Annotated in this window: 52 protein-coding genes and 1 riboswitch (1 of these 53 cut by a window edge); of the genes, 37 read left to right on the top strand and 15 right to left on the bottom strand. The window is 63.1% G+C overall.

The window, feature by feature from the left end; genetic code table 11:
• Positions 1-380, bottom strand: the 5' portion of a protein-coding gene (locus VGO04_RS18975; RefSeq protein ID WP_327497521.1) for a DUF1638 domain-containing protein. It extends 241 nt beyond the left edge of the window; 380 of the gene's 621 nt are visible here — the first part of the coding sequence; it begins with the start codon at positions 378-380; its stop codon lies off the left edge, out of view.
• Between the two features lie 40 nt (positions 381-420).
• On the opposite strand from VGO04_RS18975, the gene VGO04_RS18970 reads away from it, so the two are divergent.
• A complete protein-coding gene (locus VGO04_RS18970; protein ID WP_034788206.1) occupies positions 421-579 on the top strand; it encodes a hypothetical protein in 159 nt (52 codons plus the stop codon).
• Positions 580-672: 93 nt separating this feature from the next.
• Here VGO04_RS18970 and VGO04_RS18965 read toward each other — a convergent pair whose 3' ends face one another.
• Positions 673-1,368: a corrinoid protein gene (locus tag VGO04_RS18965; protein WP_034788208.1), complete on the bottom strand. Its 696-nt coding sequence runs from the start codon at positions 1,366-1,368 to the stop codon at positions 673-675.
• Positions 1,369-1,705: 337 nt separating this feature from the next.
• On the opposite strand from VGO04_RS18965, the gene VGO04_RS18960 reads away from it, so the two are divergent.
• From VGO04_RS18960 to VGO04_RS18950, 3 genes are all read left to right on the top strand, one after another.
• A complete protein-coding gene (locus tag VGO04_RS18960; protein ID WP_327497520.1) occupies positions 1,706-3,280 on the top strand; it encodes a trimethylamine methyltransferase family protein in 1,575 nt (524 codons plus the stop codon).
• A gap of 107 nt (positions 3,281-3,387) precedes the next feature.
• On the top strand, positions 3,388-4,092 hold the full coding sequence (locus VGO04_RS18955; RefSeq protein ID WP_327497519.1) for a ferredoxin: 705 nt from the start codon (positions 3,388-3,390) through the stop codon (positions 4,090-4,092).
• 129 nt (positions 4,093-4,221) lie between these two features.
• Positions 4,222-4,773 (top strand): hypothetical protein, encoded by a 552-nt coding sequence (locus tag VGO04_RS18950; RefSeq protein WP_327497518.1) that lies wholly within the window; start codon positions 4,222-4,224, stop codon positions 4,771-4,773.
• Positions 4,774-4,790: 17 nt separating this feature from the next.
• Here the strand turns inward: VGO04_RS18950 and VGO04_RS18945 are convergent, their stop codons facing one another.
• A complete protein-coding gene (locus VGO04_RS18945; RefSeq protein WP_327497517.1) occupies positions 4,791-5,429 on the bottom strand; it encodes a hypothetical protein in 639 nt (212 codons plus the stop codon).
• 190 nt (positions 5,430-5,619) lie between these two features.
• Here VGO04_RS18945 and VGO04_RS18940 point away from each other — a divergent pair, with 190 nt between their 5' ends.
• From VGO04_RS18940 to VGO04_RS18930, 3 genes are all read left to right on the top strand, one after another.
• A complete protein-coding gene (locus tag VGO04_RS18940; RefSeq protein WP_327497516.1) occupies positions 5,620-6,369 on the top strand; it encodes a phosphodiester glycosidase family protein in 750 nt (249 codons plus the stop codon).
• Positions 6,370-6,505: 136 nt separating this feature from the next.
• Entirely contained in the window at positions 6,506-7,033 is a 528-nt protein-coding gene (locus VGO04_RS18935) for an RNA polymerase sigma factor (RefSeq protein WP_327497515.1), read from the top strand.
• A 2-nt stretch (positions 7,034-7,035) separates the two neighbouring features.
• Positions 7,036-9,147: a vWA domain-containing protein gene (locus VGO04_RS18930; protein WP_414650568.1), complete on the top strand. Its 2,112-nt coding sequence runs from the start codon at positions 7,036-7,038 to the stop codon at positions 9,145-9,147.
• 499 nt (positions 9,148-9,646) lie between these two features.
• On the opposite strand, the gene VGO04_RS18925 is transcribed toward VGO04_RS18930, so the two are convergent.
• A complete protein-coding gene (locus VGO04_RS18925) occupies positions 9,647-9,994 on the bottom strand; it encodes a hypothetical protein (RefSeq protein WP_327497513.1) in 348 nt (115 codons plus the stop codon).
• Positions 9,995-10,145: 151 nt separating this feature from the next.
• Here VGO04_RS18925 and VGO04_RS18920 point away from each other — a divergent pair, with 151 nt between their 5' ends.
• The 3 genes from VGO04_RS18920 (at position 10,146) to VGO04_RS18910 (ending at position 14,196) form a co-directional block, all read left to right on the top strand.
• A complete protein-coding gene (locus VGO04_RS18920; RefSeq protein ID WP_327497512.1) occupies positions 10,146-10,784 on the top strand; it encodes a helix-turn-helix transcriptional regulator in 639 nt (212 codons plus the stop codon).
• A gap of 136 nt (positions 10,785-10,920) precedes the next feature.
• Positions 10,921-12,048 (top strand): pyridoxal phosphate-dependent aminotransferase, encoded by a 1,128-nt coding sequence (locus VGO04_RS18915; protein WP_327497511.1) that lies wholly within the window; start codon positions 10,921-10,923, stop codon positions 12,046-12,048.
• 180 nt (positions 12,049-12,228) lie between these two features.
• Positions 12,229-14,196, top strand: coding sequence for an acyltransferase family protein (locus VGO04_RS18910; RefSeq protein ID WP_327497510.1), 1,968 nt, complete (start codon positions 12,229-12,231; stop codon positions 14,194-14,196).
• A 99-nt stretch (positions 14,197-14,295) separates the two neighbouring features.
• Here the strand turns inward: VGO04_RS18910 and bmt are convergent, their stop codons facing one another.
• On the bottom strand, positions 14,296-15,312 hold the full coding sequence (bmt, locus tag VGO04_RS18905; RefSeq protein WP_327497509.1) for a betaine--homocysteine S-methyltransferase: 1,017 nt from the start codon (positions 15,310-15,312) through the stop codon (positions 14,296-14,298).
• A gap of 83 nt (positions 15,313-15,395) precedes the next feature.
• On the bottom strand, positions 15,396-16,739 hold the full coding sequence (locus VGO04_RS18900) for an O-antigen ligase (protein ID WP_327497508.1): 1,344 nt from the start codon (positions 16,737-16,739) through the stop codon (positions 15,396-15,398).
• Positions 16,740-17,113: 374 nt separating this feature from the next.
• Here VGO04_RS18900 and VGO04_RS18895 point away from each other — a divergent pair, with 374 nt between their 5' ends.
• Positions 17,114-17,983, top strand: coding sequence for a D-alanyl-D-alanine carboxypeptidase family protein (locus tag VGO04_RS18895; RefSeq protein ID WP_327497507.1), 870 nt, complete (start codon positions 17,114-17,116; stop codon positions 17,981-17,983).
• Positions 17,984-18,316: 333 nt separating this feature from the next.
• On the opposite strand, the gene VGO04_RS18890 is transcribed toward VGO04_RS18895, so the two are convergent.
• From VGO04_RS18890 to VGO04_RS18875, 4 genes are all read right to left on the bottom strand, one after another.
• The gene (locus VGO04_RS18890) at positions 18,317-19,363 is read right to left on the bottom strand and encodes a glycine betaine/L-proline ABC transporter ATP-binding protein (RefSeq protein WP_327497506.1); all 1,047 of its coding nucleotides are present in this window, start codon (positions 19,361-19,363) and stop codon (positions 18,317-18,319) included.
• Positions 19,356-20,267, bottom strand: coding sequence for a proline/glycine betaine ABC transporter permease (locus VGO04_RS18885; protein ID WP_327497505.1), 912 nt, complete (start codon positions 20,265-20,267; stop codon positions 19,356-19,358). The genes VGO04_RS18890 and VGO04_RS18885 overlap by 8 nt, the downstream gene beginning before the upstream one ends.
• 290 nt (positions 20,268-20,557) lie before the next feature.
• On the bottom strand, positions 20,558-21,556 hold the full coding sequence (locus VGO04_RS18880) for an ABC transporter substrate-binding protein (protein WP_327497504.1): 999 nt from the start codon (positions 21,554-21,556) through the stop codon (positions 20,558-20,560).
• Positions 21,557-22,354: 798 nt separating this feature from the next.
• Positions 22,355-22,498 carry a hypothetical protein gene (locus VGO04_RS18875; protein WP_327497503.1) on the bottom strand — a complete coding sequence of 48 codons (144 nt, stop codon included), beginning with the start codon at positions 22,496-22,498 and terminating at the stop codon, positions 22,355-22,357.
• Between the two features lie 249 nt (positions 22,499-22,747).
• Between VGO04_RS18875 and VGO04_RS18870 the strand changes: the two genes are divergently transcribed.
• Entirely contained in the window at positions 22,748-24,205 is a 1,458-nt protein-coding gene (locus tag VGO04_RS18870) for a cobyric acid synthase (protein ID WP_327497502.1), read from the top strand.
• 34 nt (positions 24,206-24,239) lie between these two features.
• Here the strand turns inward: VGO04_RS18870 and VGO04_RS18865 are convergent, their stop codons facing one another.
• On the bottom strand, positions 24,240-24,869 hold the full coding sequence (locus VGO04_RS18865) for a cation diffusion facilitator family transporter (RefSeq protein WP_327497530.1): 630 nt from the start codon (positions 24,867-24,869) through the stop codon (positions 24,240-24,242).
• Positions 24,870-25,020: 151 nt separating this feature from the next.
• Positions 25,021-25,422, top strand: a riboswitch (cobalamin riboswitch).
• Positions 25,423-25,557: 135 nt separating this feature from the next.
• On the opposite strand from VGO04_RS18865, the gene cobU reads away from it, so the two are divergent.
• From cobU to VGO04_RS18835, 6 genes are all read left to right on the top strand, one after another.
• A complete protein-coding gene (gene cobU, locus VGO04_RS18860; RefSeq protein ID WP_327497501.1) occupies positions 25,558-26,082 on the top strand; it encodes a bifunctional adenosylcobinamide kinase/adenosylcobinamide-phosphate guanylyltransferase in 525 nt (174 codons plus the stop codon).
• Positions 26,083-26,085: 3 nt separating this feature from the next.
• Positions 26,086-27,150: a cobalamin biosynthesis protein CobW gene (gene cobW, locus VGO04_RS18855; protein WP_327497500.1), complete on the top strand. Its 1,065-nt coding sequence runs from the start codon at positions 26,086-26,088 to the stop codon at positions 27,148-27,150.
• A 77-nt stretch (positions 27,151-27,227) separates the two neighbouring features.
• A complete protein-coding gene (gene cobN, locus VGO04_RS18850; RefSeq protein WP_327497529.1) occupies positions 27,228-31,049 on the top strand; it encodes a cobaltochelatase subunit CobN in 3,822 nt (1,273 codons plus the stop codon).
• Positions 31,050-31,093: 44 nt separating this feature from the next.
• Positions 31,094-31,738, top strand: coding sequence for a cob(I)yrinic acid a,c-diamide adenosyltransferase (cobO, locus tag VGO04_RS18845; RefSeq protein ID WP_327497499.1), 645 nt, complete (start codon positions 31,094-31,096; stop codon positions 31,736-31,738).
• Positions 31,738-32,163, top strand: coding sequence for an EamA family transporter (locus VGO04_RS18840; RefSeq protein WP_327497498.1), 426 nt, complete (start codon positions 31,738-31,740; stop codon positions 32,161-32,163). Before cobO ends, VGO04_RS18840 begins: the two co-directional genes overlap by 1 nt.
• Before the next feature lie 84 nt (positions 32,164-32,247).
• Positions 32,248-33,693, top strand: a complete 1,446-nt coding sequence (locus VGO04_RS18835; protein WP_327497497.1) for a hypothetical protein — start codon at positions 32,248-32,250, stop codon at positions 33,691-33,693.
• A 13-nt stretch (positions 33,694-33,706) separates the two neighbouring features.
• On the opposite strand, the gene VGO04_RS18830 is transcribed toward VGO04_RS18835, so the two are convergent.
• On the bottom strand, positions 33,707-34,300 hold the full coding sequence (locus VGO04_RS18830; RefSeq protein ID WP_327497496.1) for an isoprenylcysteine carboxylmethyltransferase family protein: 594 nt from the start codon (positions 34,298-34,300) through the stop codon (positions 33,707-33,709).
• Between the two features lie 341 nt (positions 34,301-34,641).
• On the opposite strand from VGO04_RS18830, the gene VGO04_RS18825 reads away from it, so the two are divergent.
• Positions 34,642-36,111 carry a hypothetical protein gene (locus VGO04_RS18825; protein WP_327497495.1) on the top strand — a complete coding sequence of 490 codons (1,470 nt, stop codon included), beginning with the start codon at positions 34,642-34,644 and terminating at the stop codon, positions 36,109-36,111.
• Between the two features lie 170 nt (positions 36,112-36,281).
• Here VGO04_RS18825 and VGO04_RS18820 read toward each other — a convergent pair whose 3' ends face one another.
• Positions 36,282-37,067: a TSUP family transporter gene (locus tag VGO04_RS18820; RefSeq protein WP_327497494.1), complete on the bottom strand. Its 786-nt coding sequence runs from the start codon at positions 37,065-37,067 to the stop codon at positions 36,282-36,284.
• A gap of 447 nt (positions 37,068-37,514) precedes the next feature.
• Between VGO04_RS18820 and VGO04_RS18815 the strand changes: the two genes are divergently transcribed.
• From VGO04_RS18815 to VGO04_RS18790, 6 genes are all read left to right on the top strand, one after another.
• Positions 37,515-37,979, top strand: coding sequence for a cobalamin biosynthesis protein (locus tag VGO04_RS18815; protein ID WP_327497493.1), 465 nt, complete (start codon positions 37,515-37,517; stop codon positions 37,977-37,979).
• A gap of 130 nt (positions 37,980-38,109) precedes the next feature.
• A complete protein-coding gene (cobA, locus tag VGO04_RS18810) occupies positions 38,110-38,952 on the top strand; it encodes a uroporphyrinogen-III C-methyltransferase (protein ID WP_327497492.1) in 843 nt (280 codons plus the stop codon).
• Positions 38,949-40,253, top strand: coding sequence for a cobyrinate a,c-diamide synthase (locus VGO04_RS18805; protein ID WP_327497491.1), 1,305 nt, complete (start codon positions 38,949-38,951; stop codon positions 40,251-40,253). The genes cobA and VGO04_RS18805 overlap by 4 nt, the downstream gene beginning before the upstream one ends.
• Positions 40,250-41,275 (top strand): threonine-phosphate decarboxylase CobD, encoded by a 1,026-nt coding sequence (gene cobD, locus VGO04_RS18800; RefSeq protein WP_327497490.1) that lies wholly within the window; start codon positions 40,250-40,252, stop codon positions 41,273-41,275. Before VGO04_RS18805 ends, cobD begins: the two co-directional genes overlap by 4 nt.
• Complete coding sequence (cbiB, locus tag VGO04_RS18795) at positions 41,276-42,247, top strand: adenosylcobinamide-phosphate synthase CbiB (protein WP_327497489.1); 972 nt, start codon at positions 41,276-41,278, stop codon at positions 42,245-42,247. It begins immediately after the preceding gene.
• Between the two features lie 190 nt (positions 42,248-42,437).
• Positions 42,438-42,827 (top strand): L,D-transpeptidase, encoded by a 390-nt coding sequence (locus VGO04_RS18790; protein ID WP_327497528.1) that lies wholly within the window; start codon positions 42,438-42,440, stop codon positions 42,825-42,827.
• Positions 42,828-43,105: 278 nt separating this feature from the next.
• On the opposite strand, the gene VGO04_RS18785 is transcribed toward VGO04_RS18790, so the two are convergent.
• Positions 43,106-43,843, bottom strand: a complete 738-nt coding sequence (locus VGO04_RS18785; protein WP_327497488.1) for a Crp/Fnr family transcriptional regulator — start codon at positions 43,841-43,843, stop codon at positions 43,106-43,108.
• 216 nt (positions 43,844-44,059) lie between these two features.
• On the opposite strand from VGO04_RS18785, the gene hemN reads away from it, so the two are divergent.
• The 9 genes from hemN (at position 44,060) to VGO04_RS18740 (ending at position 52,875) form a co-directional block, all read left to right on the top strand.
• Positions 44,060-45,409: an oxygen-independent coproporphyrinogen III oxidase gene (gene hemN / locus VGO04_RS18780; protein ID WP_327497487.1), complete on the top strand. Its 1,350-nt coding sequence runs from the start codon at positions 44,060-44,062 to the stop codon at positions 45,407-45,409.
• A 212-nt stretch (positions 45,410-45,621) separates the two neighbouring features.
• Entirely contained in the window at positions 45,622-45,906 is a 285-nt protein-coding gene (locus VGO04_RS18775) for an acyl carrier protein (protein WP_089044188.1), read from the top strand.
• A 130-nt stretch (positions 45,907-46,036) separates the two neighbouring features.
• Positions 46,037-46,522, top strand: a complete 486-nt coding sequence (locus VGO04_RS18770; protein WP_327497486.1) for a 3-hydroxyacyl-ACP dehydratase FabZ family protein — start codon at positions 46,037-46,039, stop codon at positions 46,520-46,522.
• A 1-nt stretch (position 46,523) separates the two neighbouring features.
• Positions 46,524-47,726, top strand: a complete 1,203-nt coding sequence (locus VGO04_RS18765) for a beta-ketoacyl-ACP synthase (RefSeq protein ID WP_327497485.1) — start codon at positions 46,524-46,526, stop codon at positions 47,724-47,726.
• Between the two features lie 9 nt (positions 47,727-47,735).
• Entirely contained in the window at positions 47,736-49,022 is a 1,287-nt protein-coding gene (locus tag VGO04_RS18760) for a beta-ketoacyl-ACP synthase (RefSeq protein WP_327497484.1), read from the top strand.
• A gap of 103 nt (positions 49,023-49,125) precedes the next feature.
• Positions 49,126-50,154: a zinc-binding dehydrogenase gene (locus tag VGO04_RS18755; RefSeq protein ID WP_077960945.1), complete on the top strand. Its 1,029-nt coding sequence runs from the start codon at positions 49,126-49,128 to the stop codon at positions 50,152-50,154.
• A gap of 11 nt (positions 50,155-50,165) precedes the next feature.
• Complete coding sequence (locus VGO04_RS18750; RefSeq protein WP_327497527.1) at positions 50,166-51,095, top strand: lipid A biosynthesis lauroyl acyltransferase; 930 nt, start codon at positions 50,166-50,168, stop codon at positions 51,093-51,095.
• A gap of 373 nt (positions 51,096-51,468) precedes the next feature.
• On the top strand, positions 51,469-52,179 hold the full coding sequence (locus tag VGO04_RS18745) for a PAS domain-containing protein (RefSeq protein ID WP_327497483.1): 711 nt from the start codon (positions 51,469-51,471) through the stop codon (positions 52,177-52,179).
• 120 nt (positions 52,180-52,299) lie between these two features.
• Entirely contained in the window at positions 52,300-52,875 is a 576-nt protein-coding gene (locus tag VGO04_RS18740; protein ID WP_327497482.1) for a GNAT family protein, read from the top strand.
• A gap of 102 nt (positions 52,876-52,977) precedes the next feature.
• On the opposite strand, the gene VGO04_RS18735 is transcribed toward VGO04_RS18740, so the two are convergent.
• On the bottom strand, positions 52,978-53,418 hold the full coding sequence (locus tag VGO04_RS18735) for a hemerythrin domain-containing protein (RefSeq protein WP_414650569.1): 441 nt from the start codon (positions 53,416-53,418) through the stop codon (positions 52,978-52,980).
• Positions 53,419-53,669: 251 nt separating this feature from the next.
• Here VGO04_RS18735 and ccoN point away from each other — a divergent pair, with 251 nt between their 5' ends.
• From ccoN to VGO04_RS18720, 3 genes are read left to right on the top strand one after another with little or no spacing between them, the layout of a single operon-like run.
• Complete coding sequence (gene ccoN / locus VGO04_RS18730) at positions 53,670-55,298, top strand: cytochrome-c oxidase, cbb3-type subunit I (RefSeq protein ID WP_327497480.1); 1,629 nt, start codon at positions 53,670-53,672, stop codon at positions 55,296-55,298.
• A 13-nt stretch (positions 55,299-55,311) separates the two neighbouring features.
• Positions 55,312-56,043, top strand: a complete 732-nt coding sequence (gene ccoO / locus VGO04_RS18725; protein WP_104664286.1) for a cytochrome-c oxidase, cbb3-type subunit II — start codon at positions 55,312-55,314, stop codon at positions 56,041-56,043.
• A gap of 13 nt (positions 56,044-56,056) precedes the next feature.
• Positions 56,057-56,209 carry a CcoQ/FixQ family Cbb3-type cytochrome c oxidase assembly chaperone gene (locus VGO04_RS18720; RefSeq protein WP_034788377.1) on the top strand — a complete coding sequence of 51 codons (153 nt, stop codon included), beginning with the start codon at positions 56,057-56,059 and terminating at the stop codon, positions 56,207-56,209.

Here is a 56,209-nt window from a genome sequence, read left to right as displayed (position 1 = left end):
AAGAAGGCGGTAAGGTCGTCGTCCCAGCGCTTGGCGAAATCGGCGTTGCCGGCAAAGAAGGAGTAACAGTGCGGGCCGGGGATGCGCTCGACCTTTTCTTCTTCCAGCAGCCTGTCCAGCAGCCCGCCGGTGCCGCAGTCGGCATAGGCGACGAAGATGCGCTTGAAGCCTTCTGCGCGGGCCTTGGCGATGGCGTCGCGCACGCCGGGCGTGATCTTGTCCGGGGTGTTGTGCCAGATGGCGGGCAGACAGCTGAGATCGATATGCTGAAGTCCGTTTGCCTCGCAGACCGCCAGGATTTCCCGCGCGATCGCGCCGCAACCGATCACGTGAACTTTTTCCGGTTGTGCACGTTCTATTGCGGGCGATATTTTTTCCATCTTGATTCCATGTGGCCTATCAGCGGGAAGGACCCTGACCATGACTGTAAAGACCCTTGCAACCGTCGGCGCCGTTCTCGTCGCCCTTTCGACGCTCACCGCCTGCGGCAACACCATCCGCGGCATCGGGCAGGATACTGCAAACACCGTCAACGCGACACAGTCGGCCGGCAAGAAGGTGGCGAACTCCGTCAACTGACCCGGCACTTGCCCGACGTTTTGCCAGACATAAGAAAGCCGGCCGGGGATGTCATCCCTGCGGCCGGCTTCTTCAACTTGGATCGATCGAAGCTCAGCCAGCCAGACGGTTGTGCTTGCGCTTCATGAAGTCCTTGGCGGTTTCAACCGCGATCGCCGCATCGCGGCAATAGGCGTCGGCGCCGACGGCCTTGCCGAATTCCTCGTTCAGTGGCGCGCCGCCGACGAGAACGACATAGTCATCGCGCAGGCCCTTTTCCTTCAACGTGTCGATCACGACCTTCATGTAAGGCATGGTCGTCGTCAGGAGCGCCGACATGCCAAGGATATCCGGCTGCTCGCGCTCGATGGCTTCCAGATAGTTCTCGACCGGGTTGTTGATGCCAAGATCGACGACGTCGAAGCCCGCACCTTCCATCATCATGCCGACGAGGTTCTTGCCGATGTCGTGAATGTCGCCCTTGACGGTGCCGATCACCATCTTGCCGAGCTTCGGCGCGCCGGTTTCGGCGAGAAGCGGGCGAAGAATGGTCATGCCGGCCTTCATGGCGTTGGCCGAGAGCAGCACTTCCGGCACGAACAGGATGCCGTCGCGGAAGTCGATGCCGACGATGCGCATGCCTTCGACAAGCGCCTGGGTGAGGACGTCATAGGGCGTCCAGCCGCGCTTGAGCAGGATGTTGGTCCCGTCCTCGATTTCCTCCTTCAGGCCGTCATAGAGGTCGTCGTGCATCTGCTGCACAAGTTCCTCGTCGGAAAGGTCCTCGAGAATGATTTCATCGTCTGCCATATTGGGGTTCCTCGGTTCCTGGCACGGTCGCGCGAAAATATTGGCACGCCTCCACCCATCCATAGCGTTCGACAGCTAAAAATCTGTTTTCGAAAGCGACGTCGCATATGACAAAAAGCGACGGAGGGGCAGCTTCTTTTGGCGTCTGCATATTCTTAACAAAAACAATATATTCGCGCCACGCGGTTTTTGCCGTCGACGGGTCGCTTCTCGGTAGTGTTCGAGTTGCGCCACTCCTTGGCGCATTGAGACCCGTACCGGCTTTGATGCTTGGTAGCATTAGGGCAAATTGATGCTTGAAGGCGCAGAAAGCGATGCGCGGGAGAGGAAAGAGCGAATGAGCGACGTGACAGATCAGGGCGCGGGTGAAGGCGGCGGCCGCCGCGCGCGGGGCGAGGGACGGGGAGCGGCCGCACGGCGTGCATCGCGCACCGGCGGCGGTCCGGGGCCGTCTCTGCCCTATATCCAGCGCAAGATTCGCGAATACGAGGTCCTCGACGAGGAAGGCCTGCAGCTCATCGAGCGGAATGCCGACATTATCCTCGAGGAAATCGGCATCGAATTCCGCGACGACGCAGAGGCGCTGGAGCTGTGGAAGCAGGCTGGCGCCGACGTGCGCGGCCAGCGCGTTCATTTCCCGAAGGGCCTTTGCCGCGAACTCCTGAAGACAGCACCTTCCGAATTCACCTGGCATGCGCGCAATCCGGAGCGCAGCGCTAAGGTCGGCGGCAAGGCGACGATCTTCGCCCCGGTCTATGGCCCTCCCTTCGTGCGCGATCTCGAAGGTGTGCGGCGCTATGCGACGATCGAGGATTTCCGCAATTTCGTGAAGCTCGCCTATATGGCGCCGTCGATGCATTCGTCCGGCGGCACGGTCTGCGAGCCGGTCGACATCCCCGTCAACAAGCGCCACCTCGATATGGTCTACAGCCATATCAAATACTCCGACAAACCCTTCATGGGCTCGGTGACGGCGCCGGAACGCGCCGAAGACACGATCGCCATGGCGAAGATCGTCTTCGGCGACGACTTCGTCGAAAACAATTGCGTGACGCTCAACCTCATCAACGCCAACTCGCCGATGGTCTTCGACGAGACCATGGTCGGCGCGCTGAAGGTCTATGCCCGCCACAACCAGGCCTGCGTGCTTTCGCCCTTCATTCTCTCCGGCGCCATGAGCCCGGTGACGGTTGCCGGTACGCTGACGCAGATTCTCGCCGAAGTTCTCGCCGGTGCCTCCTTCACCCAGCTCATCCGCAAGGGTGCGCCGGTGCTCTTCGGCACCTTTGCCGCCTCGATCTCGATGCAGTCGGGCGCACCGACCTTCGGCACGCCGGAGCCGTCGCTCGTCTCCTATGGTGCAGCCCAGCTCGCCCGTCGCCTGAAGCTTCCCTTCCGGACCGGCGGCTCGCTCTGCGGCTCCAAGGTTCCGGATGCCCAGGCAGCGCACGAATCGGCCAATACGCTCAACATGACGCTGCTTGCCGGCACCAACTTCGTGCTGCATGCAGCCGGCTGGCTCGAAGGCGGTCTGATTTCTTCCTACGAGAAGTTCATGATCGACCAGGACCAGCTCGGCATGATGCAGAAGATGGCCGAAGGCGTGGACCTTTCGGAAAACGCCCAGGCGCTCGACGCCATCCGCGAAGTCGGCCCGGGCAGCCACTATCTCGGCTGCGCCCACACCCAGGCCAACTTCCAGACGGCCTTCTACCGGTCGCCGCTCGCCGACAACAATTCCTTCGAACAGTGGGAAGTGGAAGGCGAAAAGCGCATCGAGCAGCGCGCAAATGCGCTCTGCCGCAGCTGGCTGGAGCACTACGAGGCGCCTTACCTCGATCCGGAGATCGACGAAAAGCTCAAGGCCTATATCGCCAAGCGCAAGGACTCGATGCCGGACGCCTTCACCTGAAAGGGTCCCGAGCGAGCCAGGGAGCAAGGCGGCGCGGCGCAGGTGGCCGACATGATCCAGAAGGAGGTCTGGCGCCCGCATTACGAAGTACAGGGACCGAAACCGAAATGACGGCGCCTTCCGCGTCAGCGGACAAGACGATTGAAACGATCCGTGCGGCTCTCAAGCCGCACGGACTTTTTTTGCGCGGAACGGTGAATTTCACAACCGCCGAGGCAGCGCCGCTGCTTGCCGATGGCCGATCGGCGGCAAGCGTGGTGCTCATTGGCCATATCGGCGGCTCGCTCTGGCAGCCCTTCGATGCCTGGCGGGGGAGCCGCGCGGATCGCGGCGGCAAGGATCCGCTCGACACCTGGTCGAAAGCGGTCATCCAGCCGATCGCCGAAACATGTCATGCGACCGCCTACTTCCCCTCCGACCCGCCGTGGCAGCCGTTCCAGCAATGGGCGATGCGGGCCGAAGGCCTGAAGCCGTCGCCGCTGGGCATTCTCATCCATCCCCGCTTCGGGCTCTGGCACGGCTATCGCGGCGCGTTCGGCCTCGACATTCCGCTTGGTGAAGCCGGCGAAGGCGCGGCGGCACATCCCTGCGACGGCTGTCGTGAAAAGCCCTGCATCTCCGCCTGTCCCGCTGACGCACTCGCCAGTGGACGCTTCGACGTCGCACCCTGTCGCCGCCACCTCGGCACTGTTGTGGGCAGCGCGGGATGCCTCGCCAACGGCTGCCTTTCGCGCGATGCCTGTCCGGTCGGAATTGACTATCGCTATCCGCCCGAACAGCTTCGCTTTCATATGGCGGCGCTAGAACTCTAGGTGTGCTTCTCCACCCTGGCGCGCAAATATGGTGCAAATCTCCAAAATGACTAAAATTGGAGATGTCGTGGAAAGATAATATTATCGAATTTATAACGATCTGGACGGCGTGGCGTTGGAGTCCATCGTATGAGAGGTAGCCCAGTCGTATCCGTGAGCAACTATCCTCCGCACCTGTCGCGCGAGGACGTGGAAGCGCAGATCTCTCGGCTTAACAGCATTCACGCCGCCAACAGCCAGGTGCTGGAAGATGCTTTCAAGCGGCTCTTGGCGATCGCCGCCGGCCATGCGGTTGTCATCGCCGCCTGCATCACCGGTTTCGATGCGCTGGTCGATCGCTCGGTCTTTGCCGGCGATCTCATTCCCGACGCGATCGATATCCTGCGCAAGTTTGCGCTGACGCTCGGCGCACTCGGCCTGTTCCTGACCTTGCTCGCAATCGGCAACAATTTCCGCCTGGTGCAGAAGGAAGCCAGGCGCCATGCGGTGAAACTGGCGACGACGCTGCGGGAGAAGCGGCTGCTGCTTTCGCTGTCGCAGGATGTGCTGAACCGCGACCCCAAATCCTACGTGCTCGCAGGCGTCGGCGGCTTTGCCTCCCTCTGCGTCATCTTCGGGCTGGCGGCCGCGGCCGGGTGCTACGGTCTCGTCATGGCCATGGGGCTGCTGGCGGGCGGGTAACGTCGTCTGTGAAGTGCTCAGCGAAAGTTAGGATTGTCGAAATCCTGGATCGAACCTTTGCAGGGTACGTGGCCGATTTGGTGCGAGCGGATGGTGGCTTCGAGATAATGCTGCATCTCTTCGGCTTTCGGCAGCAACTCACGCGTCAGACCGGGAAGGCATGCGGCAGAGGCTTCCGTGTAGATGCATTTGTCACGGGGGGCCCCAGCAGATAGCGGCACCGGGATCCCATAAAAGCGCGCGATTGCGTCGCGCATGGTTCCCGCCCTCCGAAGCTTCTGCATATCCTCAGCCGATATGGTCAGCTTCATTCGAACGATGTCCAGTCCTTGATTGTTCTTCACCGCCAGTGCCGCGAAATACGCAGCTATGTCCGTTGAAGAATAACCAGGAATGGCTGGATGGGCTCCAAATTGCGCATAGTGAGCCAGATGCACATACGACCAATTCTGTGGATCGAAGCGGCTGTTCCATACCTTCAGCCAGTCTGCAGAACACTCAGTCTTTTCCGAGATACTGGAGCCGCATGACGTGCTCAAAATGCACAGCATTGCAACGAGCGCTTTAATGCCAATGCGTCGAAAATTGCCGTCGGCCCCGGCCGCCACACGGCCATTGCGCCTGGGCAGACGCACAATCTTACCGCGACCCGTCATGGCTCAGCTCCCTGTTCTCGCACGTGCCGAACCCTGTTTTTGCGGCGAACCGACGCCCGTGTGGGGTCCATTTGACATGATTCGAATGTCAGTACCGCTAGGATAGGTTGTGGGTGCGTTCTTCTAACCCTGCGCCAGAACCGCCGCAATCTCGGGCATGCTTGAAGTCTGATTCGATTGGACCTTTGACATGCCGCTTTTTCCAAAACCCTTCCTTGTCGGTGCCGTTCTTTCCGCCGGCCTTGCCGGGCCTGCGCTCGGCGCCTGCCGTGACGTCAGCCATCTCGGCCAGGACTACGTCGCCTGCACCTTCGATCCCGCGACAAGCGATATCCGGCTTTACAACAAGGACCAGGCGGGTGTGCCTTTCCGTTCCTTCCGCGCGCTGTCGCTGGAACTGCGCCACCGCGAGGAATACATGGCCTTTGCCATGAATGGCGGCATGTATCATGAGGACCTGTCGCCGGTTGGCCTGCACATCGAGGACGGCCACGAGCAGGCGCCGCTTAACACCAACAGCGGCTGGGGCAACTTTCACCTTTTGCCGAACGGGGTGTTCTATGTGGATGGCGGCAAGGCGGGCGTGATGGCGGCCGACGCCTATCGCGATGCCGGGATAGCCCCACGTTTCGCCACCCAGTCAGGGCCGATGTTGGTGATCGACGGCAAGCTGCACCCGCGCTTCCTGCCTGACAGCACCAGCCTGAAAACCCGCAACGGCGTCGGCGTGACGGCGGACGGCGAGGCGGTCTTCGTCATCTCGAAACGCCCGGTGCGCTTCCACGATTTCGCGACGCTGTTTCGTGACACGCTCGATTGCCCGAATGCGCTCTTCCTCGACGGCACGATTTCGAGCGTCTATTCGCCCGAGATCAACCGTCACGACCGGCTGTTCCCGATGGGGCCGATGATAGCGGTCGTCGGCAAGTTTCCGCGCTGAATTTCCTTGGGCGTGGGATGCGGGCGGAGCCGCAGACACCTTTCCTCATCCCGCTAAAAAAATATTTGTTTCGCCACCCAAGGAATGGGCGGCCTCTAACGTCTAAGGTTTGAACGAGGTGAGGGCGGGCACGGATTTGGACGTTGAACTCGTCGAAAAAGCTGTTAGCGGCGACCGACAGGCCTTTGGCCAGTTGGTCGAGCGCCACTATGATTTTGTTCATGCGGTGGCGTGGCGCTGGTCCGACAACGCGTCGGATGCCGAGGATATCGCCCAGGACGTCTGCCTGCGCCTGGGTGCTGCGATCCGCGGCTTTCGCGGGTCGAGCCGGTTTCGCACCTGGCTTTATACGCTGACGCTGAACGCGGCGCGGGATCACAAGCGCCGGCAGGTGCGCGACGATAGGCAGATGCAGGCCTATGCAAGTGAACAGGCGGTGGCAGCGCCACCCCAGGATCCGGACGAAGAGCAGCGCGAAGCACTCTGGGCGGCTGTGAGAGAGCTGCCCGAAAAGCAGTGCGACGCGGTGCTGCTCGTTTACGCCGAAGGCTTAAGCCACGCGGCGGCGGCCGACGTGCTCGGCTGTTCGGAAGCAACCATATCCTGGCATGTGCACGAGGCGCGCAAGCGCCTGAAGACAGTGCTTGGCAAGGAGGCCGTGTGACCATGCGCGACGATTTCGAAAAGCTGGCGGGGATGAGCCCGCCGAAGGCTTCTCCGGAAGCGCGCGCCCGGGCGCTTGCTGCCGCCATGCAGGCTTTCGATGCGGCTGAAGAAAATTCAACCACCACCCAAGGATCAGCCCAGCCGGTTCGTCAAAGCTCCATCTTCAACCGGATATGGAGCCCCATCATGAACCGGAAACTGCTTGCCGGATCGGCACTCGCAACCCTGCTGGTCGTGCCCGCCGCCGCCTTCCTGACGCTCGAATTGACGCGCAACGGTGCGCCCTTCGGCGAGCGCGCTCAGGAGATTGCACTGAAGGAAAAGCCGGCACCGCAACCGACACCGAAGCCAGCCCTGCCTGATGCAGCGCCCGAGGGCGATCTCGCTCGCGTGCAGGACGAAAAAGCTCCCGGCGCTGCGACCGACCAGAGCCTCGCCGAGCAGAAAGCCCAGGCGGCAGATCAAGCCGCGGCCGTATCCAAGGAAGCGCTCGACGCGGACGCTGTTGCAAACCTGGTGGCGCGTCAAGAACCGAAGGCCGCCGGAGCCAGGCCTATGCGGGTGGGCGAGAGCGAAACGCGCGCGGCAGCCCCGCTTTCCGCCGTCGGCGGTGCGCAGCCACAGATGACGTACCTGCCGGTACCGGTTACCGAGGACAATCTGGTTGCGCCGGAGGAAAACCGCGAGCGCTTCGGCAAGGCCGACAGCAATCCGGTGAAAAGCGTTCTGACCGAGCCGGTCTCGACCTTCTCGGTCGATGTCGACACGGCCTCCTACGCCTTCGTGCGCCGCTCGCTGATGGAAGGCCAGATGCCCGAGCGAGACGCCGTGCGGGTCGAGGAGATGGTCAACTACTTCCCTTACGATTGGCCGCGGCCGGCGAGCGCCGCCGAGCCGTTCAAGGCGACGGTGACGGTGACACCGACGCCGTGGAACGGCGGCACGCGGCTGATGCATGTAGCGATCAAGGGCTACGACGTCGTACAGGCGCAGGCGCCGAAGGCAAACCTCGTCTTCCTGATCGACGTTTCCGGCTCGATGGACGAGCCGGACAAGCTGCCGCTGCTTACAGGCGCCTTCCGGCTGCTGGTCGAGAAATTGAAGCCCGAAGATACGGTCTCGATCGTCACCTATGCCGGCAACGCCGGAACGGTGCTGGAGCCGACAGCGGTGAAAGACAAGGCGAAGATCCTTGCAGCCATCGATACCTTGCAGCCGGGCGGCTCGACCGCCGGCGCGGAAGGGATCGATGCGGCCTACGGGCTTGCCGAGAAGGCCTTCGTCAAGGGCGGGGTCAACCGGATCATGCTGGCGACGGATGGTGACTTCAACGTCGGGCCTTCGAGCGACGAGGACCTGAAGCGGCTGATCGAGGACAAGCGCAAGAGCGGCATCTTCCTCTCGGTGCTCGGCTTCGGCCGCGGCAACTACAACGATGCGCTGATGCAGACGATCGCCCAGAACGGCAACGGCACGGCCGCCTATATCGATACGCTCGCCGAAGCGCAGAAGACGCTGGTGGAGGAGGCGGGCTCGTCGCTTTTCCCGATCGCCAAGGACGTCAAGCTGCAGGTGGAGTTCAATCCGGCCGCGATCGCCGAATACCGCCTGATCGGCTATGAAACCCGCGCCTTGAAGCGCGAGGACTTCAACAACGACAAGGTGGATGCCGGCGATATCGGCTCCGGTCACAGCGTGACGGCGATCTACGAGGTGACGCCGAAGGGCAGCCCTGCGGTGCTCAACGACGACCTGCGCTACGCGGATGCGCAGAAACCGGCAGCCGAAGCCAGCCCGCATGGCGGCGAACTCGCCTTTCTGAAGATCCGCTACAAGAAGCCGGATGGGGACAAGAGCGAGCTGATCACAACGGCGATCACCGAAGCCAATGCCGTGCCGTCGCTCGTCGATGCGCCTGATGACGTGCGCTTTTCGGCGGCTGTCGCTGCGTTCGGGCAGAAGCTCGCGGGCGTGACGGCGCTTGCGGATTACTCCTACGACGCCGTCGTTGACCTTGCGTCTGCCGCCAAGGGGCAAGACCCGTTCGGCTACCGCAGCGAGTTCGTCAATCTGGTGCGGCTGGCGAAAGGGCTCGGCGGGTCTAGGAATTGAGCGAGGCTTGTTGTTCTCATTCGCGCGGTGAGGGAAGCCCCTTATCCCGCGATGAGGGGAAGTGCCCCGCATCCACACGGTGAGGGAAGGCCCCTCATCCGCCTGCCGGCACCTTCTCCCCGTTTTGACGGGGAGAAGGGCATAAGTGGCGACGGTTTCGGCCATCTCGACGGTCGAACTGTTGGATGGCTGTGTCTGGCGGCGAGGAGCACTGCCTCTGGTGTCATGGAACACTGACGCTGGTGCGATGGAACTCTGAGCCTGGCGGAAAGGGAGCACTGGCATTGGCTCGATGGAACGCCGATTGTTGGCGCCGAACGGTGCTCCTAGCGGTTCTCTCCCCGCTTGCGGGGAGAGATGTCCGGCAGGACAGTGAGGGGCGTTCGTCCAGCGCAGGCGCCAACGCGCTTCAAAATGCCTGTCGCGCACGGTCCGTCCCCGCTTGCAGTGTCAGGGGCAGGGCGTGCGACCGTTTACGTGCAGCGCTTCGAGGTGACGCTCACGCCTTCGGGAAAGCGCGGCCCAATCCGTCGGCTTTTGACAGTCCCGCCTTGAACGCCTGGTAGGCGGCGTGCTGGCTGGAGCGACCGGCTTCCATCAGGCGCATCTGCAGACGGGCAGGCGCATGGGCGCCGAGCCACTCTCCAAGCTTCTCAAGTTTCAGCGAGTTCAGGAACTTGGCCTCGGAGGCGCGATCGAGGTGGCGATAGAGGCCGTCCATCAAGCGCTCGTCCTGCTCCGGGTTTTCCATCAGCAGCCGCAGGAAGGATTGATCCGCCTCGCCGAACGCCTGGAGCTTTTCAGCGACGGTGTCGCGGTCGGGAAAGGAGGCTGGGCCGGCGTTCATGTCACTGTCTCCCGCTGCGCGTCTTCAGGCGATTCTCGTTGGTCCTCGGGGATAGGCCAGCGCGGTCTCGTGCGCAAGCACTGGCGCATATGTTGAAATTCAATCTTTTGTCCAATATTGACATTCTGTCCAAATTGCGCGAAATCGAGCCATGAACGTTGCACCTGTCATCCCCGCCGGCCTTGCCCTGCATGCGCCAACCGCCGCTGCGATCAGCGCCTTGCTCTATCCGCATGGCGAGGTGGTGCTGCATGATCTGCGGAGCGGCACGATCGCTGCGATCTGGAACTGTTTCTCCGGCCGCGCGGTCGGCGAGAATTCGCTGATCGAGGAGGAGTTCAGAGCGTTCGGTGGCGAGGCGACCGTGCTTGGACCCTATGAAAAGACCGGATCCGACGGACGGCGCTTCAAGTCGATTTCCGCGGTGCTGCGTGATGGGGCCGGAGAGGCGGTTGGACTGCTGTGCATCAATCTCGACATGTCGATGATCGATACGGCGGTGAAGCTGCTGTCGGCCTTCGCCGGTGCGGCCGAGCCGCGGCCGCAGGCGCTGTTTTCACGCGACTGGCGCGAAGAGATCAACGCGACGCTGCATGGCTGGCTGAAGGAGCAGGGGCTGGCGCTCTCGGCGCTGAAACGCGGTGACCGCGTGGCGCTGGTGGCGGCGCTCGACGAACGCGGCCTGTTCCAGACGCGCAACGCCGTCGATCACCTTGCAGGCCTCATCGGCACGTCGCGCGCGTCGATCTACAACTATCTTGCCGCTGCGCGCGGCGAGGCAGCCGGATAGGCTCGCGCGCATTCGGGCCAACGCTTTCAGCCCAGATCATTCCGGATGAACACGTGCTTCATGTTTCCAATGGAATTGTCTGATTTCTCTACCGTTTTCTCGTGCGCCGATTGCGTCGCGAATGGAGGACATCGCCATGACGACCTTACCCGATTTCCGGCTCGAAACCCATTTCTCACGCTGGGAGTTCAATGCGCGCCACCACATGACGGCGAGCGACAGCCAGACGATGGCCATGAGCGACCTGCTGGCACTCGCCGACGAAGAGGACCGCGCCGCCTGGGAGGACGTGACGCTCGGCTACACCGAGACCTATGGCGCGCCGGCCCTGAGGGCGGCGATCGCCGCCACCTACGAGGGCCTGTCGGCCGCCGACATCCTCTGCTTTGCCGGCGCAGAGGAGGGACTTTATTGCGCTATGCTGGCGCTGCTTTCGCCCGATGACCACGCCATCGTGACGGTGCCGAACTACCAGTCGATGGAAACCCTGCCGGTCACGATCGCCGGCGCTGTTACCGGCGTTCCGCTGAGGCCGGAAAACAACTGGCGGCTCGACATTGCGGATGTCAGGGCGACGCTGCGCCCGAACACCCGGCTCATCTGCGTCAACTTTCCCAACAACCCGACAGGTGCCATCGCCGACCAGCAGACGTTTCGGGCGCTCGCCGATCTTTGCGCGGAGCGCGGTATCCACCTCTTCAGCGACGAGGTCTATCGCGGGCTGGAGCGGGATTCGGCACTGCGTCTGCCGCAGGCGGCCGAACTTTTCGAGCGCGGCGTTTCGCTCAACGTCATGTCCAAGGCCTATGGCCTGCCGGGCCTTCGGATCGGCTGGATCGCCTGCCGCGACCGCGCGCTGCTCGAGCGCATGGAGAAGATGAAGCACTACCTGTCGATCTGCAATTCGCGGCCGTCGGAGGTGCTGGCGACGATCGCGCTCAAGGCGCGCGCAACGATCCTTGATCGCAACCGGGCGCTTGTCGCGGCCAATCTGGACAAGCTCAGCGGCTTCTTTGCAGGATTTCCAGGCCTCTATGAATGGCAGGCGCCGGACGGCGGCTGCGTCGGTTTTGCCCGTTACCTCGGCGCCGATGGGGTGGAGGCGCATTGCCGGAGCTTGGTGGAGGAGGCGGGCATCCTGCTGCTGCCGTCAAGCCTGTTCGTTTCCGACCTTCTGCGGGTTGCCACCGACCGCTTCCGGGTCGGCTTCGGCCGCAAGGACATCGAGATCGGGCTTGAGGCCTGGCGCCGGCATCTCGGCTGAACCGGGCGGGTCCGGCTGAAAGCGCAGGCAGCCGGACCGACAGGCGCGTCCGTGATTGCCCTGTTGTGGCCGGCTTTGCGCCCAGAAACCGCGCGAGTGTGGATATAGCGTGAGGGGGCGTGGCCGCAAAGGCGGGCGCGTGTTAACGGACAGGCCCGCCCTTCGAGTGTTTCCCCGCTGATGCAATACAGACCCGAGATCGATGGCCTGCGCGCGCTTGCCGTGGTGCCCGTGCTTTTGTTCCATGCCGGATTTGGCTTCCTCGCCGGCGGCTTTGCCGGCGTCGACGTCTTTTTCGTCATCAGCGGCTATCTGATCACGGCGATCATCCACCGCGAGATTCGTGACGGAAGCTTCAGCATCGTCGCCTTTTACGAGCGCCGCGCCCGCCGTCTGGCGCCTGCGCTTCTGCTGGTCTGCGCGGTCTGCATTCCCTTCGCGCTTCTTTGGATGCTGCCCGGGGAGCTCAACAATTTCGGCAAGAGTCTTTATGCGGTGAACATCTTTGCCTCGAATTTCTTGTTCTGGGATCAGACGGGGTACTTCGAGCCGAGCACCGATCTGATGCCGCTGCTGCACACCTGGTCGCTGGCAGTCGAGGAGCAGTTCTATTTCGTCTTTCCGTTGCTCCTGCTTGGCTTGCGGCGTGTGTCGGCGGCGACGGCCCTGAAGATCGTCCTGGCTCTCGTGGCCCTGAGTTTCGCCATGACGCAGCTTTTGGCGTGGGTCGACCCGGCGGCAAATTTCTACTTGCTGCCCAGCCGCTTCTGGGAACTCGGCATCGGTGCCGGTCTTGCACTTGTGGGCGCTGACGGGCTCGACCTGTCGAAAGGTCGCCGCGAACTGCTTTCGGTGCTTGGTCTGGCCGCTATCATCGCGACCTATCTCTTCGTTCCGGAATCCGCTTTCTATCCCGGCTGGACGACGGTGCCCGTGGTGTTCGGCACGGCGTTCGTGCTTGCCTTTGCCCGCCACGATACCGTCGTCGGCAGGCTCCTGTCGCTGAAGCCTTTGGTGGCGATCGGTCTTATCAGCTACAGCCTCTATCTCTGGCATCAGCCGGTTTTTGCCTTCGCGCGGCTGAGAGCGTTCGAGGAGATCCCGGCCCCGGGCTATGCGTTGTTGCTGGCGCTCTGCTTCGCGCTTGCCTATCTCAGCTGGCGCTTTGTCGAGCAGCCTTTCCGCAAGCGCGAACGCTTCGGGCGGCGTGCGGTCTTCGGTTCCGCGTTTGCCGCAGGCGCAGTCATGATCGCCCTCGGTTTCGGCTTCGACGGGTCGGATGGGCTGGTGTCGCGGAACCGCGACCTTGCCGAACTCACCCGGCCAAGTGTCGGCCTTGGCAAGACCTGCGATGCGGTTGCCGATCTGCGCTGCGCCACGAGCCCGACGCCGGAAGTCGCTGTCTGGGGCGATTCCTTTGCCCGCCACCTCGTCGATGGCGTCATCGCCTCCAAGCCCGATGTGCGCCTGGTGCAACTCGCCAAGAACAATTGCGGGCCGTTCTTGAGCCTCGCCCCCGTCGTTCCCAGGCTCGGCCGTAACTGGCCGCAGGACTGCGCCCGCTATAACAGCGACGTGCGTCAGTTCCTGCTCGCCAACCGTTCGATCCGCTACGTCATCCTGTCGTCGCAGCTCAGCCAATATCTGAAGGAGGAGACGGTGCTCGTCGGCGGGCGAGAAGAGGTCTCTTCGGAAACCCGCCTTCTGAGTGACGGATTGCGAGAAACGCTCGCCTGGCTCAAGGCAAACGGCTTCGAAGCCGTCTTCGTGGCGCCGACACCGCATGACGGTCGCGACACCGGTCTTTGCGTGGCGCGCGCCACGCTGCTTGGTCAGTCGACCGCGCGCTGCAAGCCGGTGCTGAGGGACGTGAAGATCCATGATCGCGACATCCTGAAGGTGGTCTCCGATATCGCCGACGAATACCCGGTCGTCAGTTTCATGGATTATCTTTGCGACACCGACAGCTGCAAGGTCGAGGACAATGGCGTGGCGCTCTTTGAGGATGCCGGTCACTTTTCGGCCGAGGGTTCGCGCCAGATGGGGCGCGCGTTCGACTTCTACCGTTCCTTCATCGATGCGGCCAAAGGCGAGAAGCTGTCGCAACGGCCACAGAACCCTCTGGCCTTCGAGAGCGCCGGGCTCTGAAGGCACGCGGATAGCCTGCAGCCGTCAACAATCTCCCGAAAAAACAAACGCCCCGGATCATCGGATGCCGGGGCGTTTTCGTGTGGGGTGTGCGTTCGATCAGGCGCGGCGGCTGCGGCGCTCGCGGCTTGGTGCGGCCGGGGTCTCGTTGGCGGTCTTGTTGCGCAACGGGCCGATCTTTTCGACGATGACGTCGAGCGTCGGGCGTTCACGACGGACGTGCTCGTCGAGCGCTACGCGCATGGCGGCCAGGTGGTCGCAGGTGGTGCCGCAGCAGCCGCCGATGATCCGGGCGCCGGCGTCGGCCGCAAGCCGCACATACTCCGCCATCAAAGGCGGCGTGCCGGAATAGTGGATTTCGGAACCGCGAAATTCCGGAATGCCGCAATTGCCCTTGACGATAACGGTTGCCTCGGGTGCCGCCTCGGTCATGTCGAGCAGCGAGGAGAGGATGTCGGAAGCACCGACGCCGCAATTGGCGCCGACGGCGACCGGGCCGTTGCCAAGCTCGCCTGCAACGCCGTGGATGTCCTTCGGGTGCAGGCCCATCATCGTCTTGCCGGCGGTGTCGAAGGAACCGGTGTAGACATAGGGCAGGCCGACCTTGGCGGCCGCTTCGGCAGCGGCGCGGATCTCGTCCGGTGCGGACATGGTCTCGATCCAGGCAACTTCGGCGCCACCGGCCTTCAGGCCCTCGATCTGCTCGACAAAGGCCGAAACCGCGTCTTCATAGGAGAGCGCGCCAAGCGGGATCAAGAGTTCGCCGGTCGGGCCGACGGAGCCGGCGGTGATGACCTTGCGCGGTGCCTGGTCGGCAACGGCGCGGGCAATTTCGGCGGCACGCTTGTTCAGCGCGTGCACGCGATCGTCTGCCTGGTGCAGCTTCAGGCGATGGCGGGTGCCGCCGAAGGAATTGGTGAGGATGATGTCGGCACCGGCGTCGACGAAATCCTGGTGCAGCTTGGTGATGTTTTCCGGCTTGGTCTCGTTCCAGAGCTCGGGCGCTTCGCCGGCTTCCAGTCCCATCGCAAACAGCGAGGTGCCCGTCGCACCATCGGCAAGGAGAACGCCTTTTTCGGCAAGCAGGGCGGACAGGGCATTGGTGGCTGCGGTCATCGGTTTTTCCCGGCTAGAATGGAATGTAGAGACATATAAAGATATCTTTATGTCTTTGCAAGCCATTCGCGCTGGGAGCGCAACTATTGTCGCGCGCGCATGCTCATGCGGCCGGCAAGACCAAGCCCAAAGACGGCGAGCGCCGTCAGCAGCCACATCGGGTCGGCCCGGTTGAGAAAGAAGCTTTCAAGCATGGCGTTATAGGTCATGAAGATCACCACCATGACGCAGAAGTCTGCGAAAATCCGGGCCTCCGCACGCCGATAGGCGCGCGCATAGTCGAAGAGCGGTTTGACGAAGAGCAGGGCCGTCAGGAGGACGCCGCCCGGCAGCCCGAACATCAGCACCGCGTCGAGGTAGCTGTTGTGGCCGGTGACGATGCCGCGCACGTCCCAGCTTGCCTCGAAGTTCGCTTCCAGCCCCATGATGACAGGTGACAGCCAGAAGCTGGCATAGCCCTGGCCGAACCAGGGCCGCTCCGCGATGCTGGCGCTGGCGAACTTCCAGATGTCGTCGCGGCCGGTAAAGGTCGGGTCGTCGATCAGCGCCTTGGTGATGGCATAAAACGTGTCGGAATAGATGGTGCCGAGCGTCAGGCCGAAGATCAGCGCGGACATGGCGAGATGCGCGAGGATCATCAGGCCGGGGCTGCGCACCGCACGTCCGGCAAAGACAAGTCCGATCGCGATCGGCAGGAAGCCGATCGTCGTCTTCGAGCCGGTGTGGAGTACGAAGTTGGCGGCGAGCAGCGTGATCGCCCAGCCGCGCAGCGGCGCGCCGGCGCGCAGGCAATAGATGCCGAACATGCACAGGATCGAAAAGACCGGCGCCGAGACGTTCTTGTGCAGCAGGTGCCCGCGCCAGAAGCCCGCATGCCAGGGCTCGTCGCCGAAGGCCGAATGGATGGCGCGGTCGGGCGCGACGACAAGGGCTGCATAGTCGATCAGGATCAGAAGCAGGATCGCGTTGGCGCCGGCATTGACGAAATCCTTCTCGCTGCGCGGCAGCACCAGCACGCCCGCCACCATGATCATCGCAATCAGGCTCAGCGTCAGGCCGCGCGCGGAGGCGGCCGGGTCGTAGGACTGCAGGCAGGAGACATAGGCGATCGCAAAGATTGCGATCCAGGACGGCGAGACCAGGCGCGCCAGGATGCGCCGGTCGACCACCACGAACATCGCAAAGAGGTAGACGACCCCGAGCACCAGATAGCCGACCTGGTTGATGATGTTGCCGTCATTAGCCGCATTCGGATCCGTCGTCACAGCGCCCTGAAACGGGATCAGCGTGAAAACGATGAGAAACAGCCCGAGGCCGGAGAGCAGCGCCGCCAGGCCATGGACAAGCTCCACCAGGCCGGCATCGACGGCAGCCGGGACTGGCTGTCGCGTGCTCGAAAGGTTTGCCGTGGCTGGGTTCGAATGCATGGCGGCGCCAAACGGAAGAGGCAAGGATGCCGCGGTCCGGGCGGCGGCGAATGGAAACCAGCCCACGGCGGATGCCGGCCGGGCAGGGATGCGACGCCACCTTCGCGCATTCAGGTTAAGTCTCGGTGAAACAGGAGGGCGCAGGGCGAGCACCTTGCCGTTGACGCGCCCGTGTCCTTTATGTTGCAAGGCTCTGATAATTGCGCGCCGATTGCCGCAGGTCCTTGCCGCCCGTGCATCGTGCCCTTAAAAAGGCGGGGGTGTCTCGGCCGTGGAAAACGCGGCCGTTGCCGTATCCAGCAGCATGTCTTCCATAATTCGATCACGATTTTCGTCCCGAGGTCGATCGATACGTCGAAACGAGAAAACACGATATGCAGTCCCTTATCCGTATGGTCGCGTCCGCCGCGGTCTCCGTAAGCCTGCTCCTTGGCAGCGCATCCTTTGCCGCAGCCGGGCAGGCCCATTTTGTCGTCAACGCCGAAACGGGCTCGATCCTGGAGGCCGACAAGGCCGACGAACTGAACTATCCGGCGTCGCTGACCAAGATGATGACGCTCTATCTCGCCTTCGAGGCGCTGAAGACCGGCACGCTGAAGTGGGACCAGAAGCTGACGGTTTCCGAGCACGCCAACAGCCTTGAGCCCTTCAAGCTTGCCGTCGGCGCCGGTCGCCAGATCACGGTGCGTGAAGCGGTCATGGGCATGGTCGTGCTCTCGGCCAACGATGCGGCCGTCGTCATCGGCGAGACGCTTGCCGGCAACGAGCCCGCTTTCGGCGAAATGATGACGGCCAAGGCCAAGGCGCTCGGCATGAGCCGCACGGTCTTCAAGAACGCCAATGGCCTGCCGGACCCGGCGCAGGTGACGACGGCGCGCGACATGGCGACGCTCGGCCTGTCGCTGATGCGCGACTTTCCCGACGAGTTCCAGCTTTTCGCCAACAAGACGATCGAGTTTCGTGGCATGAAGCTGCGCGGCCACAACAACGTGATGAAGCGCTACGAGGGCGTGGACGGCATCAAGACCGGTTACACCGACGCGTCGGGCTACAATCTCGTGACCTCGGCCAAGCGCGGCGGCACGCGGCTCGTCGCCGTGGTCATGGGCGGCAAGACCGCGCAGGCGCGCGACGACGAGATGATCGGCCTGCTCGACAAGTTCCTGCCGCCGAAGGACGAGGCAAGCGCTGCAAGCGTTGCCGAGCCGGCAGCTGCGGCGACGGCTACGACCACGACGAACTGACGAGGTGACGTCCGCGCAAGTCGGGTGCACGTTCCTCTGCGGACGCCTTGTCCATCAGCGTGAACGTTTTCACCCTAACCCTCTCCCCGCAAGCGGGGCGGGGGGACGAGTGCGATCGTGAGCCGCCAGCTCTTGGGCGGCGTTTTGAATAATCCGTCCAACCTCAAGAATGATCTGGCAGAGTGAGGGAACGCGGGCGTGCCGCAAGTCCCTTCTCCCCGTAGGCAGGGAGAAGGTGCCGGCAGGTGGATGAGGGGGAACCCTCACCGCGCGAATGATGAGCAACCCTCACCAGGCGCGCGGGTCAGGGCAGATCGGCTGCCCCGGCCGGCCTCAAGCTGCGGCGCGATCCTCGTGGCTGACCGGTGTCACCATGGCCGAGATGACGGCCGAGAGGTCGAGGGCGCCGATCGGGCGGCCGTTTTCATCGACCACATGGGCAACGCCGACGCGGGAGGCGGTCATGGTGCGGGCGGCCGATTCCAGCACGGTGCCGGTCACCAGCGGCACGCCTTCGGCATTGCCGGAAAGCGGCCGCATGATCGTCTCGACATTGATGACGCGACCGCGGTTCACTTCCTTGACGAAGGCGGTGATGTAGTCGTCGGCCGGTGACAGCACGATCTCCTGGCCGGTGCCCTGCTGCACCACGCGGCCATCGCGCAGAATGGCGATCTTGTCGCCGAGGCGCAGCGCCTCGTCGAGGTCGTGGGTGATGAACACGACCGTCTTCTTCAGTTCCTTCTGCAGGTCGAGAAGCACGGTCTGCATGTCGACGCGGATCAGCGGGTCGAGCGCCGAATAGGCTTCGTCCATGAGCAGGATGTCGGCATCGTTGGTGAGCGCCCGGGCAAGGCCCACGCGCTGCTGCATGCCGCCCGAAAGCTGGTTCGGGAAGTGGTTTTCGAAGCCCTTCAGCCCGACGCGCTCGATCCAGCCGCGGGCGCGCTTTTCGCTTTCCTTGCGTTCGATGCCCTGGATTTCCAGGCCATAGACGGTGTTGTCGAGCACGGTGCGGTGCGGCAAAAGCGCGAACTTCTGGAACACCATCGCCGTCTTGTGGCGGCGGAATTCCCTCAGATCGTTGTCGTTCATCTTGCAGACGTCGACGCCGTCGTAGAGCACTTCGCCCGCCGTCGGGTCGATCAGCCGGTTGATGTGGCGGATAAGCGTGGATTTGCCGGAACCCGAAAGGCCCATGACCACCATGACGCCACCGGCGGGCATGGAGATGTTGATGTCCTGCAGGCCGAGCACGTGGCCGTGCTCTTCGTTGAGCTCGGCCTTGCCCATGCCTTTCTTGACGGCGTCGACAAAGTCGCCGCCGCGGGGGCCGAAGATCTTGTAGAGGTTTTTCACCTCGATTGCGTGACTAGCCATGGATAACCTCCGAGTGCTTCTGCAGCCGCTTGCCGAAGGCCTGGCTGGTACGGTCGAAAATGATGGCGATGCCGACAAGGGCAAAACCGTTGAGGAAGCCGACGGTGAAGAACTGGTTGGCGATGGCCTGCAACACGTTCTTGCCGAGGCCGCCGACGCCGATCATCGAGGCGACGACAACCATCGCCAGCGACATCATGATCGTCTGGTTGATGCCGGCCATGATGGTGGGTAGTGCCAGCGGCATCTGCACGTTCTTCAGCTTCTGCCAGGTGGACGAGCCGAAGGCGTCTGCCGCTTCCAGCACTTCCTTGTCGACGAGGCGGATACCAAGGTTGGTGAGGCGGATCATCGGCGGCACTGCGTAGATCACGACCGCGATCAGGCCCGGCACCTTGCCGATGCCGAAGATCATGACGACCGGGATCAGATAGACGAAGCTCGGCATCGTCTGCATGACGTCGAGGATCGGGTTGACCACAGCCTGCACGCGCTCGGAACGCGCCATCAGGATGCCGATCGGAATGCCGATCAGGATCGAAATGAGCGTACAGACGGTGACCATGGCGAGCGTGATCATCGTGTCGTTCCACAGGCCGACAAGGCCGATGAAGATCATCGACACCGCCGTTCCGATGGTGATGCCGATGTTGCGGCTGCCGAAATAGACGATCGCCACCATCAGAGCCAGGATGACGATCCATGGCGAGCTGACGAACAGGCTCTCAAGATAATTCAAAAACCACTGAAGGGGCTGGACCACGGTGTCGATGGCGTCGCCGTAAGAGCGGACGAAGCCCTTGAAGCCGTCGTCAATGGTCTTGCGCGCCAGGCGGATCATGCCCTCGTCAATGGCAGGGAACTTGCAGAGCAGCTCTGGCAAGACACTGCAGATGGATGCCATTTGTTTCCCCTTCTTGGCCGGAAGTCTTGTGGTCGCCGGTTGCGTCTGGGTATCGACTGTCGTCGATGCCTGCGCACACTTGGGTGACCTCTCTGGGTCCCGGCTTCTAAAATGTGTCAGCGAAATGTGGCGCCCGCTTTACTGATTGCGACGCGAAGGGCCACGGTTCGCCGCCACTGGAACGATGCGCGCGCAAATCAACCCTGAGGCAGGCGCCATGGTTCCGGTGGTCGAACGGTGCCACGGCGGGCAGGCGACCTCTTGTGCCGCTGCCCGCCGTCAGATTGCGATCAGAGTGCCGCCTTGACCTTTTCGGCCACTTCCGGGCTCACCCATTTCGTCCACATGTCCGGGAACTCCTCGAGGAAGTGCTTGGCGGCATCCTCGTTGGTGCCCTGGTTCTGGTCCATCCAGGCGAGAACCTTGTTGACCGTGCCGTTGTCCCACTTGCGTACCTTGACGTAGTCCATGGCGACGCTGGCTTTTTCAGAGAACGACTTTGTGACGACCGTGTAGACGTCTGACACCGGATAGGAATTGACCTTCGGGTTCGGGCAGTCCGGAACGGCGGTGCAGGCGTCCCAGTCGGCCTTGTCGTGCTCGACGCCGAAGGAGAGGCGGGTCATTTCGTACTTGCCGAGGATGGCCGTCGGCGCCCAGTAATAGCCAAGCCAGCCGGTCTTCTTTTCAAAGGCGTTGGCGATCGAGCCGTCGAGGCCGGCAGCCGAGCCGGTGTCAACCAGAAGGAAGCCGTCCTTCTCGGCGTTCAGCGCCTTGTAGAGGTTGGCGGTCGAGACCTGGCAGTTCCAGCCGGACGGGCAATTGTGGACCGCGGCCTTGCTCGAGTCTTCCGGCGCCGGGAAGAGTTCAGGATGCTTCAGCGCGTCCTGCACGGTCTTGATATCCGGGTGCGCGTCGGCGATGAATTTCGGGATCCACCATCCTTCGACGCCGCCTTCGCTGAGCAGGGGCGCGGCTTCGATCAGCCGGCCCTCTTTGATCGCCGCGTCGAGCGGCGTGCGCACGGCGTTGACCCACAGTTCCGGGGCCATGTCGGGTTGCGCCTTCTCGTTCATCGAAGCGAAGGTCGGCATGGTGTCGCCGGTCACCAGCGTCACGGTGCAGCCGTAGCCGTTTTCGAGAATGAACTTGTCCACCTGGGCGGCAACGCCAGCGGAGGCCCAGTTCATTTCGGCAATGCTGACTTCGCCGCATTCGGCAGCCTGCGCTGAGCCTGCCAGGGCATAGAGTCCCGCGGCGAGAATGGTGGAAGCGAGGAGTTTCTTCATGTTGCAAGACCTCCCAGTCTTTTTTGCAGCCAATGTTCAAACGGGTATCCACGGAAGATGCCGAGCATCCTCCGTCACCCGGAGCAATCATGCAGCGAGGGGTTCGGCGTCGAACGAGCCAAGGGTCACCCTTGCTGCGCACGGTGCGGGAGTTCTTTCAGGTCCTGGCGGCGGAACCCTGTCGCCGGCCAGCCTCCTCTTATACCGCTCCCGCAAGCCTATGTATTCTCGTTGAGAAATCAACCTCTTGAATCGGAACGCTCGCAGGCTGCAGCGCGACATGCATTCTGTCTGCGACATCTCCGCCGGGCGTTTTTCGTGCATGAGCAGGCTGAATTTAAGCAATAGCGACAATTCTTGCCGCAAAAAATGGCGCTAGACGCAATGTCGCTCCCAACCCTGTCGAGATCGTGACGTTTGCTATCGTGATTGCGTCACCGGATTTGTCGCGAATGTCGCGAAAAATTTACAAAAAAGACCGGAATTCATCTTTGGTTAAATCCTCAATAACCATCCGGTAACGATGTCCAGCTAATTGTTCTTCTCGCGGCGGGGGACTGCCGCCGGTCCGGATCAGGTTTTTGCGTCCCGGACTTGTAGCGAACCTTCGGTGTGTTTTGCCGAAGTGACCAGGCGTAATTTGGCGGCCGCATCCCTCCTTGAGAGGTCGATGCGGCCTTCGCATTTCCGGACCATGGCCGGACACAAAAACTACACAAAAAAACCGCCCCAGCTGGGGCGGTGGGAGGAGGCTCTGGGAGGAGAACTCGGAAGGGGGAATGTTGCCCCTGTCGCGGATCAGCCGACGTTCGAGGTGCGGATGAAACCGAGCGGGCCGAACGGGACGTCGACAACGAGGTTGCGCACGCGCGACTGGCTGGACGGAACCTTGGAGTTCCAGGCGATCTGGACGAAATTGGGCTTGCTGAAGATGTACAGCATGGACGTAAACCTTGAGAGGCCGGAGGTCTTTGCTCCGGGCTTGTTGATATGCCGCTGATATAGGTGTGCACTGCGAAAAACTGAATACCAAACTCGCCATGCGATGTCGCATTTTGGCTAGCCGCCGCGACAATTTCGACAAGCCTTGCAAAGGCTGGAAACAATGCGTGAGCGGCCTTGCCAGATTGCGGCGAAATCGTGTCGAAACAGACCTTTGCCGCTGAGCGTTTCAGTGTTACCGATGCCTCCATGACACGCAGGATCATGTTGCAGGGAACCGGCTCGGATGTCGGAAAATCGGTATTGGTCGCGGGGCTCTGCCGGCTCGCTTCCAACAGGGGCTTGAAGGTCCGGCCGTTCAAGCCGCAGAACATGTCGAACAACGCCGCCGTTTCCGACGACGGCGGCGAGATCGGCCGGGCGCAATGGCTGCAGGCGCTGGCCGCCCGCGTACCGTCGTCGGTGCATATGAACCCGGTGCTTTTGAAGCCGCAGTCCGACGTCGGCAGCCAGATCGTCGTGCAGGGCAAGGTGGCGGGACAGGCCAAGGGGCGCGAGTACCAGGCGCTGAAGCCCAAACTGCTTGGCGCCGTGATGGAGAGTTTCGAGCAGATCTCGTCCGGTGCCGATCTCGTCGTGGTCGAGGGCGCGGGTTCGCCGGCGGAAATCAACTTGCGCGCCGGCGACATCGCCAACATGGGCTTTGCGACGCGCGCCGGCGTCCCCGTCGTGCTCGTCGGCGACATCGACCGCGGCGGCGTCATCGCCTCGCTGGTCGGTACGCACGCGATCCTGCCTGATGAAGACCGGGCGATGGTGAGCGGCTATCTCATCAACAAGTTCCGCGGCGATGTCACGCTGTTTGACGACGGTATTGCCGCAGTTAACCGCTTCACCGGCTGGCCCTGTTTCGGCGTCGTGCCCTGGCTGAAGGCGGCCGCAAGGCTGCCGGCCGAAGACTCCGTCGTACTGGAGAAGCTGACACGCGGCGAGGGGCGGGCGCTGAAGGTCGCAGTTCCCGTGCTGTCGCGCATTGCCAATTTCGACGACCTCGACCCGCTCGCAGCCGAGCCCGAAGTCGATCTCGTCTTCGTCAAGCCCGGCAGTCCGATCCCCGAGGATGCCGGCCTCGTCGTCATTCCCGGCTCGAAGTCGACCATCGGCGACCTCATCGATTTCAGGGCGCAGGGTTGGGACCGCGATCTTCAGCGCCATGCGCGCCGCGGTGGCCGCGTCATCGGCATTTGCGGCGGTTACCAGATGCTCGGCCGGAAGGTGAGCGATCCGCTCGGCATCGAGGGCGGCGAACGGGAGGTAGAAGGCCTCGGGCTGCTCGACGTCGAGACCGAGATGGCGCCGGAAAAGACCGTGCGCAACAGCCGCGCCTGGTCGCTGGAGCATGACGTGGCGCTCGAAGGCTACGAGATTCATCTCGGCCGGACCGAGGGCGGCGATTGCAGCCGGCCTTCGGTGCGCATCGACAACCGACCGGACGGCGCATTGTCTGCCGACGGCCGGGTGATGGGCACCTATCTGCACGGGCTGTTTGCCAGCGACGCCTATCGCGGCGCACTTTTGAAGAGCTTCGGCATCGAGGGCGGGGCGAGCAACTACCGCCAGTCGGTCGATGTGGCGCTGGACGATGTCGCAGGCGAGTTGGAGGCGGTGCTCGACCGGCGCTGGCTGGACGGGCTGCTGGGGCTCTAGTTCCGGGCCCGCCGCATATGAGCCAGCACCAGAATTACGCCGCGACGTCGTGCTCTTCGCGTGCAGCCTCCCAGACCTCCCGCGCAGCATCCAGGTTCATCAGGGCGATCCCGAGACCCACGATCAAGTCCGGCCAGGCCGACTGCCACAGATAGGCCGTCGCCAGACCCGCGGCGATAATCGCGACATTGGCGAAGGCATCGTTGCGGGCAGACAGGAACGCCGCCCGCGTGAGGCTGCCGCTCGTATGACGATAGGCGACGAGAAGGTATGCGCAGAAGAGGTTGATCAGAAGCGCGCCAAAGCCCGTTATGGAAAGCGCAAAAGGCTCGGGCGGGATCGGGTTCATGAACTTCGACCAGGCCGTCCACAGAAAGGCGAGCGCCGGGACGAGCAGGATGAACGCCATCAGCATGCCGGCTCGGGCACGGCTCTGCGCCGTCCAGGCGAGCGCAAAGAAGATCAGGATGTTCACCGAGGCATCTTCGAGGAAGTCGACACTATCGGCCATCAGGGACACAGAGCCGATCGCAAGCGCCACAACGAGCTCGATCCCGAAATAGCCGAGATTCAACAGGGCGACGATAAGGACGACGCGGCGCAGGTTGGTATCCACTCTGAAACTCCTTTGCAGGCGAGATTCGCCGTCGGTACTTTGACACATTTGCAGGCAACAGATTGCTGTCCGCGCGTTGTGTTTCGACATCGGTTCCCTCCAATGTCGCCGCCTGCAGCACCCCGACAAATCGTCGCGTGGCGCAACTCGGCCGGGGAGGCGTCGCAAGCGTCGATTGACTTTGGACTGCCCGCTTCCTAATCATCGGGTGTTGGATGGTTCCTTCTGGTCGTGGCGATCAGGGGGAACAATTGGGAATGTGACGGATGGACCCAAACCGGGCATCCTTATCGCAGCCGACCCCGCGACTGTAGAACGGTCAGGGTTCGCCATCGGGTTCAAGGTCAGGCCCGCCGGCCGATTGCATGGGCAATCACGGCAGTCCTGGACGGAACCGGAAAAGCCACTGGCGTGGCTTCGTGATCAGCCGGGTTGGACGCCTCTTCTTCTACGAATCGTCCGCCTTTCACGATGTTGAAAACGCCGGGAAGGTGAGGCGGGCCGCTCGGGTCCTGACATCGGAACCTCGCCCCTTGGGGCGAGGCGATGCCGGGCCCGTGACGCCGTGAGCCAGGAGACCTGCCATCCGGCATGGGCATTCCGCCCGAGGAGATTTTTGTCTCCAACGCCATCACGGAGGTTGTTTTGGCTCGCAGATGTTTTCCCGAACGCGCCGCGGGCGCGCCGAACGGCTGTTGCCGTCTGCCGCTGATTCAGGCGCGGTGAGGCGGCGGCGATGAGCAATTCCAGCGCCGGACCCGTCCTGGTCCTTGGTGGCGCCCGTTCCGGCAAATCCAGTTTTTCCGAAAGGCTCGTCGAAGCGTCCGGCCTCACCATGCATTATGTCGCCACAGGCCGCGCCTGGGACGACGAAATGCGTGAACGTATCGACCATCACAAGACGCGTCGCGGTCAAGGCTGGACAACGCATGAGGAGCCCGTCGATCTCGTCGGCATCCTCGGGCGCATCGACAACGCGGATCATGTCGTGCTCGTCGACTGCCTGACGCTGTGGGTCACCAATCTCATGCTCGAGGAGCGCGACATTGAGGCGGAGTTCGCCAAGCTTGCCGCGTACCTTCCGCAAGCGCAGGCGCGTCTCGTTTTCGTTTCCAACGAGGTCGGCCTCGGCATCGTGCCGGAGAACCGCATGGCGCGCGAATTCCGCGACCATGCCGGCCGGCTTCACCAGATCGTTGCGGAGAAATCCGCTGAAGTTTACTTTATCGCGGCCGGTTTGCCGCTGAAAATGAAGGGTTGAATAATGACCACCGCAAGAACCAGCCACGGCAAGATCCCGGCGACCGTCATCACCGGCTTCCTCGGCGCCGGCAAGACGACGATGATCCGCAACCTCCTGCAGAACGCCGATGGCAAGCGCATCGCGCTGATCATCAACGAGTTCGGCGATCTCGGCGTCGACGGCGACGTCCTGAAGGGCTGCGGTGCGGAGGCCTGCACCGAGGACGATATCATCGAGCTCACCAATGGCTGCATCTGCTGCACGGTTGCCGACGATTTCATCCCGACCATGACGAAGCTGCTCGAGCGCGAGAAGCGTCCTGATCATATCATCATCGAGACGTCCGGCCTGGCGCTGCCGCAGCCGTTGATCGCCGCCTTCAACTGGCCGGATATCCGCAGCGAAGTCACCGTCGATGGCGTCGTCACCGTGGTCGACAGCGCCGCCGTTGCCGCCGGCCGCTTTGCCGACGACCACGACAAGGTCGACGCACTGCGCGTGGAGGACGACAACCTCGACCATGAAAGCCCGATCGAGGAACTGTTCGAGGACCAGCTCACCGCTGCCGACCTCATCGTCCTCAACAAGACCGACCTGATCGACGCTTCGGGCCTGAAAGCCGTGCGCGACGAAGTCGCCTCGCGCACCAGCCGCAAGCCTGCCATGATCGAGGCGAAGAACGGCGAGGTGGCCGCCGCCATCCTGCTCGGCCTCGGCGTCGGCACGGAAAGCGATATCGCCAACCGCAAGTCGCACCACGAACTGGAGCATGAGGCGGGCGAAGAGCACGACCACGACGAATTCGACAGCTTTGTCGTCGAGCTCGGCGCGATCGCCGACCCGGCTGCCTTCATCGATCGCCTGAAGGGCGTGATATCAGAGCACGACGTGCTGCGTCTCAAGGGCTTTGCCGATGTGCCCGGCAAGCCGATGCGCCTCCTGATCCAGGCTGTCGGCGCGCGCGTCGACCAGTATTACGATCGCGCTTGGGCTACCGGCGAAAAGCGCGGCACGCGCCTCGTGGTCATCGGCTTGCATGACATGGACGAAGCGGCGGTGCGCGCTGCCATCACCGCGCTCGTCTAATACCTTGAAATAACGCAAGTCCGGATGGAAGGCGCAACACGCTTCTTCCATCCGGAACTGCCTTGACGGACAAGACCATGCATCTGCTTCTCGCCCAGAAGGGAACGATCGCCGACGGCAACGAAGCGATCGATCTCGGGCAAACGCCGGCCGACATCCTGTTTCTGTCTGCCGCCGACACCGAGCTGTCGTCGATCGCCGCCGCCCATGGCCGGCGCGAAGGTGGCGCCAGCCTGCGCATCGCCAGCCTCATGAACCTGATGCACCCGATGTCGGTCGATACTTACGTCGAGCGCACGGCGCGGCATGCGAAGCTGATCGTGGTTCGCCCGCTCGGTGGCGCCAGCTATTTCCGCTATCTGCTCGAAGCCCTGCATGCAGCCGCTGTCACCCACCGGTTCCAGATCGCGGTGCTGCCCGGCGACGACAAGCCCGATCCGGGGCTTGAGCCGTTCTCGACCGTTGAAGCCGACGACCGCCAGCGGCTCTGGGCCTATTTCACCGAAGGTGGCGCCGACAACGCCGGGCTGTTCCTCGATTATGCCGCGGCGCTGGTCTCGGACGCGGAGAAGCCGCAACCGGCCAAACCGCTCCTGAAGGCGGGCATCTGGTGGCCGGGCCGGGGCGTGATCGGGGTCGACGAGTGGCGGGCGTGCGTTCAGCAGGCGCGGCCGCACTTGGTCGCGGGAGAGGGATCAGAACCTCCGACAGTCGCCATCTGCTTCTACCGCGCCCTCGTGCAGAGCGGTGAGACGCGACCGGTGGAGGCGCTGATCGATGCATTGGCCGCGCAGGGTGTGCTCGCGCTCCCGGTTTTCGTCTCCAGCCTCAAGGATGCCGTGTCCGTCGGCACGCTGCAGGCAATCTTCTCGGAGGCGGCACCCGACGTGGTGATGAACGCCACCGGCTTTGCTGTCTCGTCTCCCGGTGCCGACCGGCAGCCGACGGTGCTGGAATCGACCGGCGCGGCAGTGCTGCAGGTGATCTTCTCCGGCTCCTCGCGGGCGCAGTGGGAGACGTCGCCGCAGGGGTTGATGGCGCGGGATCTTGCCATGAACGTTGCCCTGCCGGAGGTCGATGGCCGCATTCTCGCGCGCGCCGTCTCGTTCAAGGCGGCGTCGATCTATGACGCGAAAGTCGAGGCTAACATTGTTGGCCACGAACCGCTCGAAGACCGGGTGCGTTTTGCCGCGAACCTTGCGGTCAACTGGGCGCAGTTGCGTCGTGCGAAGCCGTCTGAGCGCCGCATCGCCATCGTCATGGCGAACTATCCGAACCGTGACGGGCGGCTCGGGAACGGTGTCGGTCTCGATACCCCGGCCGGTACCGTCGAGGTGCTCAACGCCATGACGGCGGAAGGTTATGCGGTGGGCGAAGTCCCGGAGGACGGCGACGCGCTGATGCGTTACCTGATGGCCGGGCCGACCAATGCCGCAGGTCGTGACCGTGAAATCCGCGAGACAATTTCGCTGAGCGATTACAAGACCTTCTTCGATTCGCTTCCGAAACAGATAAAGGATGAAGTCGGTGGTCGCTGGGGTGCGCCGGAGGCCGATCCGTTCTTCCTCGACGGTGCCTTCGCACTGCCGCTCGCCCGCTTCGGCGATGTCATCGTCGGTATCCAGCCGGCGCGCGGCTACAACATCGATCCGAAGGAAAGTTATCACTCGCCGGACCTGGTGCCGCCGCATGGTTATCTCGCCTTCTATGCCTTCCTGCGCCAACAATTCGGCGCGCAGGCGATCGTGCATATGGGTAAGCACGGCAATCTCGAATGGCTGCCGGGCAAGGCGCTGGCCCTGTCCGAGACGTGCTATCCCGAGGCGATCTTCGGGCCGGTGCCGCATATCTACCCCTTCATCGTCAACGATCCGGGCGAAGGCACGCAGGCCAAGCGCCGCACCAGCGCCGTCATCATCGACCACCTGACGCCGCCGCTCACGCGCGCCGAATCCTACGGGCCGCTCAAGGATCTCGAAGCGCTCGTCGACGAGTATTACGACGCCGCCGGCGGCGACCCGAGGCGCCTGCGTCTGCTCAGCCGTCAGATCCTCGACCTCGTGCGCGACATCGGCCTCGACAGCGACGCCGGCATCAACAAGGGGGACAGCGACGACAAGGCGCTGGAAAAGCTCGACGCCTATCTCTGCGACCTCAAGGAAATGCAGATCCGCGACGGCCTGCACATCTTCGGCGTGGCGCCCGAGGGGCGCCTGCTGACGGACCTCACTGTCGCACTCGCCCGCGTGCCGCGCGGCCTCGGCGAGGGCGGAGACCAGAGCCTGCAGCGGGCGATCGCGGCGGATGCGGGGTTGAGGGGCGCTGAAGGCGAGATCGCTCCCGAAGGACAATCCTTCGATCCGCTCGATTGCATGATGTCGGACGTCTGGACCGGCCCGAAACCAACGATCCTCGCCGATCTCTCGGACGCCCCTTGGCGCACAAACGGAGACTCGGTCGAGCGCATCGAACTGTTGGCAGCGAAGCTCGTTGCGAGCGAGCAGTCTTGTCCGCATGACTGGCCCCACACCCGCGCCGTTCTCGACGAAATCGAAACCCGCCTAAAACCCTCGATCTCCGGCTCCGGAGCCGCCGAGATGACTGGCTTCCTCACCGGCCTCGACGGCCGCTTCGTCGCGCCCGGGCCCTCCGGCGCGCCGACGCGCGGTCGCCCCGACGTGCTGCCGACCGGGCGCAATTTCTACTCCGTCGACAGCCGCGCCGTGCCGACACCCGCTGCCTACGAGCTCGGCAAGAAATCCGCCGAACTCCTGATCCGCCGCTATCTGCAGGATCACGGCGAGTGGCCGTCCTCCTTTGGGCTTACCGCCTGGGGCACGGCCAACATGCGTACCGGCGGCGACGATATCGCCCAGGCCCTGGCGCTGATCGGCGCCAAACCCACCTGGGACATGGTCTCGCGCCGGGTGATGGGCTACGAGATCGTGCCGCTTGCCGTGCTCGGCCGGCCGCGCGTCGACGTGACGCTGCGCATTTCCGGCTTCTTCCGCGATGCCTTTCCGGACCAGATCGCGCTGTTCGACAAGGCGATCCGTGCCGTTGGCGCGCTCGAGGAAGACGATGCCGACAACATGATCGCCGCGCGCATGCGCGCCGAGACGCGGCGATTGGAGGCCGATGGCGTCGAGGCGGCCGAGGCGTCCCGCCGCGCGTCCTATCGCGTCTTCGGCGCCAAGCCCGGGGCTTATGGCGCCGGCCTGCAGGCGCTGATCGACGAGAAGGGTTGGGAGAGCAAGGCGGATCTCGCCGAGGCCTATCTCACCTGGGGCGCCTATGCCTATGGCGCCGGCGAGGAGGGCAAGGCCGAGCGCGATCTCTTCGAAGAGCGGCTGCGCACCATCGAGGCGGTGGTGCAGAACCAGGATAACCGCGAGCACGACCTGCTCGACAGCGACGACTACTACCAGTTCGAAGGCGGCATGAGTGCTGCTGCCGAGCACGTTGGCGGCAATCGCCCGGCCATCTACCACAACGACCATTCCCGGCCGGAAAAGCCGGTTATCCGCTCGCTGGAAGAAGAGATCGGCCGCGTCGTCCGTGCGCGCGTCGTCAATCCCAAGTGGATCGATGGCGTCATGCGACACGGCTACAAGGGCGCCTTCGAGATCGCCGCCACCGTCGACTACATGTTCGCCTTTGCCGCGACCACGGGTGCCGTGCGCGACCACCACTTCGAGGCCGCCTACCAGGCCTTCGTCGTTGACGAGCGGGTGGCGGACTTCCTGCGCGACAAGAACCCGGCCGCCTTTGCCGAGCTTGCTGATCGGCTGCTCGAAGCGATCGATCGCAATCTCTGGACCCCGCGCTCCAACTCGGCGCGATTTGATCTTGGTGGCATCGGCAATGCCGCGACACGGCTTCGTGCCGGCAACGAATAGAGCGGGAAACCCGCATCCTGCGAACCTGATTTGAGGGAGTGACTATGAGCGACGAGACGACGAACAGCGGCGAAGCCATTGCCGAAAAGGACGACGCCCGCCACGCCATGAAAATGGCGAAGAAGAAGGCTGCGCGCGAAAAGATCATGGCGACCAAGACCGACGAAAAGGGTCTTATTATCGTCAACACCGGCAAGGGCAAGGGCAAGTCGACCGCCGGCTTCGGCATGATCTTTCGCCATATCGCCCACGGCATGCCCTGCGCCGTCGTGCAGTTCATCAAGGGCGCGATGGCGACCGGTGAACGCGAGCTGATCGAAAAGCACTTCGGTGACGTCTGCCAGTTCTACACGCTCGGCGAAGGTTTTACCTGGGAAACGCAGGACCGCGCCCGTGACGTGGCGATGGCGGAAAAGGCCTGGGAAAAGGCGAAGGAACTGATCCGCGACGAGCGCAACTCGATGGTGCTGCTCGACGAGATCAACATTGCGCTGCGCTACGACTATATCGATGTCGCAGAGGTCGTGCGGTTCCTCAAGGAAGAAAAGCCGCACATGACGCATGTGGTGCTCACTGGCCGCAACGCCAAGGAAGACCTGATCGAGATTGCCGATCTCGTCACCGAAATGGAGCTGATCAAGCATCCGTTCCGCTCCGGCATCAAGGCGCAGCAGGGCGTCGAATTCTGATGAGCCAGAGCTGGCAGTTCTGGGCGCTGCTTTCGGCAGCCTTTGCTGCCTTGACGGCGATCTTCGCCAAGGTCGGCGTCGCGCAGGTCAATTCCGACTTCGCGACGCTGATCCGCACCGTCGTCATACTCTTCGTGCTCGCCGGCATCGTGGCGGCGACCGGGCAATGGCAGAAACCGTCGGACATTCCCGGCCGCACCTGGCTGTTCCTGGCGCTATCGGGCCTTGCCACCGGCGCCTCCTGGCTTGCCTATTTCCGCGCCCTGAAGCTCGGCGACGCCGCCCGCGTCGCCCCGCTCGACAAGCTCTCGATCGTCATGGTCGCCATCTTCGGTGTGCTCTTCCTCGGCGAGAAGCTCAACCTGATGAACTGGCTTGGCGTCGGCCTCATCGCCGGCGGCGCGTTGTTGCTGGCGGTGTTTTGAGGTCGCTCGCCTCACGCGAATTTGTTCACTGAATGTTCGTCACAATCAAGTCGCAATCCCGGTACATGCAATGGTTGCGATGGATTGGAGGACGGCATGCGGGTTGACGGCAGTTGGCGCGGGCGCCTTGAAAGAGACTACCTTTTCTTCGCAGCCTGGGTGACGGCGGTCCTGTCGGCGCTCTCCGCTTCCGTCCACTATGTCGCGACACCGCCTGCGGGCTGCCCCTTCGGGCTCGTTGTGGTTCTCCTTGGTATTTTCCCGGCCATGGTTACAGCGCGATTGACGATCGCGTTCAGCCGAACGCGCCGCAGCCCCTGGCAACTGATGGCGTATTCGTCCGGGGTTGGCTTCGCCATGGTCGCCGGCCTGATTGGCATCTACGTTCTGACCCTGAGTTTCGCGAGCTGGGATCCGGGTGGATATGCCGTGCCCTACCCAGTGCTGACGCACAGCTTTCTAACGTCCGGTTTCCCGGTGTTCGCGGTCGCCGGTGCGCTCATCGCTGCTGCGACCTTCGGGCTGTGGCTGCTGGGTGAGAGGAGAATGGAACGCAACAGCGCTGAGCCGGGGGACGGGACGGCCTCACAGCACACCCCGTTTTCCCGCCACGAGGGCGAATTCGTTCGCAGTGGGCAATGGCGGGCCGAAGAGCGCTATTTCTGGCTCTCTGTTCTGGTCGGTCCGGTGGTCATTATGCTCCCGCTGATCCTGCTGGAGATGATCTTCAGTCCGGAGACAGCGCTCGGCGCGCCGAAACTGCCGTGGGCAGTCCTGCGCTACTACTTCGGCGGCGCTTTCGCGGCTGCGATCAGCGCCGTGCTCGTTCTTGCGCTGGTGTTCAATCGTTCCCGTCGCTCGGCCTGGCTTGCCGCCTTTTTCGTCGGCTTGCACGTCGGTGCAATTTTCACGCTTCTGTTTGACTACGCCGACGAAACCGCCAGCAATCAGGCGTTTCTGCTGCCATTCGGCGGCCTCCTTGGCGCCCTATCGGCTGCCATTTGCGCCGCGATCTGGTTTCCCGACCGCCGCGGCCTTGGGGCACAAACTGCGCAACAGGCAGCTTGCGTGCGAGAATTTGTGCGCGCTTTGCGGACCGCCGGCTTTGCCGCACCGGCCACCGCGGCGCTCTCCTTCCCTGTTTTCGCAGCCATGGCGCACATGCTCGGCATCACGATACAGGCGGACCTCGACAACGCTCTGCAGGTTGGCGCTATCGAGACGTGGCTTTTGAACTATCGGGTCTGGGCGGTCGTTTCATTGCTGACACTGTTGCTTGACCACCTTCTCAAGAGCAGAGCGGTCCAACCGCGCTTGGCTCTCATCATCCTCTCGCTGTCAGCCTTTCTCGTCGGAGGAGCGATGGCACATAGCTTGAGCGAAGACGTACTCAGAAAGAGCGTGCCGATGTCGATGGTCTCCTTCCTCAGCCTTGGTTTGCCCAGTGTCATTGCCGGCCTCACGGCTGTATTTCTGCTCCGACGGAGCACGCCGCGCAGTCGGGCTGACGGCGCGAGTTTTGTCGCGTGACCGCGAGGTTTCGTCAGACCCAGCGCCGTACGCGCTTGCAATAGGCGCCGTAGGCTTCACCGAAGGCGCGAGTGAGGTGCGTTTCCTCCATGCGTGTCTGGTAGGAAATCGAGATCCAGGCGGAAAGGGCGAGTGCTACCGAGACGACGTTGGGAACTGAAAGCACCGTGCCGATCAGTGCCGTGACCATGCCGACATAGATCGGGTTGCGCGAGAAGCGGTAGAGACCGGAGGTCACGAGCGGCGCATCCTGCCTTTCGGGAATGCCGATCTTCCACGAGTGACGCATCGCCCATTGCGACAGCATCGTCAGCCCGCCGCCGAGCGCCATCAGCACGAGGCCGGCGGCATGAAGCAGCGGCGTGTCAAGCATAGGGATCCGTCCGAGCGCGGCGATGACCGCTCCGGGAAAGACGGCGACCGCCAGGAGATGAACCACCAGCGCCGCCACGATCACGCGGAAGAGTTTGCCCGCAAACCCCTCGGCATCGTCGCCATAGGTCAGCACAACCGGAGAGCGGCCGGATTGATGACGGCGTACAACCGCAAGCGCCAGGGTGAACAGGCCGACGACGAACATCATGATGGCGGGCAGGGCGGTGGACATCGGTACCTCTGGATCAAGTGGAATGGCGGGTTACGACCGGCGAAGAGACCAAGCGGAAATCGCCGCGATCTCCTTTCGATGGCGTTGCCGCGACTTTGCAATCTCCAGCGGCTAGAGGTTCAAGAGGGCATTCGATAATTATCGACGCACGGCAACCGACCCGCGCCAATGTTGCCGCAGACGGCCCAGGATGAATTTCCGTCCGAGGTGAACCGGCTGACACGGCATTGTTCGCGCGCAGCGCACCGATGCGCCTTTCGTTTTCCGGCGTTCCCTAAATGTTCGCCTTGATCAAGCCGCAATCCCGATACACGAAACAGTTGTATCGAGGGAACGGCAAGATGCAGGCAACGGACGAATGGCGCGGGCGCCTCGAAAGGACATATCTTCCCTTTGCAACTTGGGTCACGACGGCATCGGTGGCGCTCGTAACCGGTATCGTCTGCGCGATGACCGCGACGACTGGAGTGTTGCCGGTCTTGATCCCGTTCTTATGTGCCTTTCCGGCGATGATGTGCGCCCGGCTGACAATCGCCTTCAGAGGCTTTCTGCGCCGGGACTGGCAGCTTCTCCCTTTGGCGGCCTGTTGCGGCGCCCTCACGGTGTTCAGCCTCCAACTGGCCTACCTCCTGTCCATTGCTGTCGCGATGTGGGATCCGGGCGAAACGACGAGCGCCCTTGATGCGCTGACCGATGAAAAGCTCACCGTTTCCGCATTTCTTTCGGGTAGCCTCTATTTTCTCGTCCCGGCGCTCCTTGGGAGCGTGGCCTCTTGCGCCAGTGCAGGGGGTTGGCTGTATCGGGATCGGCGCGGACTAGGGGGCTCCGTCGACGGCAACAAGGTGGCCGTTTCCACGCTGGCGCAACCCCATCTCGATCATGACAGCCGTCGGACCTTCCCGAGCCGGCGGCTCACCCCGGAAGCGTGCTACTTCTGGTCCACGACGGCCTTCGGCCCGGTGATCGTCTCTCTGCCGTTGGCGCTGTTTGCCAACATGGTCCTCGGCCCCGGAGGACCTAACGGGATCCAGCAATTGCTGTGGCTTATGCTGAGGCTTTACTACTGCGGTACCTTTGCGGCAGCCGTGGCTGCTTTCCTGATCCTTGCGCTCGTCTTCGATCGCAGGCGTCGCTCGGCCTGGCTCGCGGCGCTTTGCGTAGGTGTGCATGCAGGTGCGCTGTTTCCGCTTCTGTTTGCTCCCGCCGAGGGCAATCCGGGCAGCCAGGTGAAGTTGCTGCTCATTTGTAGCGTCCTTGGCGCCTTGTCTGCTGCGACATGTACCGCCATCTGGTTTCCTGATCGCCGCGGACAGACGCTTGGGGATGAGCGTGTGGAGGTGTGGCTGACCGGACGCGCAGTGGCACGCACATTCTTGGTCGCCGGCCTTCTCGCACCGCTCGTTGCAGCATTTGTCTATGGTCTTTTCGTTGGCGTCGTGCAGTTGGCTGGTACGCCGTCCGATGCCACCTTCATTGGCCGGTTGCGCAGCTTCGATCTCGAGATATGGGCTATCGCCTACAAGATCTGGGCCGTCGTGGCGCTGCAGGCGTTGGCGCTTTACCATGTGTTGCCGATAGCGGACATCCGGCGGCCGGCCATCATCGTGGCCATCCCGCTCATGGCGTTTCTGTTTGCGGGCGCCATGGGGCAGAGCCTCGACGACTACGTCATGCCGAAGCCGACGGCCCTCTCGATCGGCTCGTTCTTTGAACTTGGTTTGCCAGGTCTCGTCGCCGCCGTCGTGGCTGTATTCCTCATTGCCAGGAATCCGATGCGGCGCCCGATCGATCCAAGGCGCGCTGTCGCTTGATGAGGGCGAAAGCGGAATTCGCCCATGGAAGCCGATGTCGCGCCAGCGGTAGGGTGAAGAGGCCGACGACGGGCATCAGGATGGTTGGAAGGACATGGGGACCTCTGACGCGTGCGGAATGACTGGACGAAGCTTGTCCATCGGTTCTCGGCCGAGGGTCGCCGCCGGGCTCAAAGCCCCAGCCAGATCCTCAGCGGATGCGTCGGATCTGCCAATAGCCGGATCGCGAGCGCGATCGAGACGACGACAAGCAGTGGCTTGATGATCTTGGCGCCCTTGGCCATGGCGTAGCGCGAGCCGACCTGGGCGCCGAGGAACTGGCCGACGCCCATCAACAGGCCGACCTTCCACAGGATGGCGCCGAAGAAGAGGAAGACGGCAAAGGCGCCGATGTTGGAGCCGAAGTTGAGGAACTTCGTGTGTGCGGTCGCCTTCAGCACGCCGAAGCCGGCAAGCGTGACGAAACCGAGCATGAAGAAGGAGCCGGTGCCCGGACCGAAGACGCCGTCGTAAAAGCCGATCAGCGGCACCAGCGTCAGCGTGAAGACGAAGGGGGTGATGCGGCGGTGCTGGTCGACATCGCCCATGTTCGGCTTCAGGCCGAAATAGAGCGCGATCGCAAGCAGCAGGAAGGGAAGGACCGCTTTCAGCACGTCACCGGGAACGATGGTTGCAAGCAGTGCGCCGAGCACGGCGCCGGCCCCCGACATCAGCGCCATCGGCAGCTGCTCTTTCAGGTTCACATGGCCCTTGCGCGCATAGGAAAGCGTCGCCGAGCCAGAGCCGAACAACCCTTGCAGCTTGTTGGTGCCAAGCGTCTGCAGCGGCGGGATGCCGGCAATCAGCATGGCTGGAATGGTGATCATGCCGCCGCCGCCGGCGATCGAATCGATGAAGCCGGCGATGAAGGCGGCAACGAACAGGAAGGCGAGCAGGTGGAGGGCAAGATCTTGCACGGGAGGGACTCTGGGGAAGGAAATGCAGGGAAGCTTTGCGCCTTGTGTCAGAGCCGGCAGAGAAATGCAAAGCCTTCTGTTTCAGCGCGTTCGCCGTACCTTCTAGTTGATATGGAATGTCTCACGAAATCAACGCCTTCCTCTGAGTCGCTCGGTTTCGGCTTCGTGTTCTCAGGCGTCGAAGCCGATGCGTGCTGCCCGGGTGCGGGTCGTCTGCACGCATTCCCCAAACGCGACATGGCAATGGCGCAATCCGGTTTGACCCGTCCTCACCGCTTAGGTAAAAATGACGATCATGCGACGGCGTCCGCTTCGGCGGACTGAAAGAGCGTCCGGTGCGGCCGACCCAGGCAGGGGGCTTTTGACCGGTGCTGTCCAGATCGGCTGGGAACGACCTGTTCCAGCCGGCGCTTCGTTAAGGACAACCGACGAAGGGAGCCGGCCGCCGTGCCATCGGGCAATCCATCTGCAGACGACAGTGGCGAACGCGCGACCCTGGTGCTGGGGCTCGGCTGCGAGCGCGGTGCGTCTTGTCAGGAAGTGATCGCGCTGGCCGAGCGCGCCTTGGCCAAGGCCGGCGCCGAGGCTGCCGATCTGCGGTTCGTCGCGTCGCTCGACGCGCGCGCAGAGGAGCCGGCGATCCTCGCTGCCGCCAATCATTTTTCCGCGCCGGCGGCTTTCTATGATGCCGTCAGGCTGGAGGCCGAAGCTCACCGCCTTGCCAACCCCTCGAAGGTCGTCTTTGCCCATACCGGCTGCCATGGCGTGGCCGAGGGGGCAGCACTTGTCGGCGCGGGTCGAGAGGCCGTGCTGATCGTGCCGAAGATCACGTCGGCGCATGCAACGGCCGCGATTGCCGGGCCGGCAGGAAGCCGAGCGCAAGCGTGCCTCGCAGAAGCGGAGCGCGCCTGATGCGTTCTTATGTTGTTGAATTGAATCAGACTTTTGTCCGGATTTTCTCTCAGATGGAATCCGGTTGTTCGCAAAGCGTATCAAGTCGGGCACCGCAGCGTGGCGCCGGCGGACAGGTGGGGCAGCATTGATGACCGACGACCTCTTTGCCGGATTGCCGGCGCTCGAAAAAGGTTCGGTCTGGCTGGTCGGTGCCGGTCCCGGCGACCCCGGCCTGTTGACGCTGCACGCCGCAAATGCGCTGCGGCAGGCGGATGTCATCGTGCACGACGCGTTGGTCAACGAGGATTGCCTGAAGCTCGCGAGGCCCGGCGCTGTGCTGGAGTTCGCCGGAAAACGCGGCGGCAAGCCGTCGCCGAAGCAGCGCGATATCTCGCTTCGTCTGGTCGAGCTTGCGCGCGCCGGCAACCGGGTGCTCAGGCTGAAGGGCGGCGATCCCTTCGTCTTCGGCCGCGGCGGCGAGGAGGCGCTGACGCTGGTCGAGCATCAAGTCCCGTTTCGCATCGTGCCCGGCATCACCGCCGGCATCGGCGGGCTTGCCTATGCCGGCATTCCGGTGACGCATCGTGAGGTCAATCACGCCGTCACTTTCCTCACCGGTCACGATTCCTCCGGCCTCGTGCCCGACCGGATCAACTGGCAGGGCATAGCCAGCGGCTCGCCCGTCATCGTCATGTACATGGCGATGAAACATATCGGTGCGATCACCGCCAATTTGATCGCTGCTGGCCGCTCGCCGGACGAGCCCGTCGCCTTCGTCTGCAACGCGGCGACCGTCAACCAGACGGTGCTGGAAACGACGCTGTCGCGCGCCGAAGCCGATGTCGCGGCGGCCGGGCTCGAGCCGCCGGCGATCGTGGTCGTCGGCGAGGTGGTGCGGCTTCGTGCGGCACTCGACTGGATCGGCGCGCTCGACGGGCGCAAACTTGCGGCCGACCCCTTCGCCAACCGCATTCTCAGGAACCCGGCATGAGCGGTCTCTTGATCGCGGCACCTTCGTCCGGCTCCGGCAAGACGACGGTGACGCTCGGACTGATGCGGGCGCTGAGGAAGCGCGGTGTCGCGATTGCGCCGGGCAAGGCCGGGCCCGACTATATCGATCCGGCGTTTCATGCGGCGGCAAGCGGCGAGCCGTGCTTCAACTTCGATCCCTGGGCGATGCGCGCCGAGCTGTTGATGGCCAATGCCTCGCATGCGGCGGCCGGTGGCCGCACGATGATCGTCGAGGCGATGATGGGGCTATACGACGGCGCGGCCGACGGCTCCGGCACGCCCGCCGACCTTGCCGCGAGCCTCGACCTTGCCGTCATTCTCGTCGTCGATTGCGCCCGCCTGTCCCATTCGGTGGCGGCACTCGTGCGCGGCTATGCGGATCATCGAGACGACATCCGCGTCGTCGGCGTCATCCTCAACAAGGTCGGCAGCGACCGGCACGAGATGATGCTTCGCGACGCGCTGGAGCGTGTGCGCATGCCGATCTTCGGCGTTCTGAGGCAAGACAGCGCGCTGCAACTGCCGGAGCGGCACCTTGGGCTGGTGCAGGCGGGCGAGCATGCGGCGCTCGAAACCTTCATCGAGGCGGCGGCCGAGCGGGTGGGGCGCGCGTGCGATCTCGACGCGATCGGCCGCGCTGCGCGCAGCTTCCCGCAGCAGGCTGTGCCGGCGAACATCGAGCGGCTCCCCCCGCTCGGCCAGCGCATCGCCGTTGCGCGCGACAAGGCCTTTGCCTTCTCCTACGAGCATCTGCTGTTCGGCTGGCGTCGGCGTGGGGCGGAGATCTCGTTCTTCTCGCCACTTGCCGACGAGGCGCCGGATCCTGCGGCCGACGCCGTCTACCTACCGGGCGGCTATCCGGAACTGCATGCGGGCCACTTGAGTGCTGCCGCTACCTTCCGCGCCGGCATGCAACGAGCCGCCGAAAGCAACGCCCGGATTTTTGGCGAATGCGGCGGCTACATGGTGCTTGGCGAGGGGCTTGTCGCTGCCGATGGCGCACGCTACGACATGCTCGGCCTGCTGCCGCTGACAACCAGTTTTGCCACGCGCAGGCGGCACCTCGGCTATCGCCGGGTCGTGCCGGTCGACAACAGCTTTTTCGATGGACCCATGACGGCGCACGAATTCCACTACGCGACCATCGTTGCCGAAGGTGCCGCCGACAGGCTGTTTGCAGTCAGCGATGCCGCCGGCGAGGATCTCGGCCATGCGGGCCTGAGGCGCGGCAATGTCGCCGGCTCGTTCATGCACCTGATCGACATTTCGGCCCGGTCATGAGCGCACCGATCGTTCATGGCGGTGGCATCACCGAGGCCGCGGCCCGCTATGGTGGGCGGCTTGAGGACTGGCTCGATCTTTCGACCGGCATCAACCCGTGCCCGGTCGCCTTGCCGGAAGTGCCCGCGCGTGCCTGGCACCGACTGCCGGACAACCAGACCGTCGACGATGCCCGCCGCGCGGCCGCCGCGCACTACCGCACCAATGGGGTCTTGCCGCTGCCCGTGCCGGGCACGCAATCGGTGATCCAGCTTTTGCCGCGGCTCATGCAGTTCCACCAAGGGGCGGGAGCAGCGGCGGGCAGGCGTGTCGCAATCTTTGCGCCAACCTATGGCGAGTATGCCCGCGTGCTGCAGGCGGTCGGTTTTGCCGTCGACCGCATCGAAAGCGCCGGCGAACTTGCGGCCGAGCATGGCCTTGTCATCGTGGTCAATCCCAACAACCCGACCGGTCGCGCCTTTGCGCCCGCCGATATTATCGCGATGGCCGAAAGGCTGAAGGAACAGGCCGGGCTGCTCATCGTCGACGAAGCCTTCGGCGATCTGGAGCCAGAGTTGAGCGTTGCCAGTCATGTCCGCGAACAGGGTAACCTCGTGGTCTTCCGCTCCTTCGGCAAGTTCTTTGGGCTCGCCGGCCTGCGGCTCGGCTTTGTCGTGGCACCCGAGCCGGTGCTTTCAGCCTTTGCCGACTGGCTTGGGCCCTGGGCCGTTTCCGGCCCGGCCCTGACGATTTCGACGGCGCTGATGCAGGGCGACACCAGGGCGATCGCCGCGGGAATTCTGGAGCGCCGCGCGGGCCTTGATGCCGTGCTCGATGGGGCAGGGATTGCCCGGCTTGGCGGCACCGGGCTTTTCGTTCTGGTCGAGCACCAGCAGGCGGGACTCTTGCACGAAAGGCTCTGCGAAGCGCATATCCTGACGCGCAAGTTCGATTATGCGCCGACCTGGCTTCGCATCGGGCTTGCGCCAGATGCCGCGGCCGACCGGCGGCTTGCGGACGCGCTTCGGCGCATGGAGTTCTGAGTGTCCGAGACGATCCTGCTGATCCTGGCGCTTGGACTGGTGATCGACCGCATAGTCGGCGATCCGGACTGGCTGTGGCGGCGATTGCCGCATCCGGTCGTCTATTTCGGCAAGGCGATCGGCTTTCTTGACGCGCGATTGAACCGCGACGGCCTGGACGATCGCGCGGCCAAGCTTCGCGGCGTCGTCACGATCGTGCTTCTGCTTGCGCTGAGTGCGGCGCTCGGGCTTGTGCTGCACCGATTTTTCGCAGCACTCGGTCCCGTCGGCTTTTTGGCTGAAGCCGTGCTGGTCGCGGTGTTCCTGGCGCAAAAGAGCCTTGCCGATCACGTACGGCGCGTCGCAGACGGCTTGCGAGAGGGCGGGCTCGAAGGCGGGCGGGCGGCGGTCTCGATGATCGTCGGCCGCGATCCGAAGACGCTCGACGAGCCCGCGGTTTGCCGGGCGGCGATCGAAAGCCTGGCCGAGAACTTCTCCGACGGCGTGGTGGCGCCGGCTTTCTGGTATGCGGTGTTCGGTCTGCCGGGCCTCATTGCCTACAAGATGCTGAACACGGCCGATTCGATGATCGGCCACAAATCGCCGAAGTATCTGCACTTCGGCTGGGCCTCCGCACGACTTGACGATCTCGCCAATCTGCCGGCCGCACGGCTTTCGATCCTTTTGATCGCTGCCGGTGCGCTTCTCAATCGTGGTGGGCGCGCCGCAACGGATGCGCTGACCACCGCACTGCGCGATCATGGCCTGCACCGTTCGCCCAATTCCGGCTGGCCGGAAGCGGCGATGGCGGGCGCGCTCGACCTGCAGCTTGCCGGCCCGCGCATCTATGATGGTGTGAAGGTCAGCGAGCCGATGATCAACGGCCCGGGGCGTGCAGTGGCGACGAGCGAAGACATCGACGTCGGCATTGCTGTATTCTACGGCGCCTGCACGGCGATGACATCGGCTGTTCTTGTCATCGCGATGATTTGATCGCGGCAAGCCTTCGAGCCCGAGCAAAACTCACCTTAGCATTAAGACTTTTCTTTCCATATGTATTAAGGTCGTATCATATTCGACCAGTTATTCTCCTTGGAACGTCTGGTTCCACCGGTAAGTGTTCGTTTTTCCCGGAGAGAGAAGCATGCGCAAATCATTTTTGACTGTGCTTATTGCCACTCTGATGCAGTTTCCCGTTCAGCCTCTGAGCGCCGCAAATCTCATTGCCGACATCAGCCTGTCCTCGCAGACCATGACCGTGCGGCAGTACGGCGTGGTGATGTATCGCTGGAAGGTGTCGACGGCGCGACGGGGCTATGTCACCCCGCGCGGCAGCTGGAGCGCGAAGTGGCTCTCGCGCAACCACCGTTCACGCAAATACGACGACGCGCCGATGCCCTATGCCGTTTTCTTCAACGGCGGCTACGCCATTCACGCCACCTACGACATCAAGCGCCTCGGCCGCCCGGCGTCCCACGGCTGCGTGCGGCTGCATCCGAACAATGCTGCCGAGTTCTTCGCGCTGACGAAGGAACATGGGCTGGCGAACACACGGATTGTCATTACGCGCTGACGGTGTCGGCCTCGGAGAGTTGCCCCTTATCCGTCTGCCGGCACCTACTCCCCGCAGGCAGGGAGAAGGGACGTGTCGCACCGGTTTCACACCTCGCGACCTTTGGGCCGCATACTCCGCTATCTTCGGGGGAGGCCAACTGTAGGGCTGTTCCCTCTCGCCGCGAGCGGGGGGAGTGTTAGTCCTCGGGTTAAACCCGAGGAGAGGGGCAGCTCACGAGTTCGTTTTCAGGGTGAAGGGCAAACCTCGAACGACGCCGGAATGGCTTTGGTCGCCGCTCAATCGATCCCCGCCACATGCATCAGCCGGTCGAGGCTGGGCACGCTGACGTGGCGGCTGTTTTCGATGCGGATGACGTTGTCCTTGCGCAGCTTGGTGATCTGCCGGCTGACGGTCTCGATGGTGAGGCCGAGATAGTCGGCAATGTCGGCGCGCGACAGCGGCAGGTCGAATTCGTTCGCCGTGCCCTTCTCGGGCGCGATATGGGTGGCGATGATATAGAGGAAGCTCGCAACCTTTTCCTGTGCGGTCTTGCGGCCGAGCGTCAGCATCCAGTCGCGCGCCTCGTCGAGTTCCTTCAGCGCCTGTTCGTGCAGCCGGTGTTCCAGCCCCGGCGCTTCCGAGACGAGGCGCTCGATGACGGTGCGCGGGAAACAACAGATGTCGGTATCGACCGCCGCTTCGGCCGTCAGCGCGCTTTCGCGGGTAAAGGGCCGGCCCATGAAGTCAGGCGCAAACTGCAGGCCGACGATCTGCTGGCGGCCGTCGGCCAGAACCTTGCTGAGCTTGACCACGCCCGAAATGATGTTGGCGTAGCTGTCGGTGGTTTCGCCCTGGCCGATGACCTCCCGGCCGGGCTCGATGCTGCGGCGGGTGGAGTGGCGGCTGAGGTCGAGAAGCTGATCTGGAGACAGCGTACCGCAAACACCGCCGTGGCGCGCCTCGCAGGCGGAGCAGACGGTTGGAATGTCCGAATTATGGATATCCTTGCGGCGATGTTCGTTCACGATCTGCAATTCTTTCTACCTGCATTCAATTGCTCCCTGGAGGACCAAAGAGGATGCGGGTCGTTAAATCAAGAGTTGACAGGTGCTAATTCCGAAAGCGCGAAACAATGTCTCATGTCGGCTTGAGCATTGTCAATTTTAACGTGTTAATTCGGCGACTTGATCAAAATCAAAGGGCCCGTTGGGCATCCGTCCTATCCATCTTTCATGACAGTGGAGAGACCGATGGACGACGCGCTCATCCTCAAGCATGCGGCACCCGTGCCGCGCTACACCAGCTACCCGACAGCCCCGCATTTCTCCGAATCCGTGGGATCTGCCGACTATATGGACTGGCTTCAGGCAATCGGCCCCGGCGAGGCGGTGTCGCTCTATGCCCATATTCCCTATTGCGACCGGCTCTGCTGGTTCTGTGCCTGCCACACCAAGCAGACGCTGCGCTACGATCCCGTGGCAACCTACCTGGACGGTTTGCATCGGGAGGTTGCGGCAATTGGCGGGCGAGTGAACCGTGAAGCCCGGGTAACGGCACTGCACCTTGGCGGCGGTTCGCCGACGCTCGTCAGGCCGGAGGACCTCATCGCGCTGAAGCGCGTCTTCACCGACCACTTTACCTTTGCGCCCGATTGCGAGATCAGCGTCGAGATGGACCCGAACGACCTCGACGAGGCGCGTCACGATGCGCTGGCGGCGATCGGCATGACGCGGGCAAGTTTCGGTATCCAGGATTTCGATCCCCGGGTGCAGGACGCGATTAACCGCATCCAGACCTATGAGCAGACGCGTGGCGCCATCGAGGCGGCGCGGGCAAGGGGCGTCCACTCGGTCAATTGCGACGTGCTCTACGGCTTGCCCTATCAGAGCCTTCAGTCGCTGGAACGCACGATGGAGGCGGTGTTGACGCTTGCGCCCGACAGGGTCGCACTCTTCGGCTATGCACACGTGCCGTGGATGAAGACGCACCAGAAGATGATCCTCGACGAAAGCCTGCCCGGTATCGTCGAGCGCTTCGCCCAGATGAGCCGAGCGGCTGAAATGCTTCTGGCCGCCGGCTACGAGGCTGTTGGTATCGACCATTTCGCCAAGCCTGCAGACAGCCTTGCGCGCGCCAGCCGGGAAGGGCGGCTCAGGCGCAATTTCCAGGGCTATACCGACGATGCGGCCGAAACTCTCGTTGGCCTCGGTGCCTCGGCGATCGGTCAGTTCCGGGATGGCTATGTGCAGAACATGCCGGCAACCGGCGAGTACCTGCGAAACGTCGAGAGGTCAGGGGTGGCGGCGGTCAGAGGCTACCGCTTCACACCGGACGACCGGTTGAGAGCAAAAGTCATTGCCGACATCATGTGCCGTTTCGCGTTTTCCTTCGCAGAGGTCGAGCAGGCTTTTCCGGGTCTGGCCGCGGCTGTGATCGAGGAGGCGCGGCTTTTCAGGACGCGCGACGCCGATCAGTTGACAACGATCGAGAATGGGATTTTCCGGCTGACCGAACGCGGGCGTCCGTTCGCGCGTCCCGTTGCCGCAGCCTTTGATGCCTATCTCGGCAACGGACGTGGTCGACATTCGGTCGCCGTCTGAGTTGTGCGCCACCTTTAGGGCGGAGCGCCCGTATACATGTCCTCGGTTGAAAGTGCCTGAGACGCGTCTCAGCCGCCGTGGCGTCGGTCCGCCGGCGCGCGGCGCTCTGGCAACACCGTTTTCCAATTCGCAATCCATTGCGATCAAGCCCATTGGCTTTTGCGGCGCATTTACCTATAGGATCGCCGAGACTCGACATTGAATAAAGAGGTATGCGCGTGACAGCTACATTCGACAAGGTTGCCGACATCATCGCGGAAACGAGCGAGATCGATCGCGAGACGATTACGCCGGAAAGCCACACGATCGACGATCTGGGCATCGACAGCCTGGACTTCCTCGACATCGTGTTTGCGATCGACAAGGAATTCGGCATCAAGATTCCGCTCGAGCAGTGGACGCAGGAAGTCAACGAAGGCAAGGTTTCGACCGAAGAGTACTTCGTTCTGAAGAACCTCTGCGCCAAGATCGACGAACTGCGGGCTGCCAAGGGCTGATCGGGCTTTCGCCCAAGCCTTGCCGCACCAATTCCAATGCCGCCCGTCGCGCCTTGCGCTTGACAGGCGGCATTGGCGTTTTTACTTGAGCCCGAAACGAACGGCCCGAAAACAAACGGGGTGAGCCTCAATGCTCCTTGAATACTTCCAGATGATCGATCGTGTCGAAACGGTCGATCTTTCGGCTGGCCGGTTGACGGCGCGGTCCGTGGTTCCTGAAAAGAGCCCGGTGTTCGAAGGCCATTTCCCAGGCTACCCGCTGGTGCCGGGCGTGCTTCTGATAGAGACCATGGCCCAGGCCTCCGGTTTCCTCGTGCTCGCCGCCACCAATTTCGCCGCCATGCCCTTCCTGATGTCGGTCGACGGCGCCAAGATGCGCACCTTCGTCGAGCCGAATGCCGAACTCGATATCGAGGCCTTCCTCGAGCACGACGGCTCGGGCTTTGCCGTGACCAAGGCGAAGATCACGTCCGCCGGCAAGAAGGTCTGCGACGCGCAGCTGAAGCTCAGAACCATGCCGTTCGATCAGGTTCCGCTCGGCGACATCGTGCGCAAGCGGGCCGGGGAAGTGGGTCTGATGGCGGCTCTTTCGGCGACAGCCGGTTCGGAGAAGTAAGATGAGCAAATCTGCAAACGACGTGGTCATTACCGGCGTCGGTATCGTCACCAGCCAGGGTGTCGGCGTCGAGCCGCATGTGGCTCTGCTGAAAGCCGGCGCTTCGCCGGCCGTACGTGTCGAGACCGAAAAGTTCAGCCCCTATCCGGTGCACCCGCTGCCGGAAATCGACTGGTCGCAGCAGATCGCCAAGCGTGGCGACCAGCGCCAGATGGAAAACTGGCAGCGCCTCGGCGTCTTTTCCGCCGGCCTTGCACTCGATGACGCCGGCCTCAAGGACAATCTGGAAGCCTGCGGCAGCATGGACATGATCGTCGCTGCCGGCGGCGGCGAGCGCGACATCAATGTCGATTCGCTGATCGTCGACGAGGCGCTCAAGCGCAACGACCGCGAACAGCTCCTCAACGAAAAGCTGACGACGGAACTACGCCCGACGCTGTTTCTGGCCCAGCTCTCCAACCTGCTCGCCGGCAACATCTCGATCGTGCACAAGGTCACCGGTTCGTCGCGCACCTTCATGGGCGAAGAGGCGGCCGGCATCTCGGCGATCGAAACCGCCTTTGCCCGCATCAAGGCCGGCCAGTCGAGCCATACGCTCGTCGGCGGCGCGTTCTCGGCCGAGCGTCTCGACATCATTCTTTTGATCGAAGCCATCCAGGGGCATGCGCTCGGCGATTGGCACCCGATCTGGTCGCGCAGCAAGGACAATGGCGGCGGCATGATCCTCGGCTCCGTCGGCGCCTTCCTGGTGCTGGAATCGCGCGAGTATGCCGAAGCTCGCGGCGCCCGCATCTATGCAACCATCGACGCGATCGGCGGAGACCGCGGCGCGCGCGACGGCGGCAAGCTCGAAGCCCGCCTTGCCGATCTGGCCAAGCCTGCATCCGATCTCGACGCATCCTCGACTGTCGTCTTTTCCGGTACCTCCGGGTTCCACGATCTCGTGGCCCGCGAAAAGGCGTTCCTTGAGGCGACGTTGGCCGGAGCCCCGGTGCGGGCCTATGGCGGCCTCGTCGGCCACAGCATCGAGGCGCAATTCCCGCTGGGTCTGGCGCTGGCAGCGCTGACGCTGGGTGAGGGCGCCAAGGTGCCTGCCTTCGATGCGGGCGCGGAAAAGCCGATGACGGCGGCGGCAAGCGCTGCCGTGGTCACTACCATCGGCCATTCGCGCGGCGAAGGCGTCGCCGTTCTTTCGGCGGAATAACAGGAGCGGATGATGAGCAACGCTTACAAGGACCATCTCGGCCGGCCGATCATCGCGATTACCGGCATGGGCGTCATCACCTCGCTCGGCCAGGGCGTCGAGGACAACTGGGCAGCGCTTTCGGGCGGCGTCTCGGGCATCCACAAGATCACCCGTTTCCCGACCGAGGGCCTCAACACCCGCATCTCCGGCACGGTCGATTTCATCGACATTCCCGCCGCCAATTCGGTCGAGCGCTCCTATGCCATGGCGCGCGAGACCACGCTTGAAGCGCTGGCGCAGGCCGGTATTTCCGGCGACTTCAACGGCCCCCTGTTCCTGGCCGCCCCGCCGGTCGAGCCGGAATGGAGCGCACGCTTCGAGCTTGCCGACCGTTCGCCGCCGTCAGAACAGCCGGGCGACGCCTATAACCGTTTCCTTGCCGCCATGCGCCAGAAGGCCGATCCGGTGTTCCACGAAGCCGTGCTCTTCGGCTCGATCTCGGAACGCCTGGCCGACCGCTTCGGCACGCGCGGCCTGCCGGTGACGCTGTCGACGGCTTGCGCATCGGGTGCGACCGCCATCCAGCTCGGCGTCGAAGCGATCCGCCAGGGTCGCACCGATCGCGCGCTGACGGTTGCGACCGACGGCTCGGTCAGCGCCGAGGCGCTGATCCGCTTTGCGCTGCTTTCGGCCCTTTCGACCCAGAACGATCCGCCGGAAAAGGCCTCCAAGCCCTTCACCAAGGACCGTGACGGCTTCGTCATTGCCGAAGGTGCGGCGACCCTCGTGCTGGAATCGCTCGAAGCGGCCGTTGCCCGTGGTGCCCGCGTCTACGGTATCCTCAAGGGCTGCGGCGAGAAGGCCGACCTCTTCCACCGCACGCGCTCGTCCCCGGACGGTGGGCCCGCGATCGCGACGATCCGCGCAGCACTTGCCGACGCCGGCATCGATGAAGGCGGCATCGGCTACATCAACGCCCACGGCACCTCGACGCCCGAGAACGACAAGATGGAATATCTGTCGATGTCGGCCGTCTTCGGCGAACGCCTGCCGTCGATCCCGGTCTCGTCCAACAAGTCGATGATCGGCCACACCTTGACGGCGGCCGGCGCTGTCGAGGCGGTGTTCTCGATCCAGACGATGCTGACCGGCACGCTGCCGCCGACGATCAACTACCAGAACCCCGACCCGGCGATCGTGCTCGACGTGGTGCCGAACGTGAAGCGCAGCCAGCAGGTGACTGCCGTTCTGTCGAACTCCTTCGGCTTCGGCGGCCAGAACGCCAGCCTTGTCATGACTGCCGAGCCGGCTTAAGCCGGAAACTTAATGAGTTGCAGCGCCTCTTGCGCATCCCGATGGATACGCGGCGCTGTGAAAATTCAAGCCGCAAACATGCCGCCAAGGCAGAGGAAGAACCATGCGCGCCCTGCAACTGCTCGATGACCGCAAGCTCGAAATCACCGACATTCCGGAACCGGAAGCACCCGGCCCCGGCGAGGTGACCCTGCGCGTCAAGGCAGTCGCGCTCAACCATATCGACGTCTGGGGCTGGCGCGGCATGGCGTTCGCCAAGCGCAAGATGCCGCTCGTCATCGGCGCGGAAGCGGCTGGTGTGGTCGACAGCATCGGCCCGGGCGTTTCGAGCGTGCTGCCGGGGCAGCTCGTCTCGATCTACGGCGCGCGCACCTGCGGTCTCTGCCGCCCCTGCAAGGAAGGCCGCGACAACCTTTGCGAACATGTCGGCGGCGTGCACGGCTTCCACCTCGACGGCTTCGCGCAGGAAAAGATCAACCTGCCGGCGCGCCTTCTCGTCCCGGCTCCTCCGGGCGTTGACGCCGTGGCCGCTGCCCTTGCTCCCGTCACCTTCGGTACCGTCGAGCACATGCTCTTCGACAACGCCAAGCTCGAGCCCGGCGAAACCATCCTCGTCCATGCCGGCGGTTCCGGCATCGGTTCGGCGGCGATCCAGCTTGCCAAGAAGATCGGCTGCACCGTGATCACCACCGTCGGCTCCGACGACAAGATCGAGAAGGCCAAGGCCCTTGGCGCCGACCACGTCATCAACTACCGCACCGACCGCTTCGAAGGCGTGGTGCGCAAGCTCACCAAGAAGAAGGGCGTCGACGTCGTGTTCGAACACGTCGGCAAGGACACCTGGGCGGGCTCCATGCTCTGCATGAAGCGCGGCGGACGTCTCGTCACCTGCGGCTCCACCTCGGGTGTTTCCACCGACATGAACCTGATGATGCTGTTCCAGCAGCAGCTGAAGCTGCTTGGTTCGTTCGGCTGCCGCATGGAGAACATGGCCAACGCCATGCAGAAGATGGCGCGTGGCCTGGTGCATCCGGTGATCGACACTGAAATCAGCCTCGATCAGATCGACCGGGCGCTGGAGCGCATGGAGTCGCGCCAGATCTTCGGCAAGATCATCCTGAAGATGGATTGATCGACGTGCGCATGGTGATCACACGGCTGGTGCTGGCGGCGGATCGCTTCCGCCAGTGGCTGATCGCACAGCTCGTCTTCCTGCTTTTGACGATCCTGAAGATGTTTCCCGCCGACGGCGCGATCCGCTTCATGGATCGCGTGGCCCGCTTCATCGGCCCGAAGACCGGCCGGCACAAGCTGACGCTCACCAATCTGCGCAACGCCTTTCCGGAAAAGAGCGAAGCGGAGATCGAGGAGATCGCGCTTGAGAGCTGGGGCAACATGGGCCGCATGGCGGCCGAGTACGTCTTCCTCGACCGTCTCTTCGATTTCGACCCGGAGCGCACGACGCCTGGTCGCGTCGAGGTCTCGGGCATCCCGCTGTTCCTCGAGCTTCGCGACAACCCGCGCCCTTTCATCGTCTTTACCGCCCACAGCGGCAATTTCGAGATGCTGCCGGTTGCCGGCTCCGCCTTCGGCCTCGATGTGACGGTGCTCTTCCGGCCGCCGAACAATCCTTACGTGGCTGAGAAAGTGTTCAAGTTCCGTGAGGAGCGCATGGGCAACCTCGTGCCGTCGCATGCCGGCTCGTCCTTCGCGCTCGCCCGCCAGCTGGAACGCGGTCAGGGGGTTGGCGTTCTCGTCGACCAGAAGTTCCGCAAGGGGCTGAAGACCAAGTTCTTCGGCCAGGACGTGCAGACCAATCCGCTGCTGGCCAAGCTGGTGCGCCAGTTCAACTGCGAGGTCTATCCGGCCCGCTGCATCCGCCTGCCGGGCGGCCGTTTCCGGCTGGAAATCGAACCGGCGATCGCCATCCCGCGCAAGGCCGATGGCAATGTCGACGTCACCGCCACGGCACAGGTGCTGAACGACAAGGTGGAAAGCTGGGTGCGCGAGTATCCGGGGCAGTGGCTCTGGTACCACGATCGCTGGCACATCAAGCGCTACCTCAAGGACTGATTCTCCTGAAAACGCGCAAGCCGCCTGAGGCTTGCGCGGTTCACAAGGCAGTTTGATGTTTTTGCACGCCCGGCACTGATCCGCCGGGCGCTTTTCGTCGTACATATGCAAATGGCTGCTGGGGGACCGCCCCTGAAAATGTTTCCCAGCGGCCGAGTTTTTCTTTCTGCTGTTGAACGCTATCGCAATGAGTGTAAACTCTTAACTGTCTCGCGGGGGAAAGACTGCAAGCGCTTTGGGTCGCTGAAGCGAAGTCGTTTTGCGCGAAAGCAGTGGGGAGAAGCGTCAAAGCCGAAATCAGTGTCTGCAGCATCAACGCTTGTCTTTGTAAGTGCATCGAAGCGGCTATGCCGTGGGGAATTGGGGTTTCGAATTGAACGCACTGATTGAGCTGTTCTGGTTAAAGTATTCGCAGTTGCAGTATGCCGTGCGCATGGCAGACGAGCATCTGGTAAGGATACTGGATCGCGAGTTGGATCCGATCTTAAGGTCCGTCTACGACGAGAAGGCTGTGAGTGTCGAAGACGCCCGCCTGCAGTTCCAGTTCCTGATCGATATCCTGCGCGTCGAAGCTGACGACATTTCCTGCGTGCTCCGGCATTCGCAGCTGCTGCAATCGCTGATCAACCGCTATTTTGCCGCAACCGGTGCCGAGAACTTCGCCGATCTCGCGCTCGACCATCGTCCGGCGCAGCCGAACAAGGGCAGGGCAGACGAGGGGCTTCTCAACGAGGCGATCCTCGACAGCTTCCCCGATCGGCTCGCGGTCATCACGCCCGACTATCGCTATCTCTACACGAACCCGCGCAACGCCCGGCATCTGGAAAGCCGCCAGATGGACCTGATCGGCCGGCATATCGTCGAGTTCATCGGCATCCAGCGCTTCGAGCTCCGGGTAAAGTCCTATCTCGACCGGTGTTTCTCCGGAGAGGTGGTCGACTACACGTTCGCCAAGACCGTGGACGGACGCACCGTCGTCGTGCGTTGCCGGTTGACGCCATGCATGTCGAGCACCGGCAAGCTCATCGGCGCCATCCTGGTGATCCAGGAACATGCCGACCGCAGGCGGGCGATCGCGGCCTAGTGTTCTCGGCCCTGCCGTGAGCGAAGGGTCCTCGCACCTGGTGCGGGATGCTTGCCACCGAAGCACGGTCGTGCTCACGAGCGCAGCGCCGTCAACATCTCCTCAGCACAAGGCAAGGTCGTGGGTATCAGGATAGAAACGTCGCGCCTTGTGCTTCGGCCCTGGAGCGAAGAGGACATCGAACGGCTCACGCTCGGCTTGAACGATCTCGCGCTGGCAAAGTGGCTCGCTTTCGTTCCTCGCCCCTATTCCACGTCGCATGCCGAAGATTGGCTCAGGCGATGCCGGGAGATTGCGGCAAGTCGGCAACCGGTTGCGTATGAATTTGCAATCGAACTCAGATCCGAGCGACTGGCGATCGGCGGTGTCAGTCTCAACAAGATAGACCGGCAGGCTGGAACGGGCGGTGGCGGAATCTGGATAGCCAAATCCTATCAGGGGCATGGCTATGGACGCGAGGCCTTCGAGGCGAAGATCCGCTTTGCTTTTGGCGCGTTGGGACTGACAAGGCTGGTCAACGGCTATTTCGACGGCAACGAAAGTTCCTGGGCGATGCAGCGCAAGCTGGGCTATCGCCGCGTCGGCGAAGTTGCCAGCCGTTGCATGGCTGATGGCAGGCAAACGATCGAACATGTGACGACGTTGCTGCGTAGCGATTGGGACGATCGCGACGGGAAGACGCCGATCGAACCCTGATCCGACGGGCATTTGCACGGCAGACGAAGTCGCGCGATGTCGCGGCGATTGCTGCCCCACGGAACGGCGACGACAATCCGGCTGTCACCGCGGGCACGCAACCTATCCCGCCGGCACCGCCGTGCCGCGCAGGCATTCCTGCTCGAAGGCGACGTGCCGGCGCAAGCTGGTGAAGAAGCCGCGCAGCATGTAGCCGGCGGTCTCGGCGTTGACGCTTTCGTCCGCCGCTCCAAGCCGCTCCAGCATTTCCGTCAGTTCTTCAGCGAAGCACTCGTCCTCGCAGTGCTCGTATTTCAGCCGCTCCAGCGTGGCGCCGATCGTCGGGTCCGAACGGAAGGTCCGCTCGATCCAGGGGAAGACCAGGCTCTCCTCGCCGGAGTGCATCTCGCGGATCATCGGCTCCAGCACCTTGGCGGCATAGACGCATTTCTGCCGGTCGATTTCGGCGGGCAAGCTGTCGGCAATTTCTTCCAGACAGTGACACAGGGCCAGCTGCTCCTCATGGGCGCGCGCGAGCCAGGCAAACGGCTCGGTCACAGGCATGGGACGGGGAGGCGGATCCAGCCGACTGCGGATACGTCCTTCCTCATAGGTCGTCTTTTTCATCGGCTTCATCCGCCACTCCCACGGCGCTCCCTATTGTTTGCCGAGGATGATCCAATCGAGGTGGGGCAGCCTTGATCTGAATCAAGGTGGAGGTGCCCTGATTCTGACACTTTCCGGCCAGCTGCGGTGGCGCGCCTTCATTGGAGGTGTGTTTCCGCGTGCGTTCGGACCAAGTTGGGGACCCAACCATGAAATACACTTTCGAGATGATCCTGCTCGGGATTGGGGCATTTCTTGCGCTGATTGGCGCAGGCTTTGCCCAGGACCGGCACTTCGAGGCCCATATGTGGGTGCTGTTCTTCGTGCTTCTCGCCGGCACCATCGTGCTGATGCGACGCATCGAGTTCAGCCCGGTTTCCGCCGGCAGGACGCCGCCACCACCGCCGCAGTCGGAATATTTCGACGAAGTGGTCAAGTATGGCGTCATCGCCACCGTCTTCTGGGGCGTCGTCGGCTTTCTCGTGGGCGTCGTGGTGGCGCTTCAGCTCGCCTTTCCGGACCTCAACATCGAGCCCTGGTTCAACTTCGGCCGCATGCGGCCGCTTCACACCTCGGCCGTCATCTTCGCCTTCGGCGGCAACGCGCTGATCGCGACATCCTTCTACATCGTCCAGCGCACGAGCCGCGCGCGCCTGTTCGGCGGCAATCTCGGCTGGTTCGTGTTCTGGGGCTACCAACTCTTCATCGTCATGGCCGCCACCGGCTATCTCCTGGGCATCACCCAGTCGAAGGAATATGCCGAGCCGGAATGGTACGTCGACCTCTGGCTGACGGTCGTCTGGGTTGCCTATCTCGCCGTCTTCCTCGGTACGCTTCTGAAGCGCAAGGAGCCGCATATCTATGTGGCCAACTGGTTCTATCTCGCCTTCATCGTCACCATCGCGATGCTGCACATCGTCAACAACCTGGCGGTTCCGGTGTCCTTCCTCGGCTCCAAGAGCTACTCGGCCTTCGCCGGCGTGCAGGACGCGCTGACGCAGTGGTGGTACGGGCATAACGCCGTCGGCTTCTTCCTGACGGCCGGCTTCCTCGGCATGATGTATTACTTCATCCCGAAGCAGGCGAACCGCCCCGTCTATTCCTACCGCCTGTCGATCATCCACTTCTGGTCGCTGATCTTCATGTACATCTGGGCGGGCCCGCACCACCTGCACTATACGGCGCTGCCCGACTGGGCGCAGACGCTCGGCATGGTGTTCTCGATCATGCTGTGGATGCCGTCCTGGGGCGGCATGATCAACGGCCTGATGACGCTGTCGGGCGCCTGGGACAAGATCCGCACCGATCCGATCATCCGCATGATGGTGATGGCCGTGGCCTTCTACGGCATGGCGACCTTCGAAGGTCCGATGATGTCGATCAAGACGGTCAACTCGCTCAGCCACTACACCGACTGGACCATCGGCCACGTGCATTCCGGCGCTCTCGGCTGGAACGGCCTCATCACCTTCGGCGCGATCTACTATCTCGTTCCGAAGCTGTGGAACCGCGAGCGCCTCTACAGCGTGCGCATGGTCAACTGGCACTTCTGGCTCGCAACGCTCGGCATCGTCGTCTACGCGGCGGTCATGTGGGTTGCCGGCATCCAGCAGGGCCTGATGTGGCGCGAATACGACGACCAGGGCTTCCTCGTCTATTCCTTCGCGGAATCGGTCGCGGCCATGCTGCCCTACTACGTGCTGCGTGCCCTTGGCGGCGCACTCTTCCTCGCCGGAGCGCTGCTCATGGCCTTCAACGTAACCATGACCATCCTCGGCCGCGTGCGTGACGAAGCTCCGATCTTCGGAGCAACGCCCGCGCTGAAGCCAGCGGAATAGGAGGGCACAGACAATGTCCATTCTCGACAAACACGCCACCCTTGAACGCAATGCGACGCTGCTGCTCGTCGGCTCGCTGCTCGTCGTCTCCGTCGGCGGCATCGTGGAAATCGCGCCGCTCTTCTATCTCGAAAACACCATCGAGAAGGTGGAAGGCATGCGGCCTTACTCGCCGCTGGAGCTTGCCGGCCGTGACATCTACGTGCGTGAAGGCTGCTACGTCTGTCACAGCCAGATGATCCGTCCGTTCCGCGACGAAGTGGAGCGCTACGGCCATTACTCGCTGGCAGCCGAATCCATGTACGACCATCCGTTCCAGTGGGGCTCCAAGCGCACCGGGCCGGATCTGGCGCGCGTCGGCGACCGCTACTCCAACGAGTGGCACGTGCAGCACATGATCGAGCCGCGCTCGGTGGTGCCGGAATCGGTGATGCCGAGCTACGCCTTCCTCAAGGCGACGCCGCTCGACGTGAACAACATCGCCGCGAACCTGAAGGCCAACAAGGCGGTCGGCGTTCCCTACACGGACGAGATGATCGACAACGCGCTGGCCGACATCAAGGCGCAGGCCGATCCGAACGCCGACACATCGGGCGTCGAGGGGCGCTATCCGAAGGCCAAGCTCGGCGACTTCGACGGCGATCCGCAGAAGCTGACGGAGATGGACGCGCTTGTGGCCTATCTGCAGATGCTCGGCACGCTGGTCGACTTCTCCACCTACGACGACACAACAGGCTACCGGTAAAGGAGATCAGCACATGGAAACCTACACGGCCATGCGCCAGTTCGCCGACAGCTGGGCGCTCCTTGCCATGACGCTCTTCTTCCTGGGCGTCGTCGCCTTCATCTTCCGGCCCGGCGCCAAGAAGGCCGCCGATGATGCCGCAGCCATCCCCCTCAAGGAGGACTGA

The organism is Ensifer sp., assembly GCF_035999185.1.
Classification (GTDB): Bacteria; Pseudomonadota; Alphaproteobacteria; order Rhizobiales; family Rhizobiaceae; genus Ensifer.
The sequence above is the reverse complement of the archived record's forward strand: the minus strand, read 5'-3'. Positions and strand labels throughout refer to the sequence as shown.

Bases quoted from the DNA above. Each gene is read 5' to 3' on its own strand.
- VGO04_RS18885 (WP_327497505.1), bottom strand. From the start codon at position 20,267: ATGGCATCCATCTGCAGTGTCTTGCCAGAGCTGCTCTGCAAGTTCCCT.
- ccoN (WP_327497480.1), top strand. From the start codon at position 53,670: ATGAAATACACTTTCGAGATGATCCTGCTCGGGATTGGGGCATTTCTT.
- cobN (WP_327497529.1), top strand. From the start codon at position 27,228: ATGCATCTGCTTCTCGCCCAGAAGGGAACGATCGCCGACGGCAACGAA.
- VGO04_RS18755 (WP_077960945.1), top strand. From the start codon at position 49,126: ATGCGCGCCCTGCAACTGCTCGATGACCGCAAGCTCGAAATCACCGAC.
- cobA (WP_327497492.1), top strand. From the start codon at position 38,110: ATGACCGACGACCTCTTTGCCGGATTGCCGGCGCTCGAAAAAGGTTCG.
- VGO04_RS18720 (WP_034788377.1), top strand. From the start codon at position 56,057: ATGGAAACCTACACGGCCATGCGCCAGTTCGCCGACAGCTGGGCGCTC.
- VGO04_RS18900 (WP_327497508.1), bottom strand. From the start codon at position 16,739: ATGCATTCGAACCCAGCCACGGCAAACCTTTCGAGCACGCGACAGCCA.
- VGO04_RS18915 (WP_327497511.1), top strand. From the start codon at position 10,921: ATGACGACCTTACCCGATTTCCGGCTCGAAACCCATTTCTCACGCTGG.
- cobU (WP_327497501.1), top strand. From the start codon at position 25,558: ATGAGCAATTCCAGCGCCGGACCCGTCCTGGTCCTTGGTGGCGCCCGT.
- VGO04_RS18765 (WP_327497485.1), top strand. From the start codon at position 46,524: ATGAGCAAATCTGCAAACGACGTGGTCATTACCGGCGTCGGTATCGTC.
- VGO04_RS18910 (WP_327497510.1), top strand. From the start codon at position 12,229: ATGCAATACAGACCCGAGATCGATGGCCTGCGCGCGCTTGCCGTGGTG.
- VGO04_RS18830 (WP_327497496.1), bottom strand. From the start codon at position 34,300: ATGTCCACCGCCCTGCCCGCCATCATGATGTTCGTCGTCGGCCTGTTC.
- ccoO (WP_104664286.1), top strand. From the start codon at position 55,312: ATGTCCATTCTCGACAAACACGCCACCCTTGAACGCAATGCGACGCTG.
- VGO04_RS18825 (WP_327497495.1), top strand. From the start codon at position 34,642: ATGCAGGCAACGGACGAATGGCGCGGGCGCCTCGAAAGGACATATCTT.
- VGO04_RS18760 (WP_327497484.1), top strand. From the start codon at position 47,736: ATGATGAGCAACGCTTACAAGGACCATCTCGGCCGGCCGATCATCGCG.
- cobO (WP_327497499.1), top strand. From the start codon at position 31,094: ATGAGCGACGAGACGACGAACAGCGGCGAAGCCATTGCCGAAAAGGAC.
- VGO04_RS18895 (WP_327497507.1), top strand. From the start codon at position 17,114: ATGCAGTCCCTTATCCGTATGGTCGCGTCCGCCGCGGTCTCCGTAAGC.
- VGO04_RS18790 (WP_327497528.1), top strand. From the start codon at position 42,438: ATGCAGTTTCCCGTTCAGCCTCTGAGCGCCGCAAATCTCATTGCCGAC.
- VGO04_RS18945 (WP_327497517.1), bottom strand. From the start codon at position 5,429: ATGACGGGTCGCGGTAAGATTGTGCGTCTGCCCAGGCGCAATGGCCGT.
- cobD (WP_327497490.1), top strand. From the start codon at position 40,250: ATGAGCGCACCGATCGTTCATGGCGGTGGCATCACCGAGGCCGCGGCC.
- VGO04_RS18880 (WP_327497504.1), bottom strand. From the start codon at position 21,556: ATGAAGAAACTCCTCGCTTCCACCATTCTCGCCGCGGGACTCTATGCC.
- VGO04_RS18840 (WP_327497498.1), top strand. From the start codon at position 31,738: ATGAGCCAGAGCTGGCAGTTCTGGGCGCTGCTTTCGGCAGCCTTTGCT.
- VGO04_RS18965 (WP_034788208.1), bottom strand. From the start codon at position 1,368: ATGGCAGACGATGAAATCATTCTCGAGGACCTTTCCGACGAGGAACTT.
- VGO04_RS18735 (WP_414650569.1), bottom strand. From the start codon at position 53,418: ATGCCTGTGACCGAGCCGTTTGCCTGGCTCGCGCGCGCCCATGAGGAG.
- VGO04_RS18940 (WP_327497516.1), top strand. From the start codon at position 5,620: ATGCCGCTTTTTCCAAAACCCTTCCTTGTCGGTGCCGTTCTTTCCGCC.
- VGO04_RS18920 (WP_327497512.1), top strand. From the start codon at position 10,146: ATGAACGTTGCACCTGTCATCCCCGCCGGCCTTGCCCTGCATGCGCCA.
- VGO04_RS18930 (WP_414650568.1), top strand. From the start codon at position 7,036: ATGCGCGACGATTTCGAAAAGCTGGCGGGGATGAGCCCGCCGAAGGCT.
- VGO04_RS18890 (WP_327497506.1), bottom strand. From the start codon at position 19,363: ATGGCTAGTCACGCAATCGAGGTGAAAAACCTCTACAAGATCTTCGGC.
- VGO04_RS18870 (WP_327497502.1), top strand. From the start codon at position 22,748: ATGACACGCAGGATCATGTTGCAGGGAACCGGCTCGGATGTCGGAAAA.
- VGO04_RS18805 (WP_327497491.1), top strand. From the start codon at position 38,949: ATGAGCGGTCTCTTGATCGCGGCACCTTCGTCCGGCTCCGGCAAGACG.
- cobW (WP_327497500.1), top strand. From the start codon at position 26,086: ATGACCACCGCAAGAACCAGCCACGGCAAGATCCCGGCGACCGTCATC.
- VGO04_RS18775 (WP_089044188.1), top strand. From the start codon at position 45,622: ATGCGCGTGACAGCTACATTCGACAAGGTTGCCGACATCATCGCGGAA.
- VGO04_RS18925 (WP_327497513.1), bottom strand. From the start codon at position 9,994: ATGAACGCCGGCCCAGCCTCCTTTCCCGACCGCGACACCGTCGCTGAA.
- VGO04_RS18970 (WP_034788206.1), top strand. From the start codon at position 421: ATGACTGTAAAGACCCTTGCAACCGTCGGCGCCGTTCTCGTCGCCCTT.
- VGO04_RS18960 (WP_327497520.1), top strand. From the start codon at position 1,706: ATGAGCGACGTGACAGATCAGGGCGCGGGTGAAGGCGGCGGCCGCCGC.
- bmt (WP_327497509.1), bottom strand. From the start codon at position 15,312: ATGACCGCAGCCACCAATGCCCTGTCCGCCCTGCTTGCCGAAAAAGGC.
- VGO04_RS18750 (WP_327497527.1), top strand. From the start codon at position 50,166: ATGGTGATCACACGGCTGGTGCTGGCGGCGGATCGCTTCCGCCAGTGG.
- VGO04_RS18875 (WP_327497503.1), bottom strand. From the start codon at position 22,498: ATGCTGTACATCTTCAGCAAGCCCAATTTCGTCCAGATCGCCTGGAAC.
- VGO04_RS18865 (WP_327497530.1), bottom strand. From the start codon at position 24,869: ATGTGTCAAAGTACCGACGGCGAATCTCGCCTGCAAAGGAGTTTCAGA.
- hemN (WP_327497487.1), top strand. From the start codon at position 44,060: ATGGACGACGCGCTCATCCTCAAGCATGCGGCACCCGTGCCGCGCTAC.
- VGO04_RS18950 (WP_327497518.1), top strand. From the start codon at position 4,222: ATGAGAGGTAGCCCAGTCGTATCCGTGAGCAACTATCCTCCGCACCTG.
- VGO04_RS18955 (WP_327497519.1), top strand. From the start codon at position 3,388: ATGACGGCGCCTTCCGCGTCAGCGGACAAGACGATTGAAACGATCCGT.
- VGO04_RS18770 (WP_327497486.1), top strand. From the start codon at position 46,037: ATGCTCCTTGAATACTTCCAGATGATCGATCGTGTCGAAACGGTCGAT.